Origin of the sequence: Wolbachia endosymbiont of Onchocerca ochengi (assembly GCF_000306885.1) — a bacterium.
Lineage (GTDB): Bacteria > Pseudomonadota > Alphaproteobacteria > Rickettsiales > Anaplasmataceae > Wolbachia.
The window spans coordinates 692055-749725 of the sequence record NC_018267.1 but is presented as its reverse complement, the minus strand read 5'-3'; the positions used below and the strand labels follow the sequence as shown (position 1 = coordinate 749725).

47 protein-coding genes and 1 tRNA gene (2 of these 48 cut by a window edge) are annotated in these 57671 nt (G+C 32.2%); 34 read left to right on the top strand and 14 right to left on the bottom strand.

The features are described 5' to 3' along the window. The 6 genes from acnA to ubiA form a co-directional block, all read left to right on the top strand. Window positions 1-967 carry the 3' portion of an aconitate hydratase AcnA gene (acnA, locus tag WOO_RS02790; RefSeq protein WP_014869162.1) on the top strand. 1658 nt of this gene lie to the left of the window's left edge, so only the last 967 of its 2625 coding nucleotides appear in the window; the start codon falls outside the window, past its left edge; the stop codon is at window positions 965-967. A gap of 111 nt (window positions 968-1078) precedes the next feature. Next, window positions 1079-4219: a bifunctional proline dehydrogenase/L-glutamate gamma-semialdehyde dehydrogenase PutA gene (putA, locus tag WOO_RS02785; protein ID WP_014869161.1), complete on the top strand. Its 3141-nt coding sequence runs from the start codon at window positions 1079-1081 to the stop codon at window positions 4217-4219. Between the two features lie 1023 nt (window positions 4220-5242). Continuing rightward, complete coding sequence (gene nusA / locus WOO_RS02780; RefSeq protein ID WP_014869160.1) at window positions 5243-6805, top strand: transcription termination factor NusA; 1563 nt, start codon at window positions 5243-5245, stop codon at window positions 6803-6805. 9 nt (window positions 6806-6814) lie between these two features. Then, on the top strand, window positions 6815-9133 hold the full coding sequence (gene infB, locus WOO_RS02775) for a translation initiation factor IF-2 (RefSeq protein ID WP_014869159.1): 2319 nt from the start codon (window positions 6815-6817) through the stop codon (window positions 9131-9133). A gap of 9 nt (window positions 9134-9142) precedes the next feature. Continuing rightward, window positions 9143-9490 (top strand): ribosome-binding factor A, encoded by a 348-nt coding sequence (locus WOO_RS02770; RefSeq protein WP_014869158.1) that lies wholly within the window; start codon window positions 9143-9145, stop codon window positions 9488-9490. 3 nt (window positions 9491-9493) lie between these two features. Next, window positions 9494-10351: a 4-hydroxybenzoate octaprenyltransferase gene (gene ubiA / locus WOO_RS02765; RefSeq protein WP_014869157.1), complete on the top strand. Its 858-nt coding sequence runs from the start codon at window positions 9494-9496 to the stop codon at window positions 10349-10351. Between the two features lie 575 nt (window positions 10352-10926). Here the strand turns inward: ubiA and WOO_RS02760 are convergent. Continuing rightward, entirely contained in the window at window positions 10927-12735 is a 1809-nt protein-coding gene (locus WOO_RS02760; RefSeq protein WP_014869156.1) for a peptidylprolyl isomerase, read from the bottom strand. Between the two features lie 319 nt (window positions 12736-13054). Between WOO_RS02760 and WOO_RS02755 the strand changes: the two genes are divergently transcribed. Together WOO_RS02755 and rho are read left to right on the top strand one after the other, a co-directional pair. Continuing rightward, the gene (locus WOO_RS02755; protein ID WP_014869155.1) at window positions 13055-13678 is read left to right on the top strand and encodes a cell cycle transcriptional regulator TrcR; all 624 of its coding nucleotides are present in this window, start codon (window positions 13055-13057) and stop codon (window positions 13676-13678) included. Window positions 13679-13878: 200 nt separating this feature from the next. Further along, a complete protein-coding gene (gene rho / locus WOO_RS02750; protein ID WP_014869154.1) occupies window positions 13879-15294 on the top strand; it encodes a transcription termination factor Rho in 1416 nt (471 codons plus the stop codon). Between the two features lie 170 nt (window positions 15295-15464). Here rho and WOO_RS02745 read toward each other — a convergent pair whose 3' ends face one another. The 4 genes from WOO_RS02745 to WOO_RS02730 form a co-directional block, all read right to left on the bottom strand. Further along, window positions 15465-16928: a leucyl aminopeptidase gene (locus WOO_RS02745; RefSeq protein WP_014869153.1), complete on the bottom strand. Its 1464-nt coding sequence runs from the start codon at window positions 16926-16928 to the stop codon at window positions 15465-15467. 59 nt (window positions 16929-16987) lie between these two features. Beyond that, window positions 16988-17638, bottom strand: a complete 651-nt coding sequence (locus WOO_RS02740; RefSeq protein ID WP_044135425.1) for a protocatechuate 3,4-dioxygenase — start codon at window positions 17636-17638, stop codon at window positions 16988-16990. 573 nt (window positions 17639-18211) lie between these two features. After that, window positions 18212-18340: a ribosomal protein bL36 gene (locus WOO_RS02735; RefSeq protein ID WP_025264104.1), complete on the bottom strand. Its 129-nt coding sequence runs from the start codon at window positions 18338-18340 to the stop codon at window positions 18212-18214. Between the two features lie 62 nt (window positions 18341-18402). Further along, window positions 18403-19236: a pyruvate, water dikinase regulatory protein gene (locus tag WOO_RS02730; RefSeq protein WP_014869151.1), complete on the bottom strand. Its 834-nt coding sequence runs from the start codon at window positions 19234-19236 to the stop codon at window positions 18403-18405. A 157-nt stretch (window positions 19237-19393) separates the two neighbouring features. Between WOO_RS02730 and ccmC the strand changes: the two genes are divergently transcribed. After that, the gene (ccmC, locus tag WOO_RS02725) at window positions 19394-20146 is read left to right on the top strand and encodes a heme ABC transporter permease CcmC (protein ID WP_014869150.1); all 753 of its coding nucleotides are present in this window, start codon (window positions 19394-19396) and stop codon (window positions 20144-20146) included. A 1624-nt stretch (window positions 20147-21770) separates the two neighbouring features. Here the strand turns inward: ccmC and WOO_RS04030 are convergent. Beyond that, window positions 21771-21932, bottom strand: coding sequence for a hypothetical protein (locus tag WOO_RS04030; protein WP_158309954.1), 162 nt, complete (start codon window positions 21930-21932; stop codon window positions 21771-21773). Between the two features lie 1022 nt (window positions 21933-22954). Between WOO_RS04030 and WOO_RS02720 the strand changes: the two genes are divergently transcribed. The 12 genes from WOO_RS02720 to WOO_RS02670 all read left to right on the top strand — a co-directional run bounded on the left by WOO_RS02720 (window position 22955) and on the right by WOO_RS02670 (window position 36336). Further along, on the top strand, window positions 22955-24820 hold the full coding sequence (locus tag WOO_RS02720; protein ID WP_044135504.1) for a WD0745 family porin: 1866 nt from the start codon (window positions 22955-22957) through the stop codon (window positions 24818-24820). Window positions 24821-25684: 864 nt separating this feature from the next. Further along, window positions 25685-26272, top strand: coding sequence for an NADH-quinone oxidoreductase subunit J (locus tag WOO_RS02715; RefSeq protein WP_025264101.1), 588 nt, complete (start codon window positions 25685-25687; stop codon window positions 26270-26272). Next, the gene (gene nuoK / locus WOO_RS02710) at window positions 26263-26571 is read left to right on the top strand and encodes an NADH-quinone oxidoreductase subunit NuoK (protein ID WP_014869147.1); all 309 of its coding nucleotides are present in this window, start codon (window positions 26263-26265) and stop codon (window positions 26569-26571) included. The genes WOO_RS02715 and nuoK overlap by 10 nt, the downstream gene beginning before the upstream one ends. 4 nt (window positions 26572-26575) lie before the next feature. After that, window positions 26576-28432 (top strand): NADH-quinone oxidoreductase subunit L, encoded by a 1857-nt coding sequence (gene nuoL, locus WOO_RS02705; RefSeq protein ID WP_014869146.1) that lies wholly within the window; start codon window positions 26576-26578, stop codon window positions 28430-28432. 3 nt (window positions 28433-28435) lie between these two features. Further along, window positions 28436-29878 (top strand): complex I subunit 4 family protein, encoded by a 1443-nt coding sequence (locus WOO_RS02700; protein WP_044135423.1) that lies wholly within the window; start codon window positions 28436-28438, stop codon window positions 29876-29878. Continuing rightward, the gene (locus WOO_RS02695) at window positions 29875-31269 is read left to right on the top strand and encodes an NADH-quinone oxidoreductase subunit N (protein WP_014869144.1); all 1395 of its coding nucleotides are present in this window, start codon (window positions 29875-29877) and stop codon (window positions 31267-31269) included. The genes WOO_RS02700 and WOO_RS02695 overlap by 4 nt, the downstream gene beginning before the upstream one ends. A 1-nt stretch (window position 31270) precedes the next feature. Beyond that, window positions 31271-32062, top strand: a complete 792-nt coding sequence (locus WOO_RS02690; protein ID WP_014869143.1) for a biotin--[acetyl-CoA-carboxylase] ligase — start codon at window positions 31271-31273, stop codon at window positions 32060-32062. Next, on the top strand, window positions 32059-32196 hold the full coding sequence (locus WOO_RS04350) for a CcmD-like small membrane protein (protein WP_014869142.1): 138 nt from the start codon (window positions 32059-32061) through the stop codon (window positions 32194-32196). The genes WOO_RS02690 and WOO_RS04350 overlap by 4 nt, the downstream gene beginning before the upstream one ends. Beyond that, on the top strand, window positions 32180-32566 hold the full coding sequence (ccmE, locus tag WOO_RS02685; RefSeq protein ID WP_014869141.1) for a cytochrome c maturation protein CcmE: 387 nt from the start codon (window positions 32180-32182) through the stop codon (window positions 32564-32566). The genes WOO_RS04350 and ccmE overlap by 17 nt, the downstream gene beginning before the upstream one ends. A gap of 1559 nt (window positions 32567-34125) precedes the next feature. Beyond that, on the top strand, window positions 34126-34308 hold the full coding sequence (rpmF, locus tag WOO_RS02680; RefSeq protein WP_025264095.1) for a 50S ribosomal protein L32: 183 nt from the start codon (window positions 34126-34128) through the stop codon (window positions 34306-34308). Between the two features lie 17 nt (window positions 34309-34325). Beyond that, window positions 34326-35363 carry a phosphate acyltransferase PlsX gene (gene plsX, locus WOO_RS02675; RefSeq protein ID WP_044135502.1) on the top strand — a complete coding sequence of 346 codons (1038 nt, stop codon included), beginning with the start codon at window positions 34326-34328 and terminating at the stop codon, window positions 35361-35363. Next, window positions 35356-36336 carry a beta-ketoacyl-ACP synthase III gene (locus WOO_RS02670; protein ID WP_014869139.1) on the top strand — a complete coding sequence of 327 codons (981 nt, stop codon included), beginning with the start codon at window positions 35356-35358 and terminating at the stop codon, window positions 36334-36336. The genes plsX and WOO_RS02670 overlap by 8 nt, the downstream gene beginning before the upstream one ends. A gap of 14 nt (window positions 36337-36350) precedes the next feature. On the opposite strand, the gene WOO_RS02665 is transcribed toward WOO_RS02670, so the two are convergent. The 4 genes from WOO_RS02665 to WOO_RS02650 all read right to left on the bottom strand — a co-directional run bounded on the left by WOO_RS02665 (window position 36351) and on the right by WOO_RS02650 (window position 42726). Then, window positions 36351-36722 (bottom strand): hypothetical protein, encoded by a 372-nt coding sequence (locus WOO_RS02665; RefSeq protein ID WP_014869138.1) that lies wholly within the window; start codon window positions 36720-36722, stop codon window positions 36351-36353. Between the two features lie 124 nt (window positions 36723-36846). Further along, entirely contained in the window at window positions 36847-38670 is a 1824-nt protein-coding gene (locus WOO_RS02660; protein WP_014869137.1) for an aminopeptidase P family protein, read from the bottom strand. An 8-nt stretch (window positions 38671-38678) separates the two neighbouring features. Further along, window positions 38679-40604: a tRNA uridine-5-carboxymethylaminomethyl(34) synthesis enzyme MnmG gene (mnmG, locus tag WOO_RS02655; RefSeq protein ID WP_014869136.1), complete on the bottom strand. Its 1926-nt coding sequence runs from the start codon at window positions 40602-40604 to the stop codon at window positions 38679-38681. A gap of 922 nt (window positions 40605-41526) precedes the next feature. Next, on the bottom strand, window positions 41527-42726 hold the full coding sequence (locus WOO_RS02650; RefSeq protein ID WP_014869135.1) for a deoxyguanosinetriphosphate triphosphohydrolase: 1200 nt from the start codon (window positions 42724-42726) through the stop codon (window positions 41527-41529). A gap of 47 nt (window positions 42727-42773) precedes the next feature. Between WOO_RS02650 and WOO_RS02645 the strand changes: the two genes are divergently transcribed. Further along, window positions 42774-43238: a HesB/IscA family protein gene (locus WOO_RS02645; RefSeq protein ID WP_044135500.1), complete on the top strand. Its 465-nt coding sequence runs from the start codon at window positions 42774-42776 to the stop codon at window positions 43236-43238. A gap of 40 nt (window positions 43239-43278) precedes the next feature. Next, the gene (locus WOO_RS02640; RefSeq protein WP_014869133.1) at window positions 43279-43953 is read left to right on the top strand and encodes an ABC transporter ATP-binding protein; all 675 of its coding nucleotides are present in this window, start codon (window positions 43279-43281) and stop codon (window positions 43951-43953) included. A gap of 243 nt (window positions 43954-44196) precedes the next feature. On the opposite strand, the gene WOO_RS02635 is transcribed toward WOO_RS02640, so the two are convergent. Next, a complete protein-coding gene (locus tag WOO_RS02635; protein ID WP_014869131.1) occupies window positions 44197-44895 on the bottom strand; it encodes an alpha/beta hydrolase in 699 nt (232 codons plus the stop codon). A 93-nt stretch (window positions 44896-44988) separates the two neighbouring features. Between WOO_RS02635 and WOO_RS02630 the strand changes: the two genes are divergently transcribed. Continuing rightward, window positions 44989-46188 (top strand): cysteine desulfurase family protein, encoded by a 1200-nt coding sequence (locus WOO_RS02630; protein WP_014869130.1) that lies wholly within the window; start codon window positions 44989-44991, stop codon window positions 46186-46188. A 655-nt stretch (window positions 46189-46843) separates the two neighbouring features. Here WOO_RS02630 and WOO_RS02625 read toward each other — a convergent pair. After that, window positions 46844-47557, bottom strand: coding sequence for a hypothetical protein (locus WOO_RS02625; RefSeq protein ID WP_014869129.1), 714 nt, complete (start codon window positions 47555-47557; stop codon window positions 46844-46846). 164 nt (window positions 47558-47721) lie between these two features. Here WOO_RS02625 and truB point away from each other — a divergent pair, with 164 nt between their 5' ends. The 3 genes from truB to pnp are packed head-to-tail and all read left to right on the top strand — an operon-like array spanning window position 47722 to window position 51152. Continuing rightward, window positions 47722-48585, top strand: a complete 864-nt coding sequence (truB, locus tag WOO_RS02620; RefSeq protein WP_044135498.1) for a tRNA pseudouridine(55) synthase TruB — start codon at window positions 47722-47724, stop codon at window positions 48583-48585. A 12-nt stretch (window positions 48586-48597) separates the two neighbouring features. Next, window positions 48598-48870, top strand: coding sequence for a 30S ribosomal protein S15 (gene rpsO / locus WOO_RS02615; protein WP_014869127.1), 273 nt, complete (start codon window positions 48598-48600; stop codon window positions 48868-48870). Between the two features lie 14 nt (window positions 48871-48884). After that, a complete protein-coding gene (pnp, locus tag WOO_RS02610; protein ID WP_014869126.1) occupies window positions 48885-51152 on the top strand; it encodes a polyribonucleotide nucleotidyltransferase in 2268 nt (755 codons plus the stop codon). Between the two features lie 68 nt (window positions 51153-51220). Here the strand turns inward: pnp and rpe are convergent, their stop codons facing one another. Continuing rightward, on the bottom strand, window positions 51221-51901 hold the full coding sequence (gene rpe / locus WOO_RS02605; RefSeq protein ID WP_014869125.1) for a ribulose-phosphate 3-epimerase: 681 nt from the start codon (window positions 51899-51901) through the stop codon (window positions 51221-51223). Window positions 51902-52093: 192 nt separating this feature from the next. Between rpe and WOO_RS02600 the strand changes: the two genes are divergently transcribed. After that, window positions 52094-52167 (top strand) — tRNA-Arg (locus WOO_RS02600). Window positions 52168-53080: 913 nt separating this feature from the next. Here WOO_RS02600 and WOO_RS02595 read toward each other — a convergent pair. Then, on the bottom strand, window positions 53081-54574 hold the full coding sequence (locus WOO_RS02595; RefSeq protein WP_014869124.1) for a UDP-N-acetylmuramoyl-tripeptide--D-alanyl-D-alanine ligase: 1494 nt from the start codon (window positions 54572-54574) through the stop codon (window positions 53081-53083). Window positions 54575-54762: 188 nt separating this feature from the next. On the opposite strand from WOO_RS02595, the gene WOO_RS02590 reads away from it, so the two are divergent. The 6 genes in view from WOO_RS02590 to mdh are tightly spaced (at most 27 nt apart) and all read left to right on the top strand, a layout consistent with a single transcriptional unit that may run on beyond the window. Then, a complete protein-coding gene (locus tag WOO_RS02590) occupies window positions 54763-55680 on the top strand; it encodes a hypothetical protein (RefSeq protein WP_014869123.1) in 918 nt (305 codons plus the stop codon). Window positions 55681-55683: 3 nt separating this feature from the next. Beyond that, on the top strand, window positions 55684-56052 hold the full coding sequence (locus tag WOO_RS02585) for an HIT domain-containing protein (protein WP_014869122.1): 369 nt from the start codon (window positions 55684-55686) through the stop codon (window positions 56050-56052). Window positions 56053-56079: 27 nt separating this feature from the next. Beyond that, complete coding sequence (gene ndhC / locus WOO_RS02580; RefSeq protein ID WP_014869121.1) at window positions 56080-56433, top strand: NADH-quinone oxidoreductase subunit A; 354 nt, start codon at window positions 56080-56082, stop codon at window positions 56431-56433. Between the two features lie 4 nt (window positions 56434-56437). Further along, window positions 56438-56944 (top strand): NuoB/complex I 20 kDa subunit family protein, encoded by a 507-nt coding sequence (locus WOO_RS02575; protein ID WP_014869120.1) that lies wholly within the window; start codon window positions 56438-56440, stop codon window positions 56942-56944. Window position 56945: 1 nt separating this feature from the next. Further along, window positions 56946-57518: an NADH-quinone oxidoreductase subunit C gene (locus WOO_RS02570; protein ID WP_014869119.1), complete on the top strand. Its 573-nt coding sequence runs from the start codon at window positions 56946-56948 to the stop codon at window positions 57516-57518. A gap of 3 nt (window positions 57519-57521) precedes the next feature. Next, window positions 57522-57671, top strand: the 5' end (the start) of a protein-coding gene (mdh, locus tag WOO_RS02565; RefSeq protein WP_014869118.1) for a malate dehydrogenase. It continues 801 nt past the right edge of the window; 150 of the gene's 951 nt are visible here — the first part of the coding sequence; its start codon is at window positions 57522-57524; its stop codon lies off the right edge, out of view.

Below are 57671 nucleotides of genomic sequence, written 5' to 3'. Positions count from 1 at the left end.
TAAAAATAAAGATGGAAACAACGTTTATCTAAAAGATTTATGGCCAACAAACAGTGAAATTGAAAACTGTGTCAGAAGTGTTGTAACACGTGAAATGTTCATACAAAAGTATAAAAACGTTTTTTCTGGTAACAAGTATTGGCAAAAAGTAAAATGTAGAAAAAGTAAAATCTATAGTTGGGATACAAAAAGCACTTATATACAAAATCCTCCTTATTTTATTAGTTCATCAATGAAGAGCAATAAAAACAATGTAATTAACATAAAAAACGCGCAGATACTAGCAATATTTGGTGATAGCATAACCACTGATCACATTTCTCCTGCTGGAAATATTGCCTTAAATAGTCCTGCGGGCATATATTTAAAAGATCTTGAAATTGAACCACAAGATTTTAATTCATATGGATCTCGTCGTGGTAACCACAACGTGATGATGCGTGCAACCTTTGCTAATATCAAAATAAAAAACGAAATGGTGAGTATCAATGGTGGATACACAAAGCATATTCCCTCTCAAGAAATCATGCCAATTTTTGATGTGGCAATGCGCTATAAGAAAGAAGCTGTCCCATTAATTGTTGTTGCAGGAAAAGAATATGGTACAGGTTCAAGTAGAGATTGGGCAGCAAAGGGTACTGCATTACTGGGAGTTAAAGTTGTAATTGCAGAGAGCTTCGAGCGCATACATAGGTCCAACTTAATTGGTATGGGTGTTCTTCCACTTATATTTCAAAACGGAATAACTAGAAAAGCATTTCGCGGTAGTGAAATAATAGACATAGAAGGTAAAATAGTGCCAAATGGAAATCTAGAATGCGTTATCAAAAGAAAAGATAATTCAAAGCAATCAATTCAACTCAAATGCTGCGTGCAAACTGCAACTGAATTAAAGTATTTAATAAGTGGTGGAATATTAAACTACATACTTGTACACTCTTCTCAACTTAGCAAAGTTATTGAGTAATTACTAAACTTTCTTTATTCGGTTCTAGCCTTTTATATAAATAAAGGTTTATTATATGCGGAGTTATGGTATAATTTTGCCTTATATAGTAAAGGTGTTTTATAGGTAATTATGATCAGTTCTATACAAGAACCTAACGAACTGCGAAAGCGTTTGCAGGGGTTTTATCGTACTGACGAAAGAAACTGTATGCGTTATCTTGTAGAAAAGATAGAACTTTCGGCTGATTCGAGAAACAGAATTTACAATATTGCAAAACAAGTTATCGAGAAAATTAAAGGTAGCAAGCTAGGTATCATAGATTCTTTTATGCAACAGTACTCATTTTCCAATGATGAAGGAGTGGCGCTAATGTGTATTGTTGAATCACTACTTAGAATACCAGACGATTATACAATAAACCAACTAATCAAAGATAAAATTGCTAATCAAGAATGGAGTAAGCACTTAGGGCGTTCTTCTTCATTGTTTATCAATGCTTCTACGTGGAGTTTAGTAATAGGAAGCAATATTCTGAAAAGAAACAGAGAAGATCCAAAATTCTATCATGCAATTTCTAGGTTACTTAAAAATTTAGGGGAGCCAGTAATCCGTAAAGCAGTAAAACAAGCGATGTTAATGCTTGGTAAGCACTTTATCATTGGAGAGAGTATAGAAAAAGCATTAGAAAGTATAAAGTTAGATGATCACAGCAGATATTTATGCTCTTTTGATATGATTGGTAAAACTGTTTGCACAGCTGAGAATGCAGAAGAATATTTTAATTCTTGTATGCATTCAATAAAAACCATAGGCGTGTCTACTGATACTAGTAATTGCTTTAAATCTCATGGAATTTCGATCAAGTTGTCTTCATTACACCCACGTTATGAATTCAGCCAATTTGATAATGTAGCTGAAGAACTAAGAATTAAAGTATTGAAGCTTTGTCATGAAGCAAAGAAATATAACATTTCATTGTGTATAGATGCAGAAGAATCAGAAAGACTCGAGATGTCATTAGTCTTATTCGAGCAATTACGTCTTGATGAATCGCTTTCTCAGTGGAATGGACTTGGTTTTGCTGTACAAGCATATCAAAAACGTGCTTTATCTGTTCTTGATTTTATTGAAGATATTGCTATTCGATCAAAACATAAAATTATGGTAAAGCTTGTGAAAGGAGCATATTGGGACTCAGAAATTAAGCACACGCAGGAATTAGGATTAATTGGGTATCCAGTGTTTACTAGAAAAAGCTATACAGATGTGTGCTACCTTGCCTGCGCACAGAAACTTTTAAACAAAGCAAGTCATTTTTATCCATGCTTTGGAACTCATAACGCTTATACTTTTGCTACTATAATGGAACTTGCTGACAAAAACCACCCTGGATTTGAGTTTCAGCGCTTACATGGAATGGGTAAGCGCTTGTATGATTATGCAATGTCAGAACTTGCAACAAGTATTAATTGCCGTGTATATGCTCCAATTGGCAAACATAGTGATTTATTGCCGTACCTTATTAGACGCCTTCTTGAAAATGGAGCTAACAGTTCATTTGTTCATCAAATAAATGATTCCAATATTAAAATTGAAGAGTTAATTTCAGATCCATTAGAAAAAGCTAAAAGCTTAGAGTACGAACCTCATCCAAGCATTCCGTTGCCACAAGATATTTTTGGAAAGGAAAGAAAGAATTCCTTAGGTATTGATATTAGTGATTCAGTTACAATTTCACAACTTGCAAATGATATGAAAGAACTTAGCAAAAAGAAATGGCAAGTTGGACCGGTAATTAACGGAGAGTTACTATTTGACAGTACTGAGTCTACCAAAGTAGTTAATCCAGCACATTTAGAAAATATAATCGGGAAAGTGTCTAATACAACAAATAATCAGGCTTTGAACGCTCTCGAAATAGCACATAATGCTTTTGCTAAGTGGCAGAATGTTTCAGCAGAAGAACGTGCTGAGTACCTTGAAAGAGCTGCAGATTTACTTGAAGAAAGAATGAAAAAGCTGATTTACATTCTGATTGTGGAAACAGGAAAGATTTTACCTGATGCAGTAGCAGAAGTAAGAGAGGCAGTTGATTTTTTACGTTACTATGCAATGATAGCAAAAAATAAACTGAATAACTGGAAAAAGTTATCAGGTCCAACGGGTGAAGATAATTTCATTTTTTTTGAAGGTAGAGGAGTTTTTTTATGTATATCACCGTGGAGCTTTCCACTTTCTATCTTTATTGGACAAGTTTCAGCTGCACTTGCAGCAGGTAATGTGGTGCTGGCAAAGCCAGCGAAGCAAACACCAATTATTGCTTATGAAGCTGTTAGAATACTGCACGAAGCTAAAATACCTAAAAATGTACTGCATCTTATTCCAGGAGACGGTCAGTACTTAAGTAAGATATTGGTACCAGATAATAGAATTTCCGGTGTAGCTTTTACTGGTTCAATACAAACTGCTCAGGTAATTAATAGAATGCTTGCTAGCAGAGATGGTCCTATTGTACCGCTTATCGCTGAAACTGGTGGACTAAATGCTATGATTGTCGACAGCTCAGCTCTCCTAGAACAAGTAACTTCAGACGTTTTACTTTCCGCATTTCGAAGTAGCGGTCAACGCTGTTCTGCTCTTAGAGTGCTATTTATTCAAGATGATATAGCAGAAAAACAGATAAAGATGATATGCGATGCGGCTCAAGAATTAAAGATTGGTGATCCAATGCAGCTTAGCACTGATGTTGGTCCGATAATTGATAAAGCATCTGTTGACATGCTAACTAAATACACAGAAAAGATGTCAATGGACAAAAATTCAAACCTTTTATCTAAAGTACCCATAAGTATAAATTCTCATAGTGGTTATTTCTTTCCCCCATATATTTATGAGGTGCAGAAAATTTCGCAATTAAAGGAGGAAATATTCGGTCCAATTTTGCATATCATACGCTTTGACAAGTCTCAATTAAGTGAGGTTATAAATGATATAAACAGCACAGGACATGGACTTACGTTTTCTTTACAGAGCCGCATACAAAGCCAAATCAATTTAATAAGTAAGAAAGTATCAGTTGGAAATGTGTACATAAATCGCAATCAGATAGGTGCAGTAGTTGGCGTACAACCATTTGGCGGTAGGGGATTATCCGGCACTGGACCAAAAGCTGGTGGTCCTGATTATTTGCAACGTTTTTCTACAGAAAAGGTTATAAGTATCAATACTACAGCATTTGGTGGCAATACTAAGCTTATGTGTTTAGGTTGATTTACAGATATTCTTCTTGTTTTTAAAAGATTAAAATTTTAGCTAAAATAGATTCAACTTATTTTACTTTTGCCTTTTATCATATTTAAAATTGCATTCACAGCAACCCTTAAATATTATACTATAGCTAACATGTAGAATCTTTTTGTAAGAGTTAATTAATATATAATGCACTTCGGATACACTGTTCACAAAAGTATGAATATTCAATAAAGAATTAATATGAAAAGCTTGCTTGTAGAAAAAATATGACAATAGTGATTTTATTTTTAGTTCATATATTATCTATAAAAGGCATCAGATGAAAGCAACCATGACATACAAATTCCTATAGTTAAGTGTGTTTATTGAACTTTTTAGAATTTTCGTTGAAGATAGTGAAAAGCTATCAGCTCTTTCAATAAAGAGTGAACTTAGGTTTCATAAAAGAGGCAAAGGATTACAGGTTCTAGTAGCTAAAGGTTAATTTTGAAGTTAATAAAAGAAATTAGCAAAGATTCGTCAGTTTTTTTGTTAGAGACTTTTCCTATATTAAGAACTATATTAATAACATTAGTATCATTGATATATTTTAATAGTGTACATCATACATTTATTGTAATGACAGCAATATTTTTATCTATACATGTAAGTTTTTTATTTTCTTCCTTGTTAATAAAGTTCTTATAATTGTTATATGTGTGGTAGGAGAATTGCTTTAGTTGGAAAAATTATAGTGGTGAAACATAATATACTATTACTTAATGCTTTGTGATAGTAATAGTTACTAAGCTAAATATTAATTTTTTTTCATTACAAATTATATATGACACGCCATCAAGCGGTAATAAAGTTGACATTCTAAATGATTATGGCATGCGGAATATTAACTGCAAGCAGTTTTAACCTTATTTTTATTCTTGCATTGCTTGTAATATAAAGATATGAAAAAACTTGACTTAAATTAGTAATTATTTACTATTAGAAATAGCGTTTCTTTCCATTAAAGATATAGTTATAACTGATTGTATAGGATTTATTTGTATGATTGCTAATCGTAAGAGTAGTACTAAACAGAAAAGTGACAAAGGTGACTTAGTTGGGAGCATTGATATAATAAAAACAGCAGCGGAACTTTCACTTCAGAAAGGTCTAGATTTTGAAGTGATAATAAAGGCATTAGAAAGTGCAATAGAAGCAGTTGCTTATCAAAAATACGGTAGTAAGAATAAAATTGTAGTTAATATAGATAGAAACACAGGAAAGGTTATTTCATACAGAGAATTAAAGGTCATTGATGATAAGCCAAATATAGAGGGAAATTCTGGATATGAATCAATTACTCTTACGCAGGCTAAGTTAATAAAGGAAGATGCAAAAGTTGGAGATACCATTAATGAATTGCTCTCTCTTAATACTGATCTTGCTTCAGCAAGAATTGCCCAACAAAGAATTGCTCAAGTAATTAAATATGAAGAATTAAAGAAAGAATATGGAGAATTTAGGGATAAAGTAGGAGAGATAAGATATGGTGTTGTTAAGCAAGTAGAATATTCAGACTTGATTATAGATATAAATGGTACGAGGGCATACCTTCCATTTCGAAATTTAATTGGTGGTGAATCATTTCGCGAAGGTGATAAGGTTAAAGCTTATATACAAACTGTTAAGCGTTCTGATGACGGACGTCAAATTATTCTTTCTAGAGCCCATGAAGGTTTTTTAGAGGCATTGCTAAATCAAGAAATACCGGAAATTGCTGATGGGTTAGTGATAATTAAAGGCATAGCTAGAGATGCTGGTTCAAGATCTAAAGTTGCTGTTTTTTCTCCTGATAAAAATATTGATCCAGTAGGTGCTTGTGTCGGAGTTAAGGGAGAAAGGATAAAAACTATAATACATGAATTAAATGGAGAAAAGATTGATGTCATACACTACTCTTCAGACCTGGGCCAGTTTGTTATTAAAGCAATTACTCCTGCAGAAGTATCAAAGGTTATTATTGATGAAAATGAAAATTGCGTAGAGTTAATAGTTCATGAAGATCAGTTGAGCTTAGCTATAGGAAAAAAAGGTCAAAATGTAAGATTAGCCTCAGAGCTTGTTGGATGGAAGATTGAAATACTGAGTACTCAGCAAGAGTCAGAAAGGCGGAGTAAAGAGCTTAATCAATGTTCAGCTCTGTTTGCTGAAGCTTTAAATTTAGAAGAGATCATGGGTCAATTGTTAGTTACAGAAGGCTTTTCAAGCGTAGAAGATATATCCGATGCTTCAATTAAAGAACTTGCTTCAATAGAAGGCTTTAATGAGGATATTGCAAATGAACTACGTAGCAGAGCAGCCAAGTACCTAAAGGTAAAAAATGATAAAAGAATAGAAGAGCTAAAAGCTTCAGGTATGGAAGATGATGTAATCAACCTACCTTTATCAATAGATGGTAAAATTGCTCTCAGCAAACATGGTATTAAAACATTAGATAGTATAGCAGATTTATCGAGTTATGAGTTTTGCAGTATACTTTCTAATTCAGAAAACAGTAAAAAAGATTTGAAAGATACAGCAGACTTAATAATCATGGAAGCACGCAAGAAGCTAGGTGTAATATAACAAAATGATATGAATAATGAAGAAGGTATCAGTAGTAAGAAACTAACACTTCAAGGCTTTAACAAGCTTAAATTTGGTCTTGATTTAAGTTATCCAGTAAGTCCAAATATAGGGGCTACAATAGTAAAAAAAAGAAGAAGAAAAATCCGTGAGCCAGAAGGGCAAAGCGAGAGTAAACTAGGCTCCTTAACAGAAAAAGAGCAGATTTTTCGTATTAATGCCGTACAAAATGCTGTTTTGCTAAAAGAGAAAAACCTAAAGAAAGAAAAGGAAGTAATTACGAAAGAAGATAATAATAGGAAAATTGATGAAGATAGCATTTCATGCTCTTTACTTAAAGAGAATAAAGAAAAAGGCTCAAGTGGTGTTAGCTTAGTTAAGCTGATGGAAGAGAGAATTGATGACGAATTCGTTAATAAAAAGTCCTTAAAGACTAATAAAGATGTATATTCTAAATATTCTAAGCTAATAATTGCACAGTCAATAGACGATAAAGTTGAACAAACTTTAGTGTTCAAACAAAGGTTTGGCATAAGAAATAAAAGGTCAAAGTTTATCAAAGGTAAGAATATATCAAGGGAAGTTATTATACCAGATAAGATTACAATTAAAGAGTTATCTATTCGTATGGCAGAGGAGAGCAAAGGTGTGCTAAAAATGTTAGAAGAAGAAATAGGTGAGTCTTGCAAAGTGGATGATTTCGTGAATCCAGATATAGCATGTAAAATAGTAGAGAAATTCAATCATGTAGCTAAACGAGTAAGTAATGTTGACAAGGAAAGGGATTTATTATTTGTAGAAAATAAGAAAAGCTTACCTAAAAAACCCAAGCCACCGGTCGTTACATTTATGGGACATGTTGATCATGGTAAAACCTCATTGCTTGATGCATTTCGTGACTCTAATATCGCAGAAAAAGAATCAGGTGGAATAACTCAACATATAGGTGCTTATCAGATAGTTACAAAAAATAAACAGAAAATTACTTTTATTGATACACCAGGGCATGAAGCGTTCACTGCAATGCGTGCATGTGGTGCCAACATTACCGACATAGTCGTAATAGTGATTGCAGCCGATGATGGGGTGATGAAACAAACAATTGAAGCTATAAATCATGCAAAGTCTGCAAATGTTTCTATCATAGTTGCTATTAACAAAATTGATAGGTCACAGCCTGGAGATGTAGAGAGGATAATTAGTAGTTTACCTAGGTATGGCCTCATCCCTGAGGAACTTGGTGGTGACGTTATAGTTGTACCGATATCAGCAAAAAAGAGAATTAACTTAGATAAGTTAGAAGAAGCAATCTTGTTAGTTGCTGAGTTAATGAAACTTGAAGCAATAGAAGATTGTCGAGCACTTGGGTGGGTGATAGAATCTAAAATTGATAAAGCTAAAGGAATATCAGCAACATTAATAGTTGAAGAAGGAACGCTAAAGGTTGGTGATATATTAGTACTAGGCACAACATATGGCAAAGTACGCAATATGGTCAATCATTTTGGAGAAAGAGAAAATATAGCTCTACCTTCCACTGCAGTTGAAATTACCGGTCTAAACGGTATACCAAACGCTGGAGATAAGTTTGTCGTTGTAAGTTCTGAAAAGCAGACCCGTGAAATTATTGAGTACAGATTAGATCTAGTCAGAAAAAAGAAAGGAAATTCAAACGATAATAATCCAAATATATTTAATCATGGCGATAGCAAGATAGAAGAGATATCTTTACTTTTAAAGTGCGATGTTACTGGTTCTATTGAAGCAATATTAAATTCAATTAATAAACTCAGTAAAAATCAAGTAAAATTAAATATCCTACACAAAGCAGTAGGGGGAATAACAGATTCAGATGTACTGCTTGCAGAAGCATCAAATGCAATAATTTTAGCGTTTAACGTTAAAACAGATTCAAAAATAAGAGATATGGCAAAACAAAAAGGTGTAGAGATACACACTTATAATATAATATACGAACTTATTGATGATATGAAAATGTACTTAACTAAAATATTGAAGCCTATAACACGAGAAGTACGTATTGGCTCTGCATCTGTGAGGCAGATATTTAGTACATCTAAAGCTAGCAATATCATTGGATGTTATATAAGTGATGGAGTCGCAAAAAAGGATTCTTTAATTAAGGTAATGCGCAACAGTAAATTAATATGCAAAGGAAAGTTAAAAGCTTTACGTAGATTTAAAGATGATGTTAAAGAAGTAGTTACAGATTTTGAGTGTGGAATGTCTCTTGATGGTAATGTCGATGTTAAAGTTGGAGATATTCTAGAAGTTTATCAATTAGTTCAGGAAGAAAGGATATTATAGTAGTCAAGTATGAAAAAAGAAATTAGAAGACTGAAAATAGCATCTGTATTGCATAGAGCAATATCTAGAATCTTAATGAAAGGTAAAGTGTACAGTAATAAGGGTATAATAGTATCTTACGTAAAATTAAGTAAAGATTTTAAAAAAGCGGATGTATATATCGTGTCATCTTCATTAAACGAAAAAAATTACAGTACTAATACTATTATTAATGAAGTTAACCAATCTGCATGGTTAATACACAAATCTATATTGTGTTATGTTAATTTACGGTTTGTACCTAAGTTAGTTTTTAAACCTGACTTAGCATTCGATAATTTTATTAATGTAAACAAAATACTAAGTAATCACACTTAATTGATGCATTTCAATCACTACTTTTTATTGATTAGGTTGCATAGTTTAACAGGTTTATGGCTTATATTATTTCCGAGTTTAAGTGGTATTACTCTAGCCTCAACTTCTATATCATGGCAGACTTTTTTCCTCTTTATCTTGTTCACTATAGGCTCATTTTTAATGAGGTCTGCAGGTTGCGTAATCAATGACATTCTTGATAAAGAAATAGATATACATGTTGAGCGAACAAAGCATAGACCACTTGCAAGCGATGCATTAAACGTAAAGCAAGCCTTGGCTTTACTTTCCCTGTTATTATCTATTGCACTGGTAATCCTATTACTCACCAATAAAACTACGCTTATGTTGGGAATAATCTCTATATGTATGATAATTATTTATCCCTTATTAAAACGTCATGTTTGGTGGCCACAGTTGTTTCTAGGATTTACTTTTAATATGGGATCACTCATGGGTTGGACGGTAGTAAAAAACAAGATCAGTATAGAACCTGTACTCTTTTATACAGGATGCATCTTTTGGACGCTGAGCTACGACACTATATATGCTCATCAAGATAAGAGAGATGATGAAAAATTAGGAATAAAGTCAACTGCATTGCATTTTGGTAATGCAACAAAATGCTGGTTAAAAAAGTTTTATCTAATTTCTCTTATGATGTGGCTATGTGCTGGTATCTTATCATCATTAAATAACATTTTTTATATTGCTCTACTTGCTATAGGATTCATGTTTTACTACCAATATAAAAATCTTAATCTTGATAACCCTAGTCAATGTATGTCCATATTCAAAAACAATTCTTACGTGGGGCTACTGCTTTTTTCCAGCATTCTTTTAGACAGAGTGATAAACTGAATATACCTGAAAAAAGCTCCTGCACAGATACTAAGTACTTTTTTTATAGCTCTAGCCTCTTAGAAAAGATTTCCAAAAGCAGTGTGTAAGGCAGTATTAAGGTTCTGTTTTTAGCGCTTGAAGAAATTTTATATATCTTAGGCTACAAAACCGTATATTCTCTATATTAAAAATAATATATAAAGCTACTCAACAAATTTTACCAATCTCATGTTTTGACAACTAGGTTATTTCTAACTCAGAACCTATTTTTAATCTTCTCAAACTCAATAGTAAATTGAGCATAAATTTAAAATATTTTTTTATAGACTGCATGAAGTATAGTAACTACATGTTTTTTAAATCCTTTCTGCATTCAGCAAAATCATACTTAAAATATAAACATCAGCAAGAGTAAAAAGTTAAAGCAGATGAGGTTTTTTGCCTTTGCCCTATGCCCTATAGGGCTATAGGTTAAACTATCACTATAAAACCTGTTTTTTCATTTCTTCCTGTTATTCCAGCGCTTCTTTTTTATTATTCGAGTAGTAGGCACTAAAATGACATCGTGCACTTTAGGTAAAACAGGTTTTTAATTATATGTCATCAAGTATAGCATGGTTAACCTCTACTTTATATTTTGACTTCAGATAACTCATTAATTGCTCTTTTAGTGATATCATCACTCTTCTTCCAGTATCAAACGTATTTAATTTGCCATTTGATGAATATATTTCTTTTAAAAGACCTATTATAATATCATTATCATATTGAATAGGATCTGTTACTGAATTAGTTGTTTTCATATCAAAAATCTCTTCTATAAAAGAAGAAGGATAATTCTGTTGCCCAACATCATTGCGTTGTACCTGCTGGTCTTTAATTAGTTCTACACCTTCAGTTTTCTCAAAATCTACTTTCTCTTTTAATTGAGTTATAATTCTTTGTCCAATTTTAAACATTTGTTCTTTTATAAACTCATTACGCCAAAGATCTATCACTGATGCCTTACCTTCTTCAAAACTTTGCATCTTAGATGGAATAATATCGATGATCTTTACACTAACAACAGTATCTCCAATACTCTTAAAATAACCTTTTTGATCTTTTTTCCGTGAAAAAATAAAGGAAATCAAATCATTAGAATTTCTCTCATTATTTACGCTTTGATCTTCTCCACTAGCATCTACTGGACCGATAGTTTGAATAGGCAAATTGTACTCACTAGAAATCTCTTCAATCGTCGCACCATTATATATCTTATAATTTACTTGATTTATAAAATCATTAACTTTTTCAAAAGACTTTTGGTTGATTAAAATTAATTTTATGTCCCTCTTTAAATCAGCCAAGTTTTCATCAGAGATTTGATGCACATTGTCCACCTTTATTATATGCCAGCCAAAATTGCTCACTAAAACTTCGCTTACTTCACCTGCTTTAAGAGCAAATACCTTTTCTCTCATATCTTCTGGTAGAAAATCCTTAGTTACATTATTTATTCTAATTTCCTCAAGTTTTATTTTACCAAACTTTTCTACTATCTGTTCAAAGCTTACTTTGCCATCATCAAGTGCCTTTTTTACTACTTTGACCTCTTCCTCATTATGAAATACTAGATTAAATATATCTCTTTGATCTTTAAGCTCTTGTTGTTCTATTATACTGTTAACCTCTTCATCTGAAATGTGAACCTGATCTTCAAAATATTTTTGACCTAAAGAAATATATTGTGCAGTTCGACGTTCAGGATAATAAAAGTAGGACTTATTTTCTTCATACAAGTTAAATAAAGTTTCATCATTTGGCTTTGGAATATCTGTAACTGCATCTTTAGTTATCTTAATAACATCGACTATCCTGGTTTGATAGCGACTTTTATATATCTGTTCATCAATTTTCTCACCAAAAGTTATTGGATAACCACCTTTAAATAATGAGGTCATGAACATCATTGCAGGTAGAATTTTTTTCAGCTTTGCTATATAATCTTCCTCTATCATATGCAAATCATTTAGCATTTCATAAAATTTCTCTCTATCAAATTCCCCTTTATTGTTTTGAAGGTACTTGATGTTTCTAATATGGTCTTTTACAGATTCTTCTCCAACTACCAATCCCAGATCATTAGTTAGGTTGAATAATAGTTTTTGCTCTATAAGAGCATTAAGTAAATCGTATTTCAGTCTTTTCGTTTGTTCTATACTAATATCAGACCCAGGAGTTTTATTTCCATAATTTTTATATAACAACTTATACTCATCTAATGTTATAACTTCTTTTCCAACTCTCGCTATTTCCTTTTTCTCACTATTATCTAATAGAAAACTACCAACCCCCATGAAGATTAATAAAAAGGCCAAAGTGACAATGGTTACTTTAGTGAAAAAATTTTTAACACTCATAAACACAAAAGTTAATTAGTGTTAATTATAACAGGAATTTAGTTCTTGTAAATTTACTAATTCATTAGTTATGATATATAATATTATAATATATTAAGCTTAAAAATTCAATTTTTCTCGAATTGAAATATACATTTAAGTCAAGCAATTGCATCCAAAGAGAGTTAATATTCCTTCAGGTCTCTTAAAAGAGACCTAGTTACTTACTTGATCAAATCAAAGGATTGTAAATTAAGAAATTATTAAGTGGTAAAATTAATGCTTTTTTAATTTTAATAGCTTATATTTTAGCTCTATATAACAGCAAAGAATATTTTAAATGGTAGATGTTTTCCTGATGTCATCAGAACTTTCTAAAAGAAATAATAATAAAAGTAAACAGCTTCTTATGCAAATTGCTGCTTGGTTAGTGGATAACACTGCTTTAACTTTTAGCCAGATAGCTCAATGTTGTGAGTTAACTCTTGAAGAAGTGCAAGATATAGCTGATGAAAAAATAGATGCTGAAAGATTTAATCCTATTATCTCTGGAATAATAACTGAAAAAGAAATTGATGACTGCAAAAAAAATCTGGATCGTATTCCAAACTTGGTTACAAAAACCTTTAAAAAAAGGAGGAATAAACCAATCGGTAACATTTTTAGGCTTAACTCTGTAGTGAGACGTAAAGATAAACCTGATGCAATTTATTACTTAATAAGAAAATTTCCTATTTTGGATAATAATGTCATAGCTAAATTAATCAGTACAACAAATCATACAGTAGAGCAGATAAAAAATGGATCCCACTATAATATGCAAAATATAAAACCTCAAGATCCTGTGCTGCTTGGCTTATGTAGCCAAGAAGATTTAGAGACAGAAATAGAAAAAGCGAAAGTAAAAGAAGAGAGAAGAGAAAGGTTAAAGAATATAAAAGAAAATTATCGAAGCACTCTTTAAATTGCTTATTTATTTTTATACCTTGTTAACATCAAATTAACTTGACTTGTTAATGTATATTAGTATAACTAGCTAAAGTATTTAACTTAATGGCAATTAAGTTTGGTACTTCCTAAAAGCTAACTAAGCTTAATTTTATTATCTTGTATCGCATTTTAAGTTAGTAAGCATCAATTAAAATTTTTGGAGGACTATGGTATATGGTAACAATCAATGAAGATGTTTTAGCAAAGGAAAAGGTTGCAGCTAAACCAGAACCAGTAAAAAAAAGTGAACAAATTCCTAACAATGATATGGCAAAGCAAACAACAAACGGAGGTGTAAAAGAAAACAGAAAAACGCTAGATTTGAGTGAATTAAGAAAAAAAACAGCAGAAGAACTATTGGGTCTAGCTGAAGAAAGAAAAATCTCAACTAATGGTAAAAGTAATGGCAGAATGCTGAAGCAAGAGATGATATTCAGTTTAATGAAAAAAATGAGCGAAGAAGGAGGAGTTACTACAGGAAGCGGGGTAGTAGAAATATTACCTGATGGTTTCGGCTTTTTGCGCTCAGCAAGTGCAAATTATGCTACAAGTACTGATGATATTTATATTTCTAATGGACAAATAAAAAAGTTCAACTTGCGTACTGGAGATATGGTATGCGGAGAAATAAGGCCACCTGGAGATAAAGAAAGATATTTTACTTTAACTAAGGTTCAAAGCATAAACTCTACTGAGATAAATGAACTAAGAAAGTATGTCCATTTTGATAATTTGCTTCCCCTTTACCCTGAAGAGAGTTTAATTCTTGAAAACAACATTAGTGAAGATAATAAAAAAAATATAAATATGCGTGCTGTTGACATAGTTGCACCCCTTGGAAAAGGACAAAGGGCGTTAATAGTTGCTCCACCTCGTACAGGAAAAACAATATTGCTTCAGCAAATGGCTCATTCTATAGCTACAAATCATCCTGAGATAGAATTGATAGTGTTACTTATAGATGAAAGACCTGAGGAAGTGACAGATATGATACGCTCTGTAAAAGGTGAGGTAGTGAGCTCCACATTTGATGAACCTGCCTACCGGCATGTACAACTCGCTGAAATAGTAATAGAAAAAGCCAAAAGAATGGTTGAACATAAAAAGAATGTTGTAATTTTGCTTGATTCCATAACTCGCCTTGCACGAGCCTATAATGCAGTTATTCCTTCATCCGGTAAGGTTCTTACTGGTGGTGTAGACTCAAACGCGCTGCAAAGGCCGAAGCGCTTTTTTGGAGCAGCTCGCAATATTGAAAATGGCGGTTCTTTAACGATCATTGCTACCGCTCTTATAGAAACTGGCTCAAAAATGGATGAAGTTATTTTCGAAGAGTTTAAAGGTACAGGTAACGCTGAAATTATACTCGATAGAAAACTTGCAGATAAGAGAATATTCCCAGCTATCGATATTACAAAATCTGGAACTAGGAAGGAAGAGCTATTAATTGATAAAGCTATATTAAATAAAATATGGGTGCTGCGTAGGATACTTAATCCTATGGGATCAGTTGAAGCAATGGAGTTCTTGCGTGACAAACTACTTTTAACAAAAAGTAATGCTGATTTTTTTAACTCCATGAATAATTAGTCATAGATTAGCAATAGAAATTCTAAAAAATTGGTATATGATAGGCTATTATATAAGTAGCTTTTTAGGTCACCTTATCTACTTTATTTTGCCACTTCACTAAAAAACGATACCAATGAAAAAAATCATACTGGAAATTTAGTCTTCCTAAATTTCCAGTACCCAAAGTGTCAATTACTCATTTCGTAGTACTTCTCAACCAATTTATTGAGCAACCTTACACCAAAACCTACTGCTCCTCTTGGAGAAATGTCAGTGCCTTTTTCATGCCAAGCAGTTCCTGCAATGTCTAGATGTGCCCAACAAGTTTCGTTCACAAAACGCTGTAAAAACTGCGCAGCTATTATGCTATCCCCACCAGAACCTACAGGGGCTATGTTTTGCATATCAGCAATCGGTGAATCAATAATTTTATTATAAGTCTCGTTCATAGGAAAACGCCATAGTTTCTCATTTACTTCATTTCCTGCATTAATAAGATAATTTGCTAATTCATCATTATTGGAAAAAAGACCAGCATACTCGTTATTCCCAAGTGCGACTACTATAGCACCAGTCAAAGTTGCAATGTCAATCATAAACTTTGGCGAAAACCTGTCTTGCGTATACCATAAAGCATCCGCAAGCATGAGCCTTCCTTCTGCATCAGTATTTAACACTTCTATTGTCTGACCAGACATTGAGGTAACTATATCACTTGGTCTTTGGGCATTACCACCTATTGAATTCTCTGCAAGTGCAACTACACCAATTGCATTTACTTTTGCTTTTCGCCCTGCTAGAGCACACATTACCCCAACTACAGCAGCAGAACCTGCCATATCATATTTCATTGACTCCATACCGCGTGAAGATTTAAGTGATATTCCACCAGTATCAAACGTTATACCTTTACCCACGAAAGCTATCGGTTTTTGTTCTAAAGCTCCATTCCATTTTATCACTACTAATTTTGGCTCTTTACTACTTCCTTGTGCTACTCCAAGCAATGCTTTCATTTTTTTCTCTTCTATCTGCTTTTTACCAAGTACTTCAACCTCAAGGCCAAGCTTAGTAAGTTCGGCTTTTATACGGTCAGCATAAAACTCTGGATATAAAACGTTAGGTGGCTCAGTGATAAAAGAACGCGCAAGAAATATACCTCTACCTTCTTGTCTTAAACATTCAAACGTTTTTTCAGCACTACTTAATCGCTCATTTTTTACTAACACTATGATCTTTTCTACTTCTGTAATTTTTTCATCCTTTTTAGTTCTATACTTATCAAACTTAAAGCTACGTAAAAGTGCACCGTATGCGATATTTGCTGCATTACCTTCAATTGAAATCACCGCTTGCTTAATTCTTAATTTGCTTAATTCACAATATATCTTGCCACCAATATTTAATTCTTTATTTTCATCCCATTCACTCCTCTTACCAAGCCCAATAATTATGATATTTTTCCCCTCTAATGAAGTAACGGAGAAAAACTCACCAAAGTCTCCATTGAAGTCACTAAATTGTTTTATATTGTCTATAATCCACTTTTCTTGCAAAACACTATAGTTACTATTCACAACTTCGTTACCTTCAAATAAACCTGTAACTATTGTTTTTAAATCAGGTGGAATTCTAGAAATTATTATCTTCATTATTTATAGCTCTATACAACCAGAATAATATTTACCAAAATGACTGAAAAATACAAGTCTTATCTCTTACCAGAAAACCTATTATATCCACCTAAAGTAATATTAAACGTGTAAGTTTTAATGGCTTGGTCATTATAAACAAATGATGCTATCAAAAGGTTCGCAAGTCCACTATCAATAAAACCACTAAGGACAGAATCAACATAATTATTGCAATAATAGTCAGCAAAAAACATTTGAGTTGTGAATTCTGGAAAATCTGGATGCTGAACCAAAAAGTTAACATGTGGAGCTCTATCGCCAGATTTACCAGGTGCTACCGTAATAAAACTATAATAGCCAAGGTTATTTACTATAAATTTTCCTGACTCAGCAAAATTCAGATCAAGTTTATCTTCCTCTATATCTTCATCATAATGACTCATGCCGTATGAATTTGCATGCCATATAGAAACCACAGCATTTTGTATTGGTAGACAGTTTATATCAGTAATTCTACCCACTATATTTATTAATTCTCCTGTTGCACTAACTGGAGAACCAGGTTTCCTTCTCAAGTTATTTGAAAAATTAAAGTTTCTCGGCTGTGGGTCAAGATTATAAATTTCTGGCGTTTTAATACAATTAATCAGAATAGGATCAGCCGCAAACAATGACAATCCAAACATACTTTGTATTAAAAGCACCAATAAAATATCTTTCACTCTCACCTCATTTATAATGTTTTTATTTAGATTATAGCGGCTTTTTTTCTTTCATTAAAGGTAGAACTTCTTTGCTACTTCGTATCACCAAGCATAACCATTAGATCTTTAGAGCTCACATTAGAGATCACATAACCTAAAGTATTTTTTACCTGTTCATCAAGTGAATCCAAACTCGAGCTTTTTTATATAAGCAGAACACTTCATTACTTAACTTTTCCTTCTTAAAAGAAATATTCTTAAGCAAAAGCTTATTGTATTTTTTTAAAAAGTCCATTAATACTAATAAGCTATATTTACCTATAATTGCACTAATGCTGAAATATAGTGAAAAGAAGAAATAAGCAAAACTGTATCTAAACACAGCAACTTTTTCTTTTTTTCTAGAGATAACTACCGTGCTTATTACATATAATAAACTAAAAAACGTGTAACAAAAGAAGATGAACAAAAAAATAAATACATCTGCTGCAATTTAGCCACTTTATTTCACAGTAGGCATTCACATTAGAACATACATAGCTGTCCCATTATACTTGTGGTTATTGTAAATTACCACCTTGTTTCAAAGCAGCATATTTAAGAACCCTGGCGAGCTTTGCATCTTGGCTTTACTTTATTTATAATGTAAACTTTACTACCTCTTCTCACAACTTTACAGTTTTTATCCCTGCTGCGATAAGATTTTAGTGAGCCTTTAACTTTCATATCTATAACAAGAACTAAAATAGCTTACCTTACATTGTGGATTCCTACAAGAAATTAGTCAATTAATAAATTCCTCGCATTTTATTAAAATGCTGTATGATTGTTGCTGACACTTCTTCAATTGACTTTTGTGTAACATCAATAATTAGCCAGTTATTTTGTTTGAAAAGTTCCTCTGCTTTTTTAATTTCCTTTTCTACTTTTTTAGGATCAGCATATATATTATTACCTTCGTTATTGATTGAAGTAAGTCTATTTTTACGTATTTCTACTAGCCTATTTACGTCTATTGTTAACCCTATTGTCAGCTTATTCTCTAATTTTGTTAAATCGACATGAAAAGGCACCTCACTAACAAAAGGAATATTTGCAACCCTATAACCTCGATAAGCTAAATATATGCTAGTAGGAGATTTTGATGTACGCGAAACTCCAACCAAAATTATGTCTGCTTTATTGATATCTTGAATATTTTGCCCATCATCATGGTTAATAGTGTAGTTTATTACTTCAATACGCTGAAAATACTCGTTATTTATCTCAGTATGTAAATCAAGTTTCTCGTCTTTTTCAATTTCAAGATATGAGGAAATTTCTCTAATAATATGTGACAGTATTGCTCTATAAGGAATTGATAATTTTATACAATAATCTTTTAAATATTTTCTTAGTTTATCATCAGTAATAGTGCATATAACGAAATGGCATTCATCATTTTTCTTATTGACTCCTTTCAAAATTTTATCGATTTGTTCTTCTTTTTTCACAAAAGACCAAACATATTCAATAGTTTCTACAGAACGAAAGTGCTTTAAAGCTGATTTTGCAACTGATATAACAGTTTCACCACTTGAATCTGATACTAAATATAGATTAAGCTTCTTTTTAAGAGCCATGATTTATATAGGTATTATACTAAATAATAGTACAGATTTAAACAACTTGCTACTAAAATTGCGTTAATTTATTAGTTTACATAAATAGAGGAAAACTATCTTGTTGATAAAGCTTAAACCAATTGATAAATTTTTAATATAATTATTATTGAAACAAGTGTTTTTATTAAAGCCTACAAATTTTTCTTATTTCTCTAAGAAAGCTCTACCTTGGCTTGAGATTATGTGTTTCACGTGTTTTTTAGTTGGAGCATTTTTAGCTTTAATCTTCTCTCCAGAGGATTATAAACAAGGAGAAATTGTGCGAATTATGTACCTTCATGTACCTTCTGCATGGCTTTCTCTTGGAATATATGGACTCGTTGCATTGCTAAGTTTTATCTCTTTAGTATGGAATAATAGCATTGCTAGTGTTTTAGCACATGCTGCTGCTCCTGCAGGAACAGTCTTTTCTGCAATATGTTTAATCACAGGTAGTATCTGGGGAAAAGGAACCTGGGGTACTTGGTGGGTATGGGATGCAAGGCTTACTTCAATGTTAATCTTATTTTTTCTATATATTGGGTACCTTTCACTATGGAGTGTTTTTGATAATGAAGAAAGAGCTGAAAAATCAGCAGCAGTATTTGCCATCTTTAGTACTATAAATATTCCTGTAGTAAAATTTTCTGTGAACTTGTGGGCTACTCTTCATCAGCCAACAAGCATTTTTAGAAGTGGTGGAATAGCAATAGAAGGTTCCTTACTGTTGCCATTAGTTGTGATGTCTATGTTTTATGCAACATTTTTTTTAGTCGTATGGATATTGTATTCACACTATTTGATTAATTTGTATAAAATAAAGAGAAAAATTAATATGCAGTACCAGATAACTTGTAAGTATATAAAAGAATATGTTGGAGGAAGTTAGATCAAACAATTTTAATTGCTTAAGGTATCTACCTAAAGCTATGGGTCTTAGTGTAAAACAGACCAGGATCTTATAGTAATTAACATAGATTTAGCATCAATGTTTTTCACATTATTTATATGGTGATTGTCACACAGAAAAAGCTTAAGAGTGTGTCGTAAAAGAGTTTAAGAGTTTGGCTTTCTGTATGGTGAGTTAGCCAATCAATTAGGTCAAAAGCATTAAACAGAAAATTGCCTGAAGCATAGCCCCTCATTATTAAAAATAAAGAATGTACTATATGGTATTTAATCTAACTAACTTTGAAGGCAGCAACGATTAACTTATCAGAATAAAGCAAGTGTTAAATTCAAATTGACTTAGGCACTTTATTAAAGTTCTTAAAACATATTATATAACGGCATATTATTTTTACAGTAAATTTATAGAGCTTATTACTTAACCAACAAGAAAAATCGTTCATTAGGTATAAGGAAACTTGCTATGATCGCTAAATGATAACTCATCTTATTATGGATAACTTAAAAAGTTGTGATATATAAGGCATGCAGCTCTCTCTGTCCCAAGTGGATTTATTATATCGAGTTTATAAACCCTAGAAGATTTCATACGTTTGTTTAATTAAAGTGCTTTGATGCTTTGAATAGAGGAATTAAAGGTAAAAATTGAACACCCTAATCCACAAATAATAGAGATATTGGATTCTTGCTTAAACAATTAATAAAAAGAGCTAATAAAAGTGCGTATAACCTTTCACTTTTTTTGTTCATAGTGACACTAAACAAATTATCGCAGGCTGCTGATTAGGATTGAGAAATACACTGTAAAATAGTAACTTTTACAACCATAGATTTTTAGATAGAGAGAGATCTCCATGAAAAACTTTGATATGAATGTGATCTTAAACGTTCAGGTTATGTTGATGGAACAGCATGTATATTTTCAGAGAGCATATTGTAATGCATAATAATATAGCACTTATAGTATTAGTAATGCTATATAGATTTTTCCATAGAGAACGGCAACCTAAACAAAATTTTCCCTCCAGTGCCCTAAATTCCACAAAAAAACTTATACCTATTCAACTTGGAACGGTAGATAGTGTAATTTTCTAACTTATGCTAAACATATACACAACAGAAGCAAACAATAAGCTTTACCTTCCTTCATAGGATACAAAAACTTAACCCTCCATGTCATCCCCTGAAGAGTTATTTTAATCATATATTTAAATGTTAATTACTTAGCCTCATCATAGCAGGTAACTTCTATGTGACTCAACTCCTACTTACCTTCTGAACAAGACTTTTAAGTTTATCTTCTGCTTGTCTAGTTTGAAAAGAATTTTTGTGCTTACCTTTTACTTTTTCAGAGAAATTTGATTAATCAAAATCATATTCAACTAAATTAATAGCATAATTAAGCACTACCCAAAGCCGCACAGTTGATTTTACCTAGCATTCTCAGAGGTTAGTAAATAGAGAAACGGCAAACTATTTATTTGATTAAAAATCAACTTCGTGCATTATCTTAATATCTCTATAATGGCATTATTTATCTTATAAGCAGAATATTCTTCTAATTTTAGGTTAATTTCTTAATTATACACTTTACATAAGCGTGATCAAACGAACCAAGTATTTACTCTACTAGCACTGGATCTTGTCTGTGTTGAGTTACCACCTAATAGTTCGTTCTCGAAAAGAACGTTATTATGAAATTCACTAGTAGTGAAGTCGAAAACCACCAAATCGACAAAAATTACAACACAAGCATCTTTTAGCATCTTCGGTTTCATTAAGATATAAAATAGCTATTTTAGTAACACTCTTCCTATACTATAACCTGCAAGATTAATTTTAAAATCTTTAATTTTTGACCCTTATTCTTCAGCATAAGATTTAAAAATATTATGAAGAAATTAGACCGCAAATCTATAAGTGAGTTATAGAAATTACAATAAATTCTTCTGTAATCAGATGAAAGTTCTGAATAGCAAAAATGCACCTATATCGATATTATATAATTAAAACTTTTTATAATAGAGTACAGAAATAAGCTATGGCTATTATGTTCCTATCTTTCACAAAAACAAAATTAGCACACTTTTCACCACTATAACAAAATGAATAATACTATTATGATCCCTCTTCAATAAACTTGGCTCTAATTTTGTATCCTATGCTAGAAGATATCGAATTGTTATTACAATAAATAATCTAGACAAGTAAAGGATGATTTGATTTAAGTTATAAGTATTTATAAATACATAACCTTCAATAATCTCAAATTCATTGCCACATTTTTCTATCTTGCATTTACCGGTATCTAATGAGATGGAGCTTGATTTGTTCAGTATTACCTGATTTTGGAGCTCGCATAACTTATACTGGTGTTTGCAATATTAAACTAATTTCATAAAAGGCTTAAAATCTATATAAAATATCTGGATTTATCTAAGTAACTTTACCTACTGACTATGAACCTATGTTATTATCAATAATTATTTTAATACTTATTAAAGTATTTTATAAGAGTTTTTCATTCTTAATCTATTATTCTATCATGAAAAGTCTCACTCCACAAGGTAGACAGCTAGATTATAATACAGATAACAAGCAAAGAATACTTAACCTCCACATTGAGTTTTGATTAACACATACGTTAGCATATTAAAAAAAGTTGCTCTTAAAGATGTTGCATTTTACTTTTGTTTCAGCTATAAGGTTGCTTTGAGTTGAATTTTCAACACTTTTATACTATTTTACATTTAGAATAATGATTTTGAAATTTTTTGGGGGCACTTTCATGAAAAAATCTACCTACACTAAAACTGCTCTAGCTTCTTTATTAGCTTTATATTCTTTCAGCAGTTTTGCTGCTGACTTTTCTAATGAAAATATGAAGGAAGTAAAAAAGCAAGAGGGTACAACAACTTCTGCAAGAATGGAAGTTATGAAAACATCAAATAAAAAACTAAAAGAGAAAATGGACCGGATATGTAATGCTGATCCAAGAAAAGAAGCTGAAGAGCTTAAGAAAAGTGAGGAACTGAAGCTAGCAGCTAAAAAAAAGAAAGAAAAGGAAAAGCTAGTAAATGAGAAAAAAGCAAAGGTTCTAAATGTTGAGAATTCCAACTTAGAAAGCTCTAAAACTAAGAAGACTAAAATCGAAGCAAAAGTTACAAAAGATAATATAAAAGTTATTAATCAACATACAGGAGAAAAAGGTAATGCAAATCCTGTAGTCTCAATCGGTGACGTTGATATTATCAATACCAACCGAGGGAAAAGTGGTTTGAAAATAACTTTCGGTGGTGCTGTTGATGCCCAAGGCTATGGCAAAACAGGACCAAGTGGTGAAGATTATAAGTGTTATAACAATATGATAAATTGTTATACTAATCCTAACAATCAGACAACAGGGTTGCATCCAATATTTGGGCAGACAGAAAATATCGGTGATTATAGCAATGATACAGGTATGATTACAGATGCAATGTTGCACTTAAAAGCAGAAAATAAAAATGAGGATTTAGGACTTCTTTATGGTGCTGACGTGCAACTCCAAGTTCCACTTACTGAAGGCAAAGGAGCTTCACAAGGTGTTAATGTGGTAAGAGGTAGAAGTGCACACTTATTTTTGAATTCAAAATATGGTGACTTGAAACTTGGTTATCAGTTTGGTCCTGAAGCTTTGATGAGGCTTGACGCAACGAGAATTGCAACCGTTGACGGAGCTGCAGATAGCAATTGGTTTAGAAAAGTAAACTTAGAAGGGATTAACAAAAATTTTCCATTTTATGTGACACCACGTCTTCACACTGAAAGTTTTTCAAGTGGAAGTGAAACTTTCTCTTTCTATATGGCAGGAAAATACCATAAAGATGTTATGACTACACTGCCGTTTAGAGTTGCTTATTACTCGCCAAGTTATATGGGTGCAAAACTCGGCATTGGCTATTCACCTCGCTATGATAGTAGTTTATTTGTTATAGAGAATAAGAAACATATCGGTCCAGATTATGAGCATATAGTAAGTGCTGGTGTATCGTATGAATATGATTTCAATAAATATAATGTAAAAATCAAAACTTCTATGACTGGTGAATATGGGCTACCGAGACAACTAAATGAAAATCAACTCTTCTATAATGAATATGTAGAATACAATAATCTGATAGGCGTTAATTTAGGTGTAAGTGCTGACTATAAAATTAATGAGGATAGGGATATAAAATTTGCTACATCTTTTGCATACTTAGGCAAATCTGACCAACCAAAGAATATCAAAAAATTAATTAATGGCAACTATCAGAAAATTGAGATTGAAAATACTATTGGTGACAATAGAGAAAAAATGGAAGAGTCAGAGACTAAATTTGAAAGAAATGATAAAAGCACCATGTATTGGACTACGGGTACTGGTTATCAGTATGAGAACTTCTACACAAGCTTGACTTACTTTGGTAGTAAAGCAGGTGATGGAAATAAGCTTCATGATATTGCACTTGGCGTTCAATATGATCTCTCCTCTACTTGCAGTAAAAGTAAGTTTGTCCCTTATGCAGTTGTTCATTATTTTATGACTGATGACAAAGGATACAAAGAGAAGCTTACCGCTGCGTCTAATCAGGGAATGCTTTTCCTTACTGGTATAAGGTTTTCCTTCTAATTGGCGAAAATACACGCCATATTTAAAATGTGGTGTGTATTTTAAATGTTCATTATAGCACTATCAAGTGTTATTAAAAAAAATTCCAGCATATCGAGCAGTAGCTTAAGATATGGATAATAATATCATGGTAAGGAATTTGAAAAAATAACACAATTTTTTTAATATTCCAAAGTTGTTCTGTATCACAAAAAACCAAACATTAGGTTAACAGCTAGTTAAATTACTGAAGATATCCAAAAGGTCATTTGCTCACAAGTAAACTGGTTTGATTTGGTAAGCATAAAAAAACAGCTGATCTTGTGTTATGCTAGTAGCTAAATTTTCTTATGTTATGCCGTTATAGCATTAATAAATAGCTAAGCAAAAGCTGTTAGTACTACTCTAGTTATTAATATTTAAAAAATTTATTAAATAGAAAAAATAGGAAGAAACTTAGAGCGTTTTTTTTTTAGCCTTCAATATACAATTCAACCGTATTTGAAATACAGCTGACCTTTAGCCCCTAACCCTAATATTAAAAGAAACTTACTAAGCAGAGAAAAAAACAAAGAAAACCCACAAGCTAATCATCTTATTCTCTATTTTAAAATTTAGCGTTAGATAATGTCTTGAGTACTTTATAAATAAGTATACTTCAGCTTATATAGATAAAAGCTTAGAACCTAAGAGAATTTATAAAAACATAAAAGCAAACATAGTATAAAAAACTAAACAGTCATACATTAAATATAAACTTTTTACCATTTTAATCTGCCAAAATTGAAAAGTTAAACGAAATAACTTTATGCCATGTGAGAAGTTTATTGACTTCATAATAATAGTTACTTTAAATTAGTGACTATTGTTGCAATTAAAGTATCAATGGCTTTTTTCTTTTATCTTTTTGCAATCCTCAGCATTCTATCTGCTATTTATGTGATCAGTGTAAGGAATCCTGTTCATGCAGTGTTATTTTTAATTTTCACCTTCGTTAACTCTACAGTTCTTTTTATCCTTCTTGGAGCTGAGTTTATTGCTATGATACTACTAATAGTATATATAGGCGCAGTTGCAGTGTTATTTCTCTTTGTAGTTATGATGCTCGATATTGACTATATAAAACTGCGTCAGGGTTTCACGAAACATTTAGTCCTTAGTACCATATTATCTGTTGTATTTTTTCTGGTTATCAGTTTTATAATTCTCAACTCAGCGTTAAATATAAACAATGGTATAAACTATAGCATGAATAATATGAAAGCTATCGGTGATTTGCTGTATACTGATTACATGTACGCCTTTCATCTTTCTGGCATTCTGCTACTCACCGCAATTGTAGGCACAATTGCTCTTGCCTCGCAAGATAAGAAAAAAGGAATTAAAAGACAAAATGTGTTAAAACAATTAACACAATCCTCATCTGTAAGATTAGTTAAGGCTAAATTTGGAAAAGGAGTGAAATGGAAATAGGATTAAATCATTTCTTGGTAGTTGCTGCTATTTTATTCACTATTGGAGTGTGTGGTATTTTTATCAACCGCAAGAGCATAATCAACATATTATTATCAATAGAAATATTATTACTAGCAATTAACATCAATCTAGTTGCTTTTTCTGCTTTTATGAATAACATAATCGGGCAAATTTTTGTCATGTTTGTATTAACTGTTGCAGCAGCTGAGTCAGGAATAGGACTTGCAATATTAGTTGTATACCATAGAAATCACGGCAACATAGATATTGAGCAGGTAAACTTAATGAAGGAATAAAAATATGACGAATATATTAAAATTAATAGTGTTTTTGCCACTTTTTACTTCATTGTTTGCAGCCCTTTTTAAAAAGGATATTTTCAGTCAGTTAATTACAACTGTAGGAGTCGGAATATCTGCAGTTTTATCTTGGCATGTTTTTCTTGCTTTCTCTGAAAATTACCACTTAAGTTTATTTCCTCTACTTTCATTAAGTGAATTAAAAGTGAATTGGGCAATTAATATGGATGCTCTTTCATCTTTAATGCTGGTTGTTGTTACCACTGTTTCTCTAGTAGTTCACCTCTACTCTATCGGTTATATGAAACACGATAAAGGAAAATCAAGGTTTTTCTCTTATTTGTCGTTATTTACATTTTGTATGATTATGTTAGTTGTAAGTGACAATTTCGTGCAGCTTTTCTTTGGTTGGGAAGGAGTTGGTTTATGCTCTTATTTGCTTATAGGGTTTTGGTTTCAAAAATACTCTGCGAATAATGCGGCACTCAAAGCATTTGTTACAAATAGAGTAGGAGACTTTGTACTATTAATTGGAGTTTTTCTAATTTATTACACATTTCATTCTTTGAGATTCACTGAAATTTTTGATACAGCTAATCTTCTTGGTACAAGGAACATTAGGGCATTCTGCTGTGAACTAAAAATAATCGATGTAATATGTGTACTGCTTTTTATTGGCTGTATGGGAAAATCTGCTCAGCTCGGCCTACATGTTTGGTTACCAGATGCAATGGAAGGGCCAACTCCTGTCTCTGCGCTTATTCATGCGGCAACAATGGTAACAGCAGGTGTATTCTTAGTAGCAAAATGTTCTCCACTGTTTGAACTATCAAAAGTAGCAAGAGAATTAATAGTTATTGTTGGTGAACTTACTGCTTTTTTTGCAGCTACCGTTGCAATCACTCAAAATGATATAAAGAAAGTAATTGCTTATTCAACCTGTAGTCAACTTGGTTATATGTTCATAGCGTGTGGCCTTTCTGCTTACAATATTGCTGTTTTTCATTTGATGACACACGCTTTTTTGAAAGCTTTGCTATTCCTTAGCGCAGGTAATGTGATTTACGCAATGCATCATGAACAGAACATTCAAAAAATGGAAAATTGCTGGAAGAAAATTCCCTATACCTACGCTTCTATGTGGATTGGCTCTCTTGCGCTTTCTGGAATATTTCCATTTGCAGGTTTTTATTCAAAGGATTTGATAATTAAGCATGCTTATGATACAGACAGCTTTGCTTTTATAATAAGTTTAGTTGTTGCATTCTTTACAGCGCTTTACTCTTGGAGAGTATTACTTCTGGTATTTCATAGCCGAAAGCAAAGTAAAATTGACATACATGAAGCACCAGTAGTTATGCTTATACCGTTATCAATACTTACTTTTGGATCGGCGTTTTCTGGAATATGGGGAGTAAATATTTTAAACATAACTAATAATGTATTTTGGAGGTCAAGCTTAGTGGTTGCTGATGAGCATGAAGTTCATGATTTCTTTATAAAACTACTACCAATTTTAATAAGCCTGAGTGGGATAGCATTTGCGTACTTGACTTATTATTATCAAACGATTAAACAAATTAAAAGTGAATTTTTACTTAAATTTCTGCAGAATAAATGGTACTTTGATGAGATATACGAACTTTTTATAGTTGTACCAACGAGGTTTATATCTGAACTTCTATACAAATTTGATGTCAAGATCATTGATTCATTCGGACCAAACGGTGTTATAAAATTAGTTAGTGAATGTTCGAAAAATTCTATAAAATTACAAACTGGCTACATATTCGATTATGCATTCATTATGTTCATTGCTTTAATAATCAGTGCTTTATATATTATTGGAATTAAATAGAAAGTGTTATTACTTAGTATATTCTCACTTCCACTAATGGGAGCATTAATTTTATCTTTAATAAAGATTAGTCATAAATCTATATACCTAAGGTTCCTTGCCTTATTTTTTGTTGCTCTTCCATTTTTGCTTAGCATTGTGGCTTGTATAAAATACAATTATACCAATGCTGGTTTTCAGTTTGTTAGCTATCCGATTAGAAATGTTGGAATAGGGGTAGATGGTATATCATTATTTTTCCTTCTACTCACAACTTTCTTGTTTGGTACCTGTATACTCTACAATTGCAAAATAAGTTATAAAACTCTAAAGCCATATATGGCATTGTTTTTACTGCTTGAAAGTTTTATAATCGGTTTTTTTATTTCACTAAATGCTATAAGTTTTTATGTATTCTTTGAGGCTGTTTTAGTACCAATGTTCTTTATTATTGGCATTTGGGGAGGGAAATACAGAATATATGCAACGTTTAAATTGTTCCTATATACACTTACCGGTTCATTATTGTTTCTGCTTGGGTTAGTATATATTTATAGCGTTTTTGAAACGTACGACATACAGAAACTGATCACGTTAATGCCAAGCCTTGATTTTAGAGTGCAATCATTGTTATGGATCGCATTTTTTATTTCTTTTGCAATAAAAGTACCAATGTTCCCATTTCATACTTGGCTTCCTGACGCGCATGTGCAATCGCCAACTTCTGGATCTGTGGTTTTAGCTGGTTTGCTTATTAAAATGGGAGGATACGGATTTTTAAGATTCTCTATTCCAATGCTTCCCCAGGCAAGTTTATATTTTTCAAATTTCGTTGTTATACTCAGCATTATTACAGGAATCTATACCTCACTAGTTGCGTTTGCTCAAGACGATATAAAAAAGTTAATAGCTTATTCTTCTATAGCGCATATGGGAATTGTTACTGCTGGTCTCTTTTCATTTTGCGAAGAGGGTATACTTGGTGCTATATTCCAGATGATTAGCCATGGTCTTATTTCTGCTGCTTTATTTTTATGCGTAGGAATGCTACATACTAGAACTGGAACACTAAAAATTGCAAAGTATTTTGGCATAGTAAACACAATGCCAAAATTTGGCTTTATGTTCATTTTATTTTCAATGGCTTCAATAGGACTACCTGGAACGTCTGGATTTATAGGTGAGTTTTTGGTTATGATTGGAATGTTTAAAAAAAATAAAGTTTTTACAGGACTTATTGCACTTAGCACTATTTTAAGCGCAGTTTATATGTTGAATTTATGCAAACGGATAATATGGGGAAGTAGCTGTTCCAAATTGTTAAATAACCGTCTAGATAGCATAGAATTTTCTATTCTAATTTTACTTGCAGTATTTATTGTTTTGCTCGGATTTTACCCAACTTTTGCACTAAATTATTTGAAGCCATGTATGGCAAGTTTATTAATCAAATATAATATTCCATGAATTACATACAGGTATTACCAGAAACTTTTTCTATTATCTCCTCACTGGTGTTGCTGCTACTTGGAATTGTGTCTAGCCGCCGCATTATTAACTTACTAGCACTTAGTTGTACAGTGGCAACTTTAATAATTTTAATTCTTTCAATAGAAAACAGTGAAGTTTTTTCCTTTAATTCGTTATTAAAACTTAATTTATATATTAGATCAGCCCAAGGGTTAATCCTTATTATAGGAATTTTAGTACTTTTGCTACTGGATTTATCAAAATACAACTACAAATATGAGTTTTCAGTACTGATTCTTTTTGCTCTATTCAGCATGATAACTTTAGTTTCAACAAATAGTTTAATTTCTTTTTATTTAGCTTTTGAGCTGATGAGTATATCTCTATATGTTCTTACAAGCTTTAATAAAAATTCAGCATATTCATCTGAAGCAGGAGCAAAATATTTTACACTTAGTGCACTATCTTCTTGTATTATGCTATATGGCATGTCACTACTTTATGGATATACAGGAAAAATCGATTTTTTTCAGTTAAGTTTATTTGTACAAAACCATCAGGTAACTTACGGAATAGTTTTTGGGTTAGTCTTTATTCTCATTGGTTTGTGTTTCAAACTTGCCATTGTTCCTTTTCATATGTGGGCTCCAGATGTATATCAAGGTGCACCCACTATAGTAACTATGTTTTTTTCTACCGCTCCAAAGGCTGCACTTATAACATTTTTAATTCGATTAATGAATGAAGAGTTGGCAAATGTAAAAAATTATGTTCAACCTATTCTCTTATGCTTTTCAACATTATCTGTGCTTATCTCCACTTTCGGGGCTTTGCGCCAAAAAAACCTAAAAAGGCTGCTTGCTTACAGTTCAATTGGTCATGTTGGTTTCATGATTGTTTCACTTTCTACCTTTACACGGACAGGAATAGATAGTTCCTTGATGTATTTAATGATATATATCATTACAAGTATAGGGTTATTCTCGTGTTTTATACAAATTGACGACGACAATTGCAATGTTGCTAATTTAGCTGGTGTTGGAAAAAAACACCCAATTTTGGCTTTTCATCTTTCTGTACTATTACTTTCAATGGCGGGAATACCACCACTTGCAGGTTTTTTAGCTAAACTTTCTATATTTAGAAGTTTAATAAGCTCAGGTTTTATCAGTTTGTCTTTGATCCTTGTAGTAGCAAGTATTATATCATGTTACTATTACCTAAATATTATAAAAGCTATGTATTTTGATAAAGCTAGTAACAGTAAGATTACTTATCCTAAGGGTCTATTAATCATCACTTCAGCTTCTTCCTTGATCAATATTGTTCTTTTTATGTACATAGAAAATTTATACTCGTTAATTCATTTAGTAACTAAAGGATTATGAAGTGTTCCCTAAAACATTTGAAGGTTTTCATATTTATCATTATAAAGAAGTCTCTAGTACCAATGGAAAAGCATTGGACTTAATTGATAAAGGGATATCAAACGAATCTGTTATTATTGCCGATAAGCAAACAGATGGTAGAGGACGCACTGGAAAAAGCTGGATTTCTCCAAAGGGTAATTTTTATGTAAGTTTAATCATAGATTTTTTATATAATCACACTAGTATCATTCCAATAATGAATTACAACATTACACGTTGGAATAACAGAGAAAGTTTAAGTAAATTGACAGAATTGACTTTTGTTACTGCTCTTGCTGTCGGCAACACGTTATCGTCATCTATAGATGACGGTAACATTCAATATAAATGGCCAAATGACATTTTGGTAGATGGTAGAAAAATAAGCGGGATATTGCTTGAAAAAAAATCCAATTCAAATTGGCTAGTTATAGGAATTGGAATTAACATTAATCATGCACCGTTTTCATGGACAACATGCATTAGCAGTTACGGTGAGTCTTCATCTAACATAGATCTATTAAAAGAATTGATAATAAATTTTAATGAGTTAAGAAAGCAGTGGATATTTGACGGGTTTTGTGCTATAAGAAACATGTGGTTAAAAAAAGCATTCAAAATGAACAAGCAAATCAGCGTAAAATTAGCTGGCAAGTTGTATGAGGGAATTTTTATTGGTATAGATAAAAACGGTAAGTTGGCACTACAACAAAAAGATGGAGGTTTACTTTATTTCGACGCAGGTAAATTGTTTATTGGTAATACACTATGAATACGTATGTAATTTTTGCTTACCTTATTAGTTTTGTATTGATTGCTGGGGAGTTAATTTTTACTATTTCTTGCTATATTAAGAGTAAAGAAACTTTGGAGGGCCTTAAAAATAATAATGAAGAGAAAACATAAGCGATTACTTATAGCTTCAGGAATCTCCTTCTTTTTAAACTGCGTAGTTTTTCTTATCTTAATAGCACTCAAAGAAAATATCTCATTTTTTTATACAGTAAGTGAAGCGATAGTTTTACCAAACAATCAAAAGTTAATTCGTATCGGTGGAATGGTTGTTGAGAATAGTGTAATACACAACGAGAATGAAGTAATCTTCCAAGTGACAGATTTTAATAAAAGTGTTTTAATAAAATATCAAGGGGTACTTCCACCAATGTTTTCAGAAAAAAGTGGTGTTGTTGTACAAGGTAAAATGTTCGACAATGGAACCTTTTTAGCAGACACAGTATTTGCAAAGCATGATGAGAATTATATGCCTCGAAAGTAAGCAATAAAAATAGAGATTTTTCATTTTGTACACACATAGCAAATAAGTTTCTTTATATATATCCACTTTTAGTGTTTTTTATTTCTTGAACAGTCCCGTAAAAATTGATATTTCCCTCATATAGTTTTATAGGATATCTTTAAATATACTTGTAAATACCATGTGCAGTTGCAATAATAGGAATCAGAATTTTCTGATAGTTCTATCACTATCTCATTTTCTATATCTAATATGAAATTGGTCCATTCTAAAAAACATCATTCAATTTCTCAATTAATAATTGCTTTACCTCTTTTTTGCCAATACTAAAGTAACTTTTATAGTTAAAAAATATTACTTTTCTAAACTGTAAAGCAGTTAAGTAAAGTGAAACCTTGAAAGATACTCTAAGTTTATTTTAGTCTTTACTATTTATTTCAATAAATAATGAATCTGACATCAGCAAGCTAATGGTTATTTTTATTAATACAGATTTGTTACTTCCTGAGCTACCAAGTATAACCAGTAATTCCTATTTTAACATATTGAGATTTAGATCTTTTAGTAAAGATAAGCTTAAGTTTGATATTATAAGGCTATGCATGTATCAAAGTAATTAAGCAGTTTGCTGCTAAAATAATCAAATACGATATGGACGATAAAATAAAACAGTTAATGTTATAGCAAATAACTTACTTTCCATCATTTGTATACCTCCTCTATAAGAGGAGCCGTAATAGCAACTTAAAACAGAAATTATAGCAGCAAAAGCAATTTCCTCTACTAGATACTACCCCCGGTAATAAAATCTTACATATTAAAGAATTGGGCCTACACATTTTACTTATATATTATATTCTTGTGGCTAAATTTGAAAACTGCAGTGATATCTTCTAAGTATTCCTATTAAATCTGCATTGTTATAAGTATATGAAATACTATAACTGATATTAAAATTCTCAGTACGGTTAAATATTTGAAGAAGTTAATACTTAAAGTTATAAGTACATCCATTTATTCAGTAATATACCATCGTACCAGTTTCTGCTATAATTGATAGTACAGCCTTTCCAGCATTATTAGATTAATTAAAACTGGACTAATTAATGAACAGCTCAGAATTTTTTTGCACAAAGCTATTACTACTCCCATAAAAATTCCTGTGAGTCCAAGAAGAATCGGTAAAGAGAAAAAGCCTGCTTCTATGATCTACTTTGTTGCTATGTTACCTTAATATATGGCAGTGATACAAAGACTGAAAAATATAAATACCACACACTACCAAGCATTAATAGAAAGTCAGTAAGGTACCTACAAATCATTCTAACACCATATTTATATTGGAAAAATCACTTCCGCACTTACCTTAGCATAAAATTAGTTTTACTAAAATTTTCATTAATTTTATTATATAGTAAAGTATCTTCTAAATTCAATATATTTTAACTGAAATGTTTCAGTTTAAAACTTACAGGAATTAATTACATGGTAAACCTTACTTATTTTACTATCACTGTTTACTTCCTGTAAAAAATATGTTACTAATAGATTAAATTTTTATAGTAGAATGGAGAAAAGTTTTGGCAGTACCAAAGAAAAAAAAGTCAAAATCAAGGCGTAATATGCATCGTTCTCACCATGCCATTAAGCTTAAGAATATTGCGGTATGCACAACAACTGGGGAATTTATGTTACCTCACAATATAGCAATTGATGGCAGTTATAAAGGAAAACGTGTTTTCATCAAACAACAGAAAGAATAGCTATCATGTATCATGATATGTTACCTACTGTTAACCATAACATAGTTGTCGCACTTGACGCTATGGGAGGTGATTTTGCACCTCTCTCAGTAATTCAAGGTGCTAGTTTTTTTTTGGATAACCTTATTGACCCAGGAATTAAAATTTTTTTTCGTATTTATGGAGACCAAAAAGAAGTATCTCCTTTACTTTTAAAATATAAGAAGGTAAGTAATAATTCTGAGTTGATCCATTGTTCTGACAGTGTTCTTGCAAATGATAAACCATCCTTTGCACTGAGGCATCGTAAAGATTCGAGCATGAAAGCAGCCATTGAAGCAGTAAGAAAAGGTAAGGCTTCTGGAGCAGTATCTTCAGGCAACACTGGAGCATTAATGGCTATTTCTAGGTTTATTCTAGGAATACTGCCAAATATCTATCGTCCTGCTATTGTGACTGTCTGTCCAACTAAGGCAAAAAGCTTTGTATTACTTGATCTTGGTGCAAATGTTGATTGTAATGCTGACTCATTATTTCAATTTGCGTTGATGGGGAGTACATTCGCAAAAATAGCATTAAAAGTTGACAATCCTGAAGTTGCTTTATTAAATATTGGTACAGAAGAAATTAAAGGTACTGACTCAATAAGAGGAGCTTTTGAATTGCTCAAAAATACCTCAAATATTAATTTTAGGGGATATATAGAGGCAAGTGAATTTTTAGATGGCAGTATTGATGTGATTGTCGCTGATGGTTTTGTTGGCAATGTAATGCTTAAAACAGCTGAGGCAACCGCTAGTGCTTTTATTAATTTAATAAAGCAAGAAATATTCAACTCGTGGACAACAAAAGTGCTTATTGGTGTATTATTGAAATCCAAACTTAGTAAGGTATTAACGCGTTTTAATCCCAAAGTTAGAAGTGGAGCTATGTTTTTAGGGCTCAATGGCGTAGTCATCAAGAGCCATGGAAATTCCGATGCTGTTTCTTTTGCCCACGCTATAAAATTTGCAGTAAGTGCTATTAGTGAAAACTTAAACCAAAAGATAGTTAGTGAGGTAGGTCATATTGAATAAAAGTTTCATATTAAGCACTGGATCTTACTTACCAAAAAAAATATTGAGTAACAATGATGTTGCATCGATAGTTGAAACAAGTGATGAATGGATTAGACAGAGAACAGGAATAACTCAAAGACATATAGCAGATAAAGAAGAATTAACATCAGATTTAGCTGTTAATGCAGCAAGAAATGCTATAGAAAAAGCTAAAATTTTAGTAAATGAAATTAATTTAATCATAGTAGCAACAACAACACCTGACAAAACTCTTCCTAGCTGTGCAACTATTGTGCAAAGCAGACTAAAATGTAGGAATGCGTTTGCTTTTGATGTACAAGCCGCATGCTCTGGTTTTATATATGCAATTACAGTCGCTGACTCGCTTATTAAAGCCAATAATAGCATTAAATATGCACTAGTTATAGGTGCTGAAATAATGTCTAGAATTGTTGATTGGAAAGATAGATCAACTTGTGTACTATTTGGTGATGGCGCCGGCGCAATAATAATAAAATCAGTGCATTGTAGTGAAGCAGTAAAGAAATCCATAAATGGTGGCATAGTATCAACTAACCTATACTCTGATGGCAATATAGATATATTGTGCACGAATGGAGGAGTATCCTCAACCGGCAATCCTGGAAAAATATGCATGAAAGGAAGAGAAATATTCAAACATGCAGTAGATAAATTAACAGCTTCAGTAAAGAAAGCACTGAAATTCAATAATTTAGAGATTACTGATATTGATTGGTTAACTCCTCATCAAGCAAACATTCGTATTGTTGAAGCAGTAGTGAAGAAGTTAGATTTGCCTATAGAAAAAGTGATTAATACGGTTGATCAACACGCAAACACCTCAGCAGCATCAATTCCACTAGCACTTGATCATGCAATACAAAAATCGAAAATAAAACCAGGGAGCCTTGGACTACTAATTGCAATAGGTGCAGGTCTGACCTGGGGTTCTGTTTTACTACGCTACTGACAACTCTAACTCTACTATTTATTGCTTTCAATTCTTTCTATCAGCTTTCTAACTAAGCCTCTCAGTTTTCTACTGGATTCATCAAGCTCTTGAATCTGCGAACTATCTTTTTTCATGAGTCCCTTGTAGTTGCTTTTTATGTAATCAATCATTTCCTTCATCTGAGCAAGCACCTTAGTAATATCCATACTACTCAAATTAGATACTATATTATTAGGCATAGATCCATCTAACATACTACTAGCCATAAGCTGCTGAGACATTTGCATAAATGGTTTTAAGGTTTGATTAAGTAACTCAGGATCCTTAGCTAATTTTTCTATTTGTTCTTTACAAGTATCCATGTACTGTTTCATAAACTCATCTTCCTGAACTTTATCTATCATAATTACACCTACCTGGAAATACGTACTTTTTATTATATATTGTTTTTAATTTAAAAACAATATATAATACCTCTTTTACACCTGTATTAATACTCATTTAAAGAGTAAAAAGCTTTCCCTTTATTTATAAAGGGGCACATGTTTTCTCTAACCATTCCTTATTGTTGATATCGTTTTCTAAGTTTTCATAAGCAAACTGATGATAGCTATTTATCCAATTAATTTCATTTTTAGTAAGCATGTGTATATTTATTAGCTTTCTATCGTATGGAACAGAAGTAAGTTGCTTAAAGTTTAAGAAGCCATTTTCTTGTCTGTCAATATACATCAGATTCTCAATCCTTATTCCGTATTTTCCTGGAATATAATAACCAGGTTCATTGGAAAGTATCATTCCTGGCATAAGTTTTACCTTATTCCCTTTTGATATTGCTTGTGGTCCTTCATGGACTGACAAATAATTTCCTACTCCATGTCCTGTACTATGCATGTAATCTATTCCAAATTTCCATAAATGAGTGCGTGCCAATATATCTAGCTCCCCACCAGTAGTATTAGAAGGAAAGACTACACTTGCTATAGCAATATGAGCTTTCAATACTATTGTATAATGAGTTATTTGTTCGTTAGTTGGCCTTCCAATTGCTACAGTTCTTGTAATATCAGTTGTACCATTAAGGTATTGGCCACCAGAATCAATCAAGTACAATCCATCTTTCTGAATTATTTTATTCGTCTTACTGCTTGAACGGTAATGAATTACTGCTCCATTCTCATTAAATGCGGAAATTGTTGGAAAGCTTAATTGCTTAAATAAATCCTGTTCTTTTCTATATTCTAAGAGTTTCTCTTCAGCACTAAGTTCGGTGATCACACTAGATCCACCATATAATGGTTGTTCAAGCAAAAAATCAGGATCCTTTTTTATGTTATTCCAGCGCATGATGCTGGAATCTGCGTTTTTTTTCTGAGTCTCAGTATCAGTTACCTGGATAATATTTGAATTTATAAGAGGCTTATTAATACTACTTTCAAGCCAATATAGAAAATTTGTTACTGCTACTCCATCCCGAATATGCGCATTTATAGCTCCAGCTATTTCAGTTTGATTTTTCACTGCTTTGTAAATTAAACAAGGATCATCTCTTTCAACTACCAGCTTACTTTGTATTATAGCCATAATACTCATTGGAGTTATGCTTGGATCTATCATTACCGAATTTAGTTTGCACAGTGAACTCTCTAGCTTGCTAATATCAAAAACACTTATATGGTTATCTAAATTTGCCTGTATAGTTGAATATTCTTTGTCTTGAACAAATAAATCAACATTACCATTTTTATATAGTATAACACGGCCTAATACACATGGAGTATACTTAGCATTTTCATTTCTTAGATTTAATAACCATGAAATTGAATTTGGATCAGTTAGGAGAACCGCTTCAATTTCTTTATTTATACTTTTAGTCACTTTTTCACATTTACTCTTACTACTTTCACCTGAGTACTCAACTGCATACGAAACTATAGTTTGTTCTTTATGATTACTTTCTTTTTTAATTGAATAGGATACTGATACTAATCTACAAATATTTTCGTATCTCCTTATCTCTTTTACAGTAAAATGCTGCGAGTAATAACCTAATGAAGTGGTCAATGTTAAATTTGCTTTCACCCATTCACACGGATTCTCTTCTTGCATATTATATACTTGAAAAGTATCTCGATCGAGCTGGTTATGGGCTTGTATGATATAACGTCCATCTGTAAAAAACGGGCACTTGTTGTCTTTTGTAACAATGAGCAGTCCATTTGTCCCTGTAAAACCACATAATTTGATCAAGTCATCTGAATGTTCATTTAAATATTCATCTTTAGTGTGCAGCATAAATACATCTACATTTACTTTACGCATAAAAGAACGAAATTCCTCAATTTTTAACATAGAATACCTTACACAGAATTAGTAGCAGCTATTTTCATTTTCTTATTTCTCAAATACACCAATATGCTAACTATTGCTGCTGGAGTAATGCCTTGTATTTGCTTTGCAATGCCAATTGTTGCTGGTTTTATTGCCTGCAATTTTTCTATTACTTCGCTTGATAGACCTTGAACTTGTGAATAATCGAAGCTAATTGGAATTTGAGTATTAGTTTCCTCTCGTAAAAACTTCATATCTGCTTCTTGTCTTATCAAATAAGGTTTGTACTTTGCTTCAATTGTAACTGCCTCACGTATCTCATTCTCATTTACATCATTTATTATGGTATCATTCCAGTGCATAACACTACCCAATTCCAACCATATCTCTTGTAATTTATTCCAGTTGATATTGGGGTAGCTAAGTAGATCTAGTGCTGTTTTTCTCATTCCATCATAAGATGTTTTTATACCATAAAACCTAAGTTGCTCAGGAGTAATTGTTAAGCTCTCTAAATTTTTCTTAAGTTGCTTAATAGACTTAAGTTTACTTTGTAAAACAGAGTATCTCTCATGCGATACAAGGGAAATATCATAACCCTTTTGTGTTAATCTTCTGTCTGCATTGTCTGATCTGATCGCTAGTCTATATTCTGCACGTGAGGTGAATAACCTATAAGGTTCTATTACACCTTTAGTAACTAAATCATCTATCATTACACCGATATACGAGTCTGTGCGATGAAGAACAAATCCTCCTTTCTTTCCAGCTGCAGAAAGTGCTGCATTAGTTCCAGCAACAATTCCCTGTCCTGCTGCTTCTTCATATCCAGTAGTTCCATTAATTTGACCGGCAAAATATAGCCCTTTAATTTTTTTAGTTTCTAGAGTATGAAACAACTCTCGTGGATCAATATAATTATACTCAATTGCATATCCAGGTTTTAATATCTCTGCATTTTCAAGTCCTTTGATACTCCTTATCATTTTGTACTGTACTTCAATAGGCAATGAATTTGAAATTCCATTCGGATATATAGTATTATCGTCAAGTCCTTCCGGTTCTAGAAATATTTGGTGACTATTTTTTTCTGCAAACTTTTTAACTTTAGCTTCAATCGATGGGCAATATCTTGGTGCAACAATGTCATTCAAGTATGAAGAAGCTGATCTGTGCAGATTCTCTCGAATTATTCTGTGTGTATTTTCATTAGTATAAGTAATAAAACATGAAACTTGAGGGTGGGTAGTTCTTTCTGTAAGATAAGAAAACGGCGTAGGTGGATTATCACCTACTTGTTCTTGCAATATTGAGCAGTTTATAGTATTACGATCAAGTCTTGGTGGAGTTCCGGTACGTAATCTACCTAATCCAAAATTATATTTTTTTAATGTATTTGCAAGTTCTATTGAAGACTTATCCCCCATTCTTCCTGAAGGAATTGTCTGTTCACCTATATGAATCACACCTTGCAGAAAAGTTCCTGTAGTCAAAACAACTCTACTTGTCAATATACGCTCGCCTAAGCTTGTTACAACGGCCTTAATGTACGACTCTCCATTGCTATCATTTTCAATAAGAAAATCGTCAACCGACTCTTCTTTTACTGTCAAATTGTTGTAATTTAGAATAATTTCCTGTATTGCTCTCTTGTATAGTTTTCGATCTGCCTGTGCACGTGGTCCCCACACTGCTGCACCTCTGCTACCGTTTAAAATAACTGAGTGTATGCTTGCTTGATCGATTGCTCTTCCCATTATTCCATCAAGAGCATCAATCTCTCTAACTACAACACCTTTTGCAATTCCTCCAATCGCTGGATTGCAGGACATTTCTCCTATAGTTGAAATTTTATGGGTTATGAGTAGTGTATTTGCACCAAGGCGAACTGCAGCCGCAGCTGCTTCACACCCAGCATGACCACCACCTACTACCACTACGTCATACGTATACATACTTTCTTAAGTAATTTTACTCTGCTAATATTCTAGTCATCAGCAATGAATGTCAAATTTTATAATAATTCAGTATCTAAGTAACTAACAGACATCCATACTTTTTCAATCATAGAAATAAGACTGAAGACCATTTAACAAATTCTACCAACTTCTTTATTATGATAATAAAGGTATTTAATTATCTTCAATCTGTGCAAATTGAACAACGAAAGCGTTCAAGAAAGTATAAAACATCAGCTCATAAAACCAGAAGAATAACTAGCTATTATGGGATTCCTTTCATCTTCATTCTCCATTTAATAAATCTTTAATATTAAAAGCTAAAAATTTTAGAAAGATATTTAAATTAGCTAAATTGCGACTATTAAACGTTTAAAAATATAAAAAATGCTAACACTTTCAAATAGATATTAACTAATATTTTTTTATTTTTTCCAATTTAGTAGATTTCTTAGCTATAAATAGCTGAAAGTTAGTTGCAAAAAATATAGTTGCTCGCACAATTGTGGTATAGCCATGATTTCAAAATTCTCTCAGCCTACTTGCATGGTTATTGGTTTATTAAAATTCAGCCAGCTGTTTATAGTTATTAGCAGTTTAGAAAACAGATCTATGCTAGAAATTATATTTGCAAAAAAAAATAGCTTGATTATGTATGCTAACATCTAGCATGTTTAATTTATTATTAAACTCAATTAAAAAGAGGTCTATTAAAGGTTATTATAAATAAAAACATATATAGAAGCGGAGAAACACAGTATACATAACAAAAATTAGTATTGAAGGTATAGTTGCACTTGCATCTTTAGCGGTAGCAATAATAACAACCAGTATTGATTGCTAAGAAAGTAATCGTTATACCCAAATCTTTCGCTTTGCATAAGCTTCAGTGCTATCAATACAAAATAGTCATCTGCCATTAGAAAGAGGTCATTTCGTATGAGGTGTCAAAAATTCTTCTGTGTTCATGTATGGCAAATCTATCTGTCATACCAGAGATATAGTCACATATTACTACTGAACGCTCAAATTCATAAGCGAGCCTACCCCACTCTATAGGCAATAGTTCCGGATTATCATAAAAACATTGAAAAAGCTCTTGTACTATACGTTTTGCTTTATTCATCGTTCTATTAAGTTTATAGCTTTTATATATTTTTTCTATATTAAATTTTTTTATTTCTTCTATAGCGTTTGCAACTTCTGGTGAGAATATAACTAACATCTTATTTAAACTTCTCGCGTCTTCTACACTTTCTATTTTACAATCCTTAATGTTTTTTTTAGTCCAAAAAACAACGTCACTTATCATAATTCCTATAGCTTTACTGAGTGACTCATGTATCAACTTATTTTGAGATAACTCTGAATATTTACTTTTTATATCTTTAAATATTTTCCCAATTAAAGGAATATCAAGCAGATCTCCTACGGTTACCAAATTTCCTCTCAATGCATCATCAAGGTCATGAACACTGTATGCGATGTCATCGGCAATTGAGGCAACTTGTGCTTCGATACTTGAAAATTTTTCGAGTTTTAAATCATATTTTTCATTATATTCTAACAATAGTTGATTATTTGTACGAAATACTGCATTCTGACCAAGCAGAGGACCATTATGTTTTGCAACTCCTTCAATTACTTCCCAGCTTAGGTTCATACCATCAAAGTCAGCATGTTTTTTTTCAAGATGAGTCAAAATCCTTATAGCTTGAACATTATGGTCAAATTCATATTTTTCATTATCAAGATTCAAATTTTGAACTGATTTTTTTAGAGCATTTTCACCTGTGTGAGCAAATGGGGGATGACCAAGATCATGTGCAAGTGCTATGCATTCAGTAATATCTTCGTCTAAACCGAGCCTACGTGCAATAGATCTTGCAACTTGTGCAACTTCAAGGCTATGAGTAAGTCGTGTGCGATAATAATCGTTTCCATAATTAATAAAAACTTGTGTTTTGTAACCTAATTTCCTAAGTGCATTAGAGTGTATAATACGATCCCTATCACGCTGAAAGCAACTGCGATTTTCATCTTCCAATTCTTTGAAATACCTTCCCCTTGTCTTGTGTGGAAGACATGCATAACTTAACAGAAAATTATTGTTTGACATGTAAAATTTCTACTATAATAAGCTATTAATAATAAGTGGTAATGATTATGTCAATAAGTTACAATATTAACTTAACTGATAGTGCATTAAGGAAAATTTACTCTCTTATAGAACAAGAAAAAGATAAAAACTCTGTTTTACGAGTTGCAATTTCAGGTGGTGGGTGTTCTGGCTTCAAGTACAATTTTCTTATGGATCAAATAAATAAAAATCTATCTTTAGGTAATGACGATGATGATTATAACGATGAGTTTGATGATGATGACGATGATAATGATAATTATGAGGATAGCGAAGACCATAAAGAACGCTTTAAGTTTAGTGGAAAAAGTAAAGACATAGTAGTTAATGATAAAAATGGAAAACCTGTATTAATGATTGATAATTGCTCAGCAAAGTTTTTAAATAACTCAGTTATAGATTATACTGAGAATCTAAGTGGTTCCGGTTTTCAAGTAAACAATGTTCTTGCTAAGTCTAAATGTGGTTGTGGTAGTAGTTTCTCAATTTAATTACTCTACCAGAATTTAAATAACTGCTGGGTCCTTAAACATGAGTAGTGATATAGTACTAGAGCTAATTTCTATATGTAAAAGCTTCAAAAAGAGTTTTGTTATCATAGAAAATATCAACCTAAGGATTACAAAAGGGCAAGTAGTTGCATTAATTGGCAGCTCAGGATCAGGAAAAACAACTATATTGCAAATTGCAGGTTTACTAGATAAGCCAACTTCAGGTATAGTGGCAATAGGTGGAGTAAATTGCACACAAGCCAGCGATAAATATAGAACTCATATAAGAAGAAATTTTCTTAGCTTTGTTTATCAATTTCATTATTTGCTGCAAGAACTATCGGTATTAGAAAATATTATGCTTCCTCAGCTTATTGCAGGAAAAAGTAAAGCTAAAGCAATGAAAAGTGCACAAACAATATTGGAAAAATTTAGCCTAGAGAATAAAGCGAATAGTATGATATCTGAAATTTCTGGTGGAGAAAGGCAAAGAATTGCAATTGCAAGAAGCATTGTAAATTCTCCAAAGCTTTTACTTGCAGATGAACCAACAGGGAATTTAGATCTAACAAATTCTTTGAACGTGTTTTTGTTGCTACGTTCACATATAAAGGAAAATAATAGTTCTATGCTTATAGTAACACACAACCATCTCCTTGCAGAAAGGGCAGACCATATTTTACAACTAAAAAATGGCTCTTTAGTAAAATTGTAAGGAAATATAATATAGAACTATGATCTATTTGCTTTGTATTTGCTTAGCCAATGATCGTTAACAGAATATAGCTCACATGAAGTATTCTCATTACTCCTGATACACGGACTTTTTAACTTACGTGGCTTATTTAAGAGACAACCTGATACCATCAATGTAATTAAAACAAGAAATAACAATTTTCTAAACACAACAGAATCTCCTTGCTTATATTACTACACTTATTTTCCTAATTTGTAAAGATTAGATACACTCTTTTATTTTTACCTCTCTTCTTACTTTTTGGAGAGAAATAGCCGCACTATTTAAGCGTAGTTTTATATAATCATCTATGATTTGAACCACCTCCTCTTCTTTATCTCTTAAGAAATGATTAGTATTATCTATTACATGATACTCCATATGGTCACTTTTTACTGAGCTCATCAATCTTTTTGTTAGTTCCGTTACATCACTTTCTTCTGAAATTGTATCATTGCTGCTTTGTACTATGAGCCCAGGAACTGGACAGGGGGAAAGAAAAGAGAAATCATATTTAGTCGCTGGAAGAGAAAGAGCAATGAAACCTACTATTTCAGGTCGGCGCATCGTTAGCTGCATAGCTACCCATGCTCCAAAAGAAAACCCAGCAACCCAGATTGGAACATTGCTAGGATTATGTTCTTGAAGCCAATCAATCGCTACTGCAGCGTCAGTTAATTCTCCTATTCCCTTATCAAAAGTTCCAGTGGATTTTCCGACACCACGAAAGTTAATTTTCAATGCAGAAAAATTGTTATCAATAAAAGATGTATATATGCCATGTATCATTTTATTATCCATATTTCCCCCATATTGGGGATGATGATGTAAAATTAATACAACTGGTGCATTAGCGTTTTTGCTCTGGTAATACTCACCTTCTATCTTTTTTGTTGCATTATTCAAAAAAACCTCTACCACTTTTACTCCTAATAAAAACCTATTTAATAAATATATTAATTATGTATTAATCTTACTATTTTTGCAACAAGCTTTTGTTATGTTAAAGCAAATATGTATAGTTTTAATGATAAAAGAAGTCTTTACAATTCAGTGACAAATAAACCTTTAAGTTCATTTTTTTTAGAAAATAGTAATTATATATATGCTGACTATAATGCGACTTCTCCGATTAGTGATGGTGTGAGAAAAAGCATACTTGAAGTCTTGTCAAAACAGATTCTGAATCCTTCTTCATTACATAGAAAAGGACAAGAAACAAGAAAAATCCTTCAGGATGCAAGAGATGCCGTGTGTGGTATTATTGATGTTTCAAGCGACAAGGAAATAGTTTTTACATCTGGCGCAACTGAAGCAAACAACCTCGTCATGCGAGGAGTAACAGGCTTTCAGTATGTAGTTTCAGCTATAGAGCATCCTTCAATTCTTAATTCTGCACATAACCCACACATAATACCAGTTAATCAAGAAGGTATCATTGATCTTTTGGAGCTAGAAAAAATCCTAAGCAAACTTAAGGGAAATAAAGTAATAGTTTCAGTTATGATGGCTAATAATGAAACTGGAGTTGTTCAACCTATTAGGGAAATAGCTGAAATAGCTCATAAATTTGGAGCAATTTGTCACACTGATGCTGCTCAAAGTGTTGGAAAAATTAAAGTTAACATGGAAAATTTAGGAGTAGATTTACTCACTTTATCTGCTCATAAATTTGGTGGTATAGCAGGTAGTGGGGTTCTAGTATTCAATAAAAACCTTACGATAAAACCTATAATAGTAGGTGGTGGGCAAGAAAAAGGATTGCGTGGTGGTACAGAAAACGTTGTTGCAATTGCAGGTCTTTCTGCTGCATTACAAAGTGTTCCAGATCTTCTATCAAAAATGAATGAAATTAAGAAACTACGTGATCAATTAGAAAGTAAGTTATTGAATCTCGTTAGCAGCATCAAAATCTTTGGTAAAAACTCTAAAAGACTGCCAAATACAAGTTTCGTTTATATGCCAGGAGTGAAGAGTGATGTACAGCTCATGCATTTTGATTTAAATAACATTGCGGTTAGTAATGGCTCTGCATGCTCTTCTGGAAAAATTGAGCCTTCTTATGTGTTACTTGCAATGGGAGCAACAAAAGAGCAAGCAAACTGTTCAGTTAGGATCAGCATAGGTCCGCAAAATAAACCACAAGACATAAAAAAAATAGTAGATTGTTGGTACGATATCTACAAGAAGAACACCTTAAATATGTACAAGTAACTGATAGAAATAAAAAAACTACTTGATAAATTTTGCCAGCTTTCATCTCTAATAATAAAGCATCCAGTTATCTTAAATCTATGAAGATTAAAATGATAAAATATCACGCAATTTGCGTTTTATGTTTAGTTTTTATACTATATACATCTTATGTCTTAATAAAAATTTTACTTATGTAAACTGTAAAACAGTTAAAACATCATAAAACACTAAATTGCAGAATTAGATAGTAAACAACTATTCACCTCACAGAGGTTTTTGCCTTTTTTATTTAGTAAACTTCTCAAATATTTATAGCTAAAGCAATTTATGCACAAACATCTGCTTTTACACTAAACGTTGTCATTCCAGCGTGTAACAATGAAATCTAGCTTTTCATAATTATCAAAAATGTTTTGTATCTTAATATAAGATCAGCTACCTTTTATACTTACCAAAATCAGCTTGCTTGTAAGCCAGTAAACTTTCCTGAATCTCAAGTATCTGGGCATTGAGATTACATCGTAGAGGAGCACCAGAGTAATATCATAGAAGGATGTTAGATATAGATTTTAATAAGGACATAGTTGAAATTTGAGGTAAATTATTGTGAGTTTTTATTTTAAAACAAGAAGTGAAGAGACAGCACCTTTGCCTCTTCACTTCCTGACCTTAATTAAGCTACTTTCCCAGCTTTTTCTATAGCTGCCTCTACCGCAATATCTGCTAGCTTAGCTGATACATTAGCTTTTAAAGCTTTCAGATCTTGATTACTTACTGCAACTCTTAGTAAATTAGAATTACTCATACCTAACTCTGTTTTCATATCAGCAAGTTGATCTTTACCACCTACCTTAGCTACTTTCACTTTATACTCACTAGCATCATCTTTAGGATCTACATGTGCAAGTTCAACTTCAACCTTTTTACCCGCTAACAATACATGAACTGCTTTTTTATCATCTCCTGCTAATGCTTTATAGTCATTAATTGGAAGTACCAGAAATAACTGCTGAGTGTATCTACCATCTGTTTCTTGAACCTTTTTTTCAACAATTTCACCACTCTTTACTGAATCGCCAATAAGAACAGCAAAGTTTGCATCCTTACCATCTTTACCAGCTTTACCTTGAACTCCCTCCATTGCATACATTTGCTGATACGAAGAAATAGTTTTCACAGTAAAATATGCAGTAATGATAAATAAAGCTGCAATTCCAACAGGGTTGGAAACAGATGCTAAAAATGCAGGTCCAGCAATTACATTAGTAGCAACTAATACTGTTGTTATTGCCGCTGCTAAAGATGTAACTACAATTACACCTTCGATGCTTGTTTTTGTTACAGATACAGTGTTTTTCCATTTCCATACATTTGGTTTTGTAGTCATAATAACTCCCTCTAATTAAAGTTAATAAAAGTTAATTTTATACTAACGACACATGTTAGTCAAGCTTTATTTATAATAGTTTAATGATAACCAAATCTGCTTCCTAAACTATTATTATTATTATTATTACTGACCGAGATTCAATCATGTACAATTAGTGTATGATACATGGCTGGCTGAATCTTGATAAACCAATAGGAATTAGCTCTGCGCAAGCAGTAGCACAAGTTAAAAGGATATTTGGAATTAAAAAAGCTGGTCATTTAGGAACGCTTGACCCTTTAGCTTCAGGTGTATTACCAATTGCCCTTGGCGAGGCAACAAAAACTATACCGTATTTATTTTATGATTCAAAAGTATATGACTTCACAGTAAAGTGGGGTGAACAAAGAACTACAGACGATGCGGATGGTGATATTACTAAGACCAGCAATATGGAACCTAAATATGATCAAATAAATTGCGCTATCAAGAACTTTGTTGGTAAGATAGCACAGACTCCTCCTCAATTTTCAGCAGTAAAAATCAATGGAACAAGGGCGTATAAATTAGCGAGAAACGGACAAAAAGCAAATATAAGGCCTCGCTTAGTGCAAATATATGAACTGAAATTAATTTCTGTTAACACTACAAATAATAGTGCTAATTTTTCTATGATGTGTGGTAGTGGTGTATATGTAAGATCAATTGCAAGAGATCTTGGGATTGCATTAAATTGCTTTGGACATATTACAAAATTAAGAAGGACTATGGTAGGTAATTTTAGAGAAGCTGAGTCAGTGATAATTGAACAATTGACCAAAAAAGATAAAGTTATCCCTATCGGATCTATCCTAGAGTCAATGTTCAAGGTTGAAATTTCTACAGAAGAAGCAAGCAAAATTAGAAAAGGTCAAGTAATCGTATTAAATAATTTGCTCAAGTTAAAGAATTATGATACCTTTTGTGTGGTAATGGGTAATATGCCTATTGCAATTTGTAGTTTTGCGTATGGTTATGTAAAGCCTATTCGTCTTTTTAACATTTAAAATGAGGTTTGGATGTCAATAACATCTGAAAAGAAAAGGAATTTAATAAATGTATATTCAATCAAGGAAAATGATACAGGTTCGTCTTTTGTACAATGTGCAATCTTAACCGAAAGGATCAGTAACTTGACTGAACATTTTAAAGTGCACAAGCATGACCATCACTCCAAGCGTGGTTTGCTTATATTAATAGGTAGGAGACGCAAGCACTTAAATTATATAAAGCGCAAGTTTGGTGATAAAACCTACCAGGAGTTGATAGAGAAGTTAGGCATTAGAAAATAATTGAGGAATTCAGTATGTTTAAAATCATAAGAAAGTCAATAGAGTGGGGTAACCGTACCTTATCTTTGGAAACAGGGAAAATAGCACGTCAAGCTGATAGTTCAGTAGTTGTGAATTATGGTGATACTTGTATTCTAGTAACTGTCGTGCGCAAAAAGAAAGAAGAAAATATTGATTTTTTACCTCTCAACGTACAATTTATCGCAAAAAGCTATGCCATAGGTAGAATCCCAGGTGGTTTTTTAAAAAGAGAAGGTAAGCCATCTGACAGAGAAACTTTAATTTCAAGAGTAGTAGATAGAAGTATAAGGCCACTATTTCCAGAAGGTTTTCATGATGAAATCAGTGTAGTGTGTAATTTGTTAACTTATGATACCATTAACCCTCCTGAAGTACCAGCATTGATTGGTACTGTTGCAGCCCTTGCAATTTCTGGTGTTCCTTTTCACTTTATTATAGCTGGAGCTTTGATTGGCTGTGATGAAAATAACAACTATATACTCAATCCGTCTGTCCAAGAGATGAAAATAAGCAACTTAGATCTGTTTTTATCTGGTGACGAACGTTCAATTTTAATGGTCGAGTCAGAAGTAAAGGAGCTCTCTGAAGAAAATGTTCTAAGTGCAATCAAATTTGGTCACGAACACCTTCAACCTGTTATTAAGCTTATAAAGGAGTTTGCTAACACAGTTGATAGTAAACCCAAAAAGTTCACCTCTGTTGATATATCAGACATAACACAAGATCTTGAAAGGCATAGTGAGGATTTTAAAAAAGCATATTCACAAACAGCAAAACAAGAGCGAGCTCAAATTTTAGAGGTGCTTAGAAGTGATATATTAAGTCCTTTAAAGGAAGCTGGAAAGGATGAGAGACTGGTTATGCATGCAATAAAAAGCTTTGAAAGATCTTTAGTACGTGAGATAATTAAAAAGAAAGGAACAAGAATAGATGGCCGTAAACACGATGAAATACGACAAATAGAAGTTGAAGTTGATATTTTATCTAGAACTCATGGTTCTGCGTTATTTACAAGAGGTAACACTCAGGTGCTTGTTGTTACTGCTCTTGGTACTACACAGGATGAACAAATTGTAGATGATATCGAAGGTGATAGGCGTGAACATTTCATGTTGCATTACAATTTTCCTTCATTTGCTGTTGGGGAGACCTTTGCTACACGTGCACCAGGAAGGAGAGAAATCGGTCATGGTAAACTTGCTTGGAAAGCAATTCATCCTGTCTTACCTGATAAATCTGAATTCCCTTATACAATAAGAGTAGTCTCTGAAGTTATGGAATCAGATGGTTCTTCTTCCATGGCAACAGTTTGTGGAACTTCTCTTGCTTTGATGGATACAGGTGTACCAATAAAGGCTCACGTTGCTGGAATTGCTATGGGCCTCATTAAAGACAGAAACGAGTATATAGTACTTTCTGACATATTAGGTGATGAAGATTGTCTTGGTGATATGGATTTTAAAGTAGCAGGAACTAGTGAAGGAATTACGGCACTGCAAATGGACATGAAAGTTTCTGGTATAAGCTTTGAAATCATTGAAAAGTCTCTAGAACAAGCAAAAGCTGGAAGGTTACATATCTTAGAAAAAATGAATGCAGTGATTTCAGAACATAGTGATGATGTGAAAAGTCATGCACCAAGAATGACATCATTTTATATAGATAAAGATAAAATTTCTTTAGCTATTGGTGCTAAAGGAAAAAATATACGAAATGTGTGTGAAAAAAGTAATGCAAAAGTTGAAATAGGAGATGATGGCAAAGTTTCTGTGTTTGCTATGAGTAGCAATGAAGCTAAAATTGCAAAAAACATGCTAATTAATTCAATAACAGAACTAGAGCAAGGTGCCATAGTTGATGCCAAAGTCATAAAAATAGATAAGTCTATTGTAGAGCTCGAACTTCTCAATGGAAGGAAAGGTAAAATGCATATAAGTGAAGTGGCAAATCAACATATAGAATCTATTGGAGATATACTTAAACACGGTGATATTTTTAGAGCATTGGTAATTGACTTTGAAAAAGGTGGATGTCCAAAATTGTCAAGACGTCGTGTTGATCAAGAAACAGGTGAGTTTTTTGAAGGTGAACTTTATAATGAAGATAAAAAGAATGGTTCAAATGAGAGAGGCTATTATAATACTCCATTTAACAAAAAATCTGGATACCGTAAACGGCCTATCCGCTCTCGTTCTGGATTTGGTAATAGAAATAACAGGACGCAATTCGGTAATGATGACTCTTCACCTAGCTTCTATTAAAAATGTGATTCTTTCTATTATTTTATTAATAATTAGTTTACTGTTAGATAAAGGTTTCCGCAACTATGCTACAATAACAGGTTTTTAAAGTCATTTACAGTCTTTCTCATATTTTCAGTCTTAAATATTGCTGATCCAGTAACTAAGATATCTGCACCTGCCTTTACTATATCAGCTGCGTTTAAGAGGCTCACTCCACCGTCTACTGAAATTTGCGTTTTGAGATCACGCTCTTGTATCATTTTTTTTACAGTAGATATCTTGCTCAGTTGTGAATGAATAAATTTCTGTCCAGCAAATCCAGGATTGACTGTCATAACTAGCACAACATCCAGCTCATGTATTATGTACTCAAGAACACTAGGAGGAGTTGAAGGAACGATTGAAACTCCAACTTGAACTGTTTTTTTTCTACCATTTGTACTTTTATATGACTTTATTTTTCCTATCAGTTTCTCAAGATGTATCTCTGCTTCTGCATGTACAGTAATAATATCAGCACCAGCATTTATAAAGCTTTCAATATGTTTACTCGGAGATTTAATCATCAGGTGCACGTCAAAAAGAAGACTGGTATATTTACGTATTGCAGAAATAACACTTGGACCAATTGTAATATTTGGAACAAAATTTCCATCCATAACATCTATATGGATATAATCTACACCTAAGCTGTTGATTTTTTTTATCTCTTCTCCTAATTTTGCAAAGTCTGCTGAAAGTATAGAAGGTGCAATTTTGATACTCATGCTCCGTTTACTAAAAAATAAAAAATAACTTATTTTTAAAACTCTGTCACCAATTCTTGATTAATAGACTCTAAAAAAGTTAATATCACATATTATAGTGACAAGGTCTTTTAGAAACTTATTCAAACGCCATGTTTACACAAAACACCTTGACTCCATACATGTTAAGAAGCTACTTATTATATATAGTGTGCGCCCATAGCTCAGCTGGATAGAGCAACAGCCTTCTAAGCTGTGGGTCGTAGGTTCAAATCCTACTGGGCGCATTCTTTGCATCAATGCTTTCTATAGATCTCCAAGTATTCTGTGCTATATTTTCCATTAGTAATGAATGGTTTTTATTATTTCAAGGGTCAGTTAACTTTCCAATTGAGCTATTTATCATAACCTTTACTTGATGCTAAGTATAAGCATAAGGCTTGCATCACGGATTATAGGTTTTAGCAACAGAGAAATAGGTTTCTTCTCCAAGAGGAAAGCTATTAGCTTCGTCATCAGGAAAAATGCATTAACTAATAAGTATTTTCTATTAATAATATTAAGAATAAATTTTTAAGAAGTAAATCTTCAGTTAACTTATATCATAGATTTTTTATCTTGTTTATTAAAGCTAATAACATTACATACCACCTCAGCAAAGTCAATTATACATACATATCTCGGTTAAAATTTAATTCACTGGCAATTAACGGTAGATGTACTACAATAAGTAGCTAATTTTGCAAAAATTTATTTAAAACTTAATTTAGTTATTATTGCTTCTAGAAATGCTGAAATTATAGCTTTTTTTCATCTTCTAGTCTGTTTTTATTATGTTTTCGAAACTTATCATCCTTTATCCCATAGCAGAAAAATTTATAGAAAATCATGCTTTTTTGTTTTATATAATACTCACTAAGTTCGTGGCTGTGTCATATTCTTTCATACTTTCTGAAATTAATTTTTTATCAAAAAAAGTCGCCTTTAGGTGTTGATGTTTAGCCTAAATTTTTACGCAGTTTCAGGTAAGCAGTTTTCCCTGACCCTGACTACGGATAAATATTCCTATTATATACCTGACCGCTACCAAGCTTTTATGATATATTTTCCCATACATCTTGTTTTACCGAAAGTAACTATACGTTTTATCACAATTGAAACTTCTAACAGCCTAACCTTGAATTAATACAACAGTTTTTTCTAATATTCTATTACGAATTCTTGTACTACAAGATTCATTTCTACTCCCCGCGAACCTTTAATTAGAATTACATCATTATCCTGAATAATACTAGCTAAATCACTTTTCAAGTGATTAGAACTATTGAAATGCATACCTCTTATGTTTCCTGGTAGAAGCTTATCCAATTCTAACATAAATTTGCCAACCGTATAAACTTTATCCACGCTATATTCTATAATAGACTTAAGCAAATTTTTGTGAAACATTACGCTTTCACTACCAAGCTCTAACATATCACCAAGTAGTGCCACTTTCCTTTGATTAGAATATGTACCTAAAGTTCTTATTGCAGCTTCCATTGAAGTAGGACTAGCGTTATAGGAATCATCAATTAAATATACATATTTTTCATTATATTTAGCTTTATGAACACTGCCTCTACCTTTGGTTACACTAAAATTCTCAAGTGCAAGTAGTAATTTTGATAAATCAAGTCCAAGGACTTGTACAACTGCTATAACAGCCAATGCAGAATACGCAAAATGTTCACCTCTCAAGCATAAATTACAGTTTATAATTTGATCGTTATTCAGTCTAATTTTTAAAACTAATCCATGAACATCTAGATTTCCAGCGCACAACTCTGATTTATTACATAATCGTCTGATACGCTCGTTTACGATTGGACTTCCTATATTCCAGTATCTAGGCGCTGGAATGAAGACAGAAGATTCATTATTTTCTATTATATCTAGTAAACAAACTGTAGCATTTTTATCTTTACCGAAGCTTACTATATTTCTATTAGCATGTGATAAAAGATAATTATAATATTTACTATCTTTGTTCAAAACTAAAGTGCCTTTAGTTTTCATACCATGCAGAACTTCCAATTTTGCTTGAGCAATATCAAATAGCGACGAAAAATTCTCAACATGCGCAGGTTCCACATTAGTAATAATTGCAATATCAGGATTACTAATCTTCGATAACTTCTTTATTTCACCAACTTTATTCATTGCCATTTCAAGAATTAAGTACTGGCAATTTTCTGGAGCTCTTAAAACTGTTAGGGGTAGTCCTATATTATTGTTTAAATTACCTTCTGTTACATAAGATACTCCATATTGCGATAGAACGATATGTAACATGTCCTTTGTAGTAGTTTTCCCAATACTGCCTGTAATCGCAATAATCTTAGCATTAGCAAGAACGTTTCTAACGTAATACGATGCCATGTCGTGCAAAGCTTTAAAGGTATCTTGCACAATAATCAAAGGAAAATTCTTATATTTATTCTTGCTTACTATTGCAACTGTTGCTCCTTTTAAAAAGGCATCATGTAGAAAATCGTGTCCATCAAAATTTTTCCCCTTGAGAGCAATAAATATATCACCTTTTTTTATACTTCTTGTATCTATTGAAATATTTGAGCTATGCATCCAATTACAACTACTCTCCTCTCTTCCATTAGTAGCATCGATAATATTGCTTGCATTCCACTTGAACATAATTTTACGTTAAAAGTAAATTAAACAATAAAAATAGCTAAGATGCTAAATATTTTTTAGCATGTGTATAAATAATGATTGCAATCCCTATAATTTCACCTTACTCTAAATATAGGAGTTTAAGTGTTTTTATCTATAGTTAAAGTGTGTTATAACATTTAGTTGTAAAAAATGCTTTAGGAATATATATGGTAGAATCAATCTGGAATAAAGTAGGCAAGTTAGTTAAAAAAGCAATAAAAATTATAAAAAACATGTCTATTCTTCCGCTTAAAGTGCTTATTTACCCTATGAAGAAGCCAAGTGCCTCAATGAATGAAATGCAACATGATGCTAAAGTTTCATTAAAGAAAACTGCTGGTGTAAATGTACCTAAAGAAGAAAAGAAATATAGACCGTCTATAGGAACCACGGAAGCTAGTAAGAACCTTGGTGTACAAGTAATAAAACAAGGGAAAGGGTTAGTAATTTTTCTTGCTTCAAGGACTTTGATTGGAGATATATCCTGTTTAACTGAAAAACAGCTAAATAAAATAGAAGAGATAAACAGTAGATACTCAAGCGTGCATATGGATAAAGAAAACAATAGAATTATGATTACAGTCGATGTTGAGGAAATCATCAGTAGTATTAGAAGTAATTCTAAATACAGGGAAAAGAGCCAAGGGGAAGTAAAACAGCTTGTTATTGATAAAATCTACGATGAAGCTGATCGTACTCTCAAAGGCATGGCAAGAGTCGCTGGTGGAGAGTTTGTAACTCACACAGACAAGAAATTACTATATGGTATTGGGGAAATGTTATATCAAAAAAGTAATAAATGGTTATCAAAAGCTATAAGCTATACAGAAAAGTCACCACGACAATCATTAGAAGTTATTGCAAATATAGATTTTAATATCACTGATCCTAACAATTTTCCTTATGGTAAGAAGGAAGGCATGTTTCCTATAAAATTACCACAAAGTATCGGAAAACAAGCAAGAAAATTTGGAATTAAAAGAGTTGAAAGTAATCTTTCGAATCTTGAAGGTGTTTCTTCTAGTAAGATAAGAGAACCATCTTTTATATTTAATAAGGAAAAAGAAGGAAAAGGCCGTTCTTAAAATATGAACAACAAAGGTTATGATAGCAATAATATTTTTGCCAAAATATTAAGGGGTGAGTTACCTTGCGAGAAAGTGTATGAAGATGAGGGTGTATTAGCATTTTATGATAAGTATCCTGATGCACCAGTTCATATTTTAGTCGTACCAAAAAATCAATATATTTCATACGATGACTTCATACTAAAAGCTTCTGCAGAGGAGATAGTATGGTTCTTTAAAATTGTAAGAAAGGTAACATACAAATATAATTTAGAAAAAACAGGATACAGGTTAGTTACTAACTACGGTGAAAATGGAGAGCAAGTTGTGCCACATTTTCATGTACATATTTTAGGTGGTAAGAGACTAGGGAAGCATGTAAATTTATAGTGTTGCTTTTTCTATATGTTTTGTTAAATGAGTGAATATTTAACTATAGTAATTTTTATTTGTGTGTCAATGGTAGTATCCCTTGCCTTAGGTGTATTACCTATATTTCTTGCCGTAAGCAATCCGGATAGTGAAAAGCTTTCTACATATGAGTGTGGTTTCAATCCTTTATCAAGAACAAGAAAAATTTTTAACATCAAATTTTACTTAGTTTCAATATTATTTATAATATTTGATTTAGAAGTTATCTTTCTTTTCCCCTGGGCTGTTTCCCTATCCAAAATAAGTTATTGTGGATTTTGGTCTATGATGATATTTCTTTCAATTCTTACTGTAGGCTTTATCTATGAGTGGTGTAAAGGCGTATTAGAATGGGAGTAAGTTTATGAAAAGTCAAATTTTATCTAATAACTATTATAGTTCTTATAAAAAAGAAGGATTTCTTATTACTAAATTTGGTAATTTAGTAGATTATGTAATTAATTGGGCAAGATCTGGTTCATTATGGCCGATGACATTTGGTCTTGCATGCTGTGCAGTGGAAATGATGCACACTGCATCCAGCCGTTACGATCTTGATAGATACGGCATAATGTTTCGTGCAAGTCCAAGACAAGCGGACGTTATGATTGTTGCTGGAACATTAACCAATAAAATGGCAGCAGCATTGCGCAAAGTATATGATCAAATGGCAGATCCAAAATACGTTGTTTCTATGGGAAGTTGTGCAAATGGTGGTGGGTATTATCACTACTCTTATTCAGTGGTTCGTGGTTGTGATAAAATTGTGCCAGTTGATATATACGTTCCTGGATGCCCACCAACCGCTGAGGCGCTGCTATATGGAATGCTATGCCTACAAAACAAAATAAAAAGAACCCAGAATATATAGAATGAATAAAACTGCAAAATATATACAAAAAAAGACCAAATGTAAATGTATTCAACAAGATGATGGTACTATTATAATATATTCAGCCTTAGACGATATTGAGAATCACTTGCTTTTCTTGCGTGATGATGAAAAATGCAGATTTGAATTATTAATTGATATTTTCGGAGTTGACTATCCAGACAGAGAAAAGCGTTTTGAATTAATATATAACTTACTTAGTGTCGTATACAATATCAGGTTACATATAAAACTTCAATTAGATGAGAGTGACACTCCTCCAAGTATAGCACAGATATTTAGCACAGCTTCTTGGTTTGAGCGTGAAGTGTTCGATATGTATGGAGTAGAATTCTCTGATCATCCTGATTTGCGTAGGATTCTAACGGATTATGGATTTAAAGGTCACCCTATGTTAAAAGATTTCCCTCTTACTGGTTACGAAGAAGTGAAGTATGATATAGAAGCAAAAAAGGTTGTATATAATCCTATAGATTTACCGCAAGATTTTCGTATACTTAATAGCTTATCTCCTTGGGAAGGCAAAGCCGCAAAAACAGATACAAAAGAATAGAAAATGGCAACACAAAGAAAAAAAATATCTCTGATCGGTGCAGGAAATATTGGAGGAACTCTTGCTCATATGATTGCACTCAGAGAGCTTGGCAATGTTGTTCTATTTGATATTAGTGATGGAGTACCACAAGGTAAAGCGCTAGATATTGCA

Bases quoted from the DNA above. Each gene is read 5' to 3' on its own strand.
- putA (WP_014869161.1), top strand. From the start codon at position 1,079: ATGATCAGTTCTATACAAGAACCTAACGAACTGCGAAAGCGTTTGCAG.
- nusA (WP_014869160.1), top strand. From the start codon at position 5,243: ATGATTGCTAATCGTAAGAGTAGTACTAAACAGAAAAGTGACAAAGGT.
- infB (WP_014869159.1), top strand. From the start codon at position 6,815: ATGAATAATGAAGAAGGTATCAGTAGTAAGAAACTAACACTTCAAGGC.
- WOO_RS02770 (WP_014869158.1), top strand. From the start codon at position 9,143: ATGAAAAAAGAAATTAGAAGACTGAAAATAGCATCTGTATTGCATAGA.
- ubiA (WP_014869157.1), top strand. From the start codon at position 9,494: ATGCATTTCAATCACTACTTTTTATTGATTAGGTTGCATAGTTTAACA.
- WOO_RS02760 (WP_014869156.1), bottom strand. From the start codon at position 12,735: ATGAGTGTTAAAAATTTTTTCACTAAAGTAACCATTGTCACTTTGGCC.
- WOO_RS02755 (WP_014869155.1), top strand. From the start codon at position 13,055: ATGGTAGATGTTTTCCTGATGTCATCAGAACTTTCTAAAAGAAATAAT.
- rho (WP_014869154.1), top strand. From the start codon at position 13,879: ATGGTAACAATCAATGAAGATGTTTTAGCAAAGGAAAAGGTTGCAGCT.
- WOO_RS02745 (WP_014869153.1), bottom strand. From the start codon at position 16,928: ATGAAGATAATAATTTCTAGAATTCCACCTGATTTAAAAACAATAGTT.
- WOO_RS02735 (WP_025264104.1), bottom strand. From the start codon at position 18,340: ATGAAAGTTAAAGGCTCACTAAAATCTTATCGCAGCAGGGATAAAAAC.
- WOO_RS02730 (WP_014869151.1), bottom strand. From the start codon at position 19,236: ATGGCTCTTAAAAAGAAGCTTAATCTATATTTAGTATCAGATTCAAGT.
- WOO_RS04030 (WP_158309954.1), bottom strand. From the start codon at position 21,932: ATGCTAAAAGATGCTTGTGTTGTAATTTTTGTCGATTTGGTGGTTTTC.
- WOO_RS02720 (WP_044135504.1), top strand. From the start codon at position 22,955: ATGAAAAAATCTACCTACACTAAAACTGCTCTAGCTTCTTTATTAGCT.
- WOO_RS02715 (WP_025264101.1), top strand. From the start codon at position 25,685: ATGGCTTTTTTCTTTTATCTTTTTGCAATCCTCAGCATTCTATCTGCT.
- nuoK (WP_014869147.1), top strand. From the start codon at position 26,263: ATGGAAATAGGATTAAATCATTTCTTGGTAGTTGCTGCTATTTTATTC.
- nuoL (WP_014869146.1), top strand. From the start codon at position 26,576: ATGACGAATATATTAAAATTAATAGTGTTTTTGCCACTTTTTACTTCA.
- WOO_RS02695 (WP_014869144.1), top strand. From the start codon at position 29,875: ATGAATTACATACAGGTATTACCAGAAACTTTTTCTATTATCTCCTCA.
- WOO_RS04350 (WP_014869142.1), top strand. From the start codon at position 32,059: ATGAATACGTATGTAATTTTTGCTTACCTTATTAGTTTTGTATTGATT.
- ccmE (WP_014869141.1), top strand. From the start codon at position 32,180: ATGAAGAGAAAACATAAGCGATTACTTATAGCTTCAGGAATCTCCTTC.
- plsX (WP_044135502.1), top strand. From the start codon at position 34,326: ATGTTACCTACTGTTAACCATAACATAGTTGTCGCACTTGACGCTATG.
- WOO_RS02665 (WP_014869138.1), bottom strand. From the start codon at position 36,722: ATGATAGATAAAGTTCAGGAAGATGAGTTTATGAAACAGTACATGGAT.
- WOO_RS02660 (WP_014869137.1), bottom strand. From the start codon at position 38,670: ATGTTAAAAATTGAGGAATTTCGTTCTTTTATGCGTAAAGTAAATGTA.
- mnmG (WP_014869136.1), bottom strand. From the start codon at position 40,604: ATGTATACGTATGACGTAGTGGTAGTAGGTGGTGGTCATGCTGGGTGT.
- WOO_RS02650 (WP_014869135.1), bottom strand. From the start codon at position 42,726: ATGTCAAACAATAATTTTCTGTTAAGTTATGCATGTCTTCCACACAAG.
- WOO_RS02645 (WP_044135500.1), top strand. From the start codon at position 42,774: ATGTCAATAAGTTACAATATTAACTTAACTGATAGTGCATTAAGGAAA.
- WOO_RS02640 (WP_014869133.1), top strand. From the start codon at position 43,279: ATGAGTAGTGATATAGTACTAGAGCTAATTTCTATATGTAAAAGCTTC.
- WOO_RS02630 (WP_014869130.1), top strand. From the start codon at position 44,989: ATGTATAGTTTTAATGATAAAAGAAGTCTTTACAATTCAGTGACAAAT.
- WOO_RS02625 (WP_014869129.1), bottom strand. From the start codon at position 47,557: ATGACTACAAAACCAAATGTATGGAAATGGAAAAACACTGTATCTGTA.
- rpsO (WP_014869127.1), top strand. From the start codon at position 48,598: ATGTCAATAACATCTGAAAAGAAAAGGAATTTAATAAATGTATATTCA.
- pnp (WP_014869126.1), top strand. From the start codon at position 48,885: ATGTTTAAAATCATAAGAAAGTCAATAGAGTGGGGTAACCGTACCTTA.
- rpe (WP_014869125.1), bottom strand. From the start codon at position 51,901: ATGAGTATCAAAATTGCACCTTCTATACTTTCAGCAGACTTTGCAAAA.
- WOO_RS02595 (WP_014869124.1), bottom strand. From the start codon at position 54,574: ATGTTCAAGTGGAATGCAAGCAATATTATCGATGCTACTAATGGAAGA.
- WOO_RS02590 (WP_014869123.1), top strand. From the start codon at position 54,763: ATGGTAGAATCAATCTGGAATAAAGTAGGCAAGTTAGTTAAAAAAGCA.
- WOO_RS02585 (WP_014869122.1), top strand. From the start codon at position 55,684: ATGAACAACAAAGGTTATGATAGCAATAATATTTTTGCCAAAATATTA.
- ndhC (WP_014869121.1), top strand. From the start codon at position 56,080: ATGAGTGAATATTTAACTATAGTAATTTTTATTTGTGTGTCAATGGTA.
- WOO_RS02575 (WP_014869120.1), top strand. From the start codon at position 56,438: ATGAAAAGTCAAATTTTATCTAATAACTATTATAGTTCTTATAAAAAA.
- WOO_RS02570 (WP_014869119.1), top strand. From the start codon at position 56,946: ATGAATAAAACTGCAAAATATATACAAAAAAAGACCAAATGTAAATGT.